The sequence below is a fragment of the Variovorax sp. Soil_C_19 genome, assembly GCF_057657255.1.
Window position 1 is genome coordinate 1 of sequence record NZ_JBDGIV010000026.1, and the last position, 43,262, is coordinate 43,262.

The following is a 43,262-nucleotide window of genomic DNA, read 5'->3' on the forward strand; positions in this document are numbered from 1 at the left end:
GCGCAAACCACCGCATCAACTACGATGCAAACCCTCGACCTCTAGATCAAAGTGCTACGAAAGCCGGGGGCAGCGCAAGTCTCGTTGATTGCCCAGCTCTCGCGCTGGGCCTGCCGAGCGCAGTTCGTCCACCCTCAGCGAAGTCAGGAGGCGCTGCTCAAAGAAGTATCTTCAGATACTTAAGCGAGGGGTGATTCGCTCTGAGACGGAGTACTACTTGGTCAAGGGCATTGTTGATGGGAGTGGCATCGAGCCAGGAGCAACAGAATCGGCCCAACTCCAGTCCATGCTCAACGATTACGAAGTTCGGCTGTCCGCTTCTGGCTCCCCCACGGCGTGAGATGGGCGTGAGCGTCCAGTCATCCCATCTTGACCGGCCGCACGAGGGTCACTTGGACCGCAGCTGTGCTCCGACGTAGGCCACGCACTCCACGAGGTTGAAAGCGGCCAGCAGCAAGAACTTCTCGGCGTCAGTCCGCACGCGCAGCAGGTCGTGCTCGCCGAGGTAGCCGTACACGAACGCCAGCAGGTAGCGCTCGGGATGGTCGACGCAGAACTTCGTGATCATCTGCGCGACGAGGTCTGGCGGCACGCCCTCGGTGAACTTCAACGTCGCAGTCAGCCGCTGCAAGCAGGTTTCCTGGACGTCTTCAGAGATCGTTGGCAAGGCGCGCCCGCAGTGCTTCATGGCCTGGAAGGCGACCAGCAGAACGTGGATCGGCACCTCAAGCTGCAGCATGTCGACTCCGTAGCGAGGCAACACGAGGATGGAGGCCAGCAGGTTCGGCTGCTGGACGTAGATTTCGTCAGCCAGCTCAACCTTCTGCTGCGCGCTCATGCGGTCGACGTCGATGTTCGCCCGGACCATCACGGCCTGCGTGAGCAAGGTCATGGTCGCGCGTCGGACGCTGGCTGCCATCGGTGCGGCAGCAAGTCCTCGATCTGGCTGGCGCGCTGCGTCGGCAGGCGCTGCAGCACGTCGCGCAGGTAGGCCCAGGGGTCGTGGCCGTTCAGGCGCGCCGACTGCACCAGGCTCATCACGATGGCAGCGCGCTGGCCGGCCAGTTCGCTGCCCACGACCTCGCTTCTTGGCTTCATCTCGGCTTCGTGCACTCATCGCCGCAGCAGGTTGGCGTTGATGCTGTGAGCCATTGCCACTGCGGCCATCGACATGCCAGGCTGCGCGCAGGCCGCCACCGCATCGGCCTTGAACTCGTCACTGTGCTTGCGACGCCGCCGGCCACTGCCGGCTTGTTGATCGGGAATAGTGTTCACGTGTCCACCAAGAGTTGAAGTGGACACGAGGCTCCTATGCCCCGAGCCGGCTTTCAAGATGGTCGGACTGGACGCTCACGCACGTCCTTCTCGAACACCAGATCGGAAAGTGACTCCTTCGCCCGCGCATAGAACGGCTGGCGTCGCTCGGGTGTGTCGATGGGGGGTGCGGACAAAAACTTGGACTAACGAACGGCGGATCAAGATCTCTCTGGGCTCTCTCAGCCCCATCGAATACCGAGAGAGTCTTGGACCTCCAGCGTAAAACCAGTCCAAGTTTTTTATCCGCCCTAGGGTCAGAGATCGGCGGAATTCAACAATCCAGCGTCAAGAGGGGTCTTGAGAGGATGCTTACGTAGATGGCACATTCTGGTAGAGAATTACTCATGGCTACCGCCATTGGCCCGATGCCCGTCAAGCTCGATCCTGAACTCAAGGTGCGCCTGAAGCGCCTGGCGACGGCACGCCATCGGGCGCCTCACTGGCTGATGCGTGAGGCCATTGCCCAGTACGTTGATCGCGAAGAAAAGTGCCAGTCCCTGCACCAGGACGCCGTGGCGGCGTGGGAGGAGTTCGAGGAAACGGGCCTGCACGTCTCCGGCAACGAGGTGATGGCGTGGCTGGAGACCTGGGGCACTGACAACGAGTTGCCAGCGCCTGCATGCCACAAGTGAGGTTCGCGCCGGCGGCGCCGCGCGATCTGCAGCGGCTGCGTGAGTTCCTGCGCCCGAAGAACCCGGCAGCCGCCCGACGTGCTGGTGAGACCATCAGCAAGGCCGTTCAGGTCCTGCGTCAGCAGCCGATGGTGGGGGGGCGGTGGAAGATCTGCCGCCTGAGTACCGCGAGTGGGTGATCGACTTCGGCGCCAGCGGCCACGTGGCGTTGTATCGTTACGCTGGCGAGGGCGATGAGGTCACGGTGCTGGCCCTGCGCCATCAGCGCGAGCTCGGCTACGAGCCGGGTTCAAGCAGTTAGGCGCAGGCAGCGTTCCTCGCTCTCAGCATCAGGCTGGATCGAGACCCATCCCAGATGCGCCCGTTGGACTCCGTGACCTGCTCATAGCGTTCAATGCCGAAGTAGTCGGTGATACCTATTGCACGAATCGGCGGGTTCGACGCCTCGATGGCGTCCAGGAACGCTGCCCAAGGATCTGGACCGGCGTACTGGTCGTTCAGGGCGGTGCCAGGCGTGTGGATGTGAGGGTCCCAGCGATGCCAGAGCGAGCCTCGTTTGCTTTGTACGTCGAACATGTCGGCCATGGGTCCTCTCTTCAGTGTTCTTCTGATGAGGGACGCACTCCGCCACGCTCCCGTTGCGTAGCGACAGGAAGCGCGAAGATTCGACCCTCAACTGCCTAAAATACAGGGCATTATCAGCTTATTTGCCTAATTTGGCGATCTTGTTGTCAGCACTCGACTTGCGCTCAGTGTGGCAAAAGCCTAATATAGCGGGCGTTGAGTACTGTGAATGCCTAATTTAATGAGCAAATTCGTAATTCCACTGCAAGCCACCGAGCGTGTTGTCCAGCTGGGTCAGCGCATCCGGGTGGCGCGGATTCGACGCGGCTGGTCGGTCGCCGATCTCGCCAGCAAGGCAGGTATCAACCGAAACACCCTCACGGCGCTGGAACTAGGTAAGCCAGGTACGGCGGTCGGCGTGTGCTTCACGGTACTGTGGGCACTCGGCCTGGACAAGTCTCTAGACGCTGTTGCGGATCCCGACAGCGATCTCCATGGCAAGGCCCTCGAAGCGTCGCGCCGCCCGACGCGGGCCGGCAAGGCCCGAAAGGCAAGCGACGACTATGACTTCTGAGCGCGAGGCCTATGTCTACATTCAACTGCCCGGCACGTTGGAAACGGTGCCGGCAGCGCTGCTCAGAGTGCAGACGCTGCCCGACGGCACGCAGATAGGGCGGTTCCGCTACGGCGACCGTTACCTTCAGCGCCACGAGGCAGTTGCACTCGATCCGTTCCAACTGCCTCTTGCCAAGGAAGTCTTCGAGTTCACCCAACTCAAGGGGATTCCAGGCGCGGTTCGAGACGCTGGCCCCGACGCCTGGGGACGACGTGTGATCGAGCACAAGCTCGAGCGCAGCGCGGCCGACCTCCAGGAAATCGACTATTTGCTACATGGGCCGCAAGACGGAGCAGGCTACCTGAGCTTCGGGCTAAAGGCGGAACCGCCCGCGCCCAGGCGCCAGTACAACCGCACGCACCAGCTGGCCGAGCTGATCGCGGCCACACAGGCGATCGAAGAGGGTCGCCCAGTGGCCGCCCATCTGCTCGAACAGCTCGATCCTGGCACCAGCATGGGTGGTGCGCGGCCGAAGGCCACGATTGAGGACGCGCAAAGTCTCTGGCTCGGCAAGTTTCCAGCCAGAGATGACCGCTTCAATCTGCAGCGCGTCGAGTTCGCGACGCTCGACCTGGCACGCAGATGCGGCCTGAACGTCACACAAGCCCGCCTGGAGGCGGTTGGCGAAAGCGACGTGCTGATGCTGCAGCGTTTTGATCGCGACTACACCGACAAGGGTTACCTGCGTTTCGGTCTCGTCAGTGGCCTGACCGTGCTCGACTGCGGCGATAGCCACCTGGACCGGGAACGTTGGTCCTACCCGTTGATGGCCGATAACCTGCGCCGCTGGTCCGACAAACCGGAAGCCGACTGCGCCGAACTCTTCAGGCGGGTGGTCTTCAATGCCGCCGTGACTAACAACGATGATCATCCGCGCAATCACGCTCTGCTACGCAGGCAGAAGGGATGGCGGCTGTCGCCGGCCTACGACCTCGTGCCCGCACCTGTGGTCAGCCTGGAGAGGCGCGACCTAGCCTTGACCGTCGGCGACTACGGTCGCACGGCCAGCATCTACAACCTGTTGTCGCAGGCTGGGCGTTTCGGCTTGTCGGCGGAAGAGGCGCGCAGGCAAATCGATCAGCTCGTCGATGTCGTCCGGCATTGGCGCGACGGCTTCTTCGCCTGCGGCGTGTCGGCCAAGGACATCGACTACATCGCTCCGGCCATCCTGCCTGACTGTTTCTTCTTCGAAAGGCAACCCGATGTGTTGGCGCCGACCGGAAACTGAGCCAATGGGGATGCGGACGAAAACTTGAACTACCTCCTGGTAGTCCAAGTTTTTATCCGCACCCCAAGTGGGTCCCGCGGGGGCATTCCTCGTCAATCCGCAAGGGTGTCAGCAAGGACGGCACACCCTGGCAGCGCCAGATGAGTGCGCACTATGGCTACGGTGCTGCGCACCGAAGGCGCAGACGGCGAGCACGTCGACGTCTATGTCGGCCCGCACCATCGATCGCTGCGCGCGTTCATCGTCGACCAGGTGGACGCCAAGGGGCGCTTCGACGAACACAAGCTGCTGCTCGGCTTCACGAGCCGCGAAGAGGCCAAGGCTGCCTATGCGAAGCACTTCCCGGCGGGATTTCTCGTCGGACCGATCAAGGAAATGACGATCGCGCGGGTGCGAGACTGGCTCAAGGAGGGTGATCTGCGGAATCCGGCGAATCGGCTCACGCGCACAACTTAGCGCACGGCCTGCAAGATCAAGGCAGTGACGCCAACCACGAAGGCCACAGAGCCCGCGGCAACCAGCGCAAAGTGGCCTGTCAGCTTCCAGCCTTCTTTGCTTTCCAAGCGACGCTCCTGCGGCTCGAGCAGACGCTTGACGTCCTCGCCGGTGAAGTTCCTGGGGTCCTTGGCCATGCCCGCAATGTAGCAGGGCGCGCCCCCATCTCAAAACGCACCTTGTCAAGCAGCGAGCGCGAAACCCTCATCGTTGGCCCTCGGGGCAATCTCTTTCGCGATCACCTTGCCCACGGCCTTCTGAGCGATCTTGAAATCGTAGGTCGCTTGCATGTTGAGCCAGCCCACCGCGTCATTCTCTTCGCCGCCGAAGTAGCGGGTGAGGCGCAGCGCCGTGTCGGGCGTGATGCCGCGGCGCTCGAGCACGATGTCATTGATGCGCGAGGCGGGCACGTGCAGTGCCTTGGCCAGCGCGTTTGCCGTCATGCCGAGCGGCTTCAGATAGTCCTCACGGAGCACTTCCCCCGGGTGGACCGGGTTCATCCCATTCTTAAACATAAATTGCCCTCTATAGGTGCTACGGCAGACTGGCCGGATCAGTGCGGGTCTTCGATCTTCACTTCGTAGGGCCCCGCATCGCCCCATTTGAATGTCAGGCGCCATTGCTGGTTGATCCTGACGTGCCATGCATCGTCGTAAAACTTCAAGTCATTGCCCGGTGGCATCTTCATGAATCCCACCGAAGGAGCGGCATCCAGTTGGGTCAACTTGCGCACTGCGACATCCTTGATATTCGCGAACTTGGCGTTCTTGCCTGTTGTGAAAAGTGCTTCAGTGTCGGGGCAAGAAAATGATTGAACCGCCATGGGTGAATTCTATACCGTTTAACGGCAATCGGTAAACTATCTGCACCCTCAAAATCCAACCGAGTCGCGGGGAAAATGCCCTCACTGGGCGTGTTCGCGCTGCGCCTTGCGCCACTCCCACGGCGCCACGGGCTCTGCATCGCGCCACAGCCCGGCATGCTTGGCCCGGGCCTCGACCTCGGCGAACTCATATTGCCCGCGGTCCTGCGGCGTCTGCTCGCGCGCATAGGCGCGGTACCACCAAGCCATGCCGACGGTGACCATGGCCAAGCCCGCATCGAGCGTCTTGGGCCCGCGCGGCGCCGACGGGGGCGCCACCATCACCTTGCAGACGCTGCGGCCGTAGCGGTCGGTCTTGCCGCACTCGAGCTGCGCGTCCTTCATGTAGACCAGGTCGGACAGCGCCTCCTTCGCGCGCTGGCCGAAAGGCTGGCGCTTCTCGGGCGCGTCGATGCCGTTCACTCGGACCTTGAGCTGCTCGAAAGAGCCCAGTCCGCCGCAGCGCGCGGTGAGGGTATCGCCGTCGCTGACCCCGACGACGAGGCACGACGTAGGCGGCTCGGCGGTAACAGAGAGAGGCAGAGCTACAAGACCAGCCAGGAGAAGACGGAGGCAAAGGGAGGTCATGCCCGGATCCTAGCCCGCGCAGTCGAACATCGCAGGACGCACACGTTGGGCATTGGCTGACAAGGGCTCTCGCCGCAGCGGAGAGCATCAACTGTTCCCGCAGTTCTCGCCAAGAGCCCAGATCTAGATCATGAGCAGATCTCACCTGCACGCCGTCAACGAGGGATGGAACATTGAGGTCGCCGACGAGGCGACGGCGTCCATGTCGCCACCATCACTTTGCGCGGCCAGATGATGTGCAGGGTCACTCGTTCATCTTCCAACCAGGAAGGCGCTCGCGCCGAGGCTCAGCGTCATGCCGAGCAATGGACTGATGACTACATCGCCAGGGACGCAACGAAGCCACTGTCCATGGCATAGTCGGGTGCTTGCTGCCGCCAGCTGCCCACCCAGCTTGGAGCCGAATGCCCCTCGACTATCTCCGACAAATCCAACACGCCGAGTTCCCTTTGCAGGTCGACGACCCGAAAGAGATCAACTGTGTGGCTGTTTTGCTTGCCGCCGACATGGTCGTCGCGTCCGTTTCCAAACCATCCGGTCGAACGCAGCCAGATCCTCCACTGGAGTTCGCGATCGTGGAGCGGATCACCGCGTTGGGGCGAATGGAACTCGCGCGACGGCGAGAGTGACCGCCCGTGTTCGCTTGGTCACAAGAGTCGCGGTCGCCGCGGTCTGCGACACGGAGGCGGCGGACTCGCCGGCTCAGCCTCCATCTTCGAAAGCTCCGCTAAACCCTGTTCTGTTATGCGGAGCACAGTGGCCACATGGGCCGGCCCCGGTTGCAAGGACTGTCGAATCTCCGAGAACTCCGCCTCGACCATGCCTGTTGCAAGCAGCAACGACACGCACCTGACTTCATGCGGATCGGCAACACGCACCGGCAGCTCCTCCCGATGCAACTTGCGCAAGAACAAGAGTGGCATGTTCCCCCTCGAGTACCGGCGTTGAACTATCCAAAATGCCGGTGGTTCTGGTGGCGGGAATGTAACCCCAACACGCGCGGCGAATCAATCTGTTGCATGTCGCCGCATCGGCGAGCATCGAGCTCACGAAACCGCACGCCGCCTTCTGACGCGCGGACTACAGCATTGCCAATAGTTTTGAGCCACACCGAAACTGCAATCTGTTCAGCGACCATAAAAGGCGCCGCGGGTCTCGATGAAGAAGAAGAAACTACCCAATGTCACATACGCACATTCACCAGCCGGCACGATCGATCGGCCGAAGGAACCGCCCTCCCTCACAGTGAAGGACGCCATGCTGAGACGCGATGTCGAACTCAGTTTGGCTATGGAGGCGTTGCGTGCCTCTGTAGGAGAAGTTATCTCCGCGGCAGCTTCACTCATGCATGCCGCGTCCCCCGGGCTCACGCCAAGGGCGCGAGACCAGCTCCAAGAGGCTGAACTGAGCATCTTTGATACAGGCACCCTCGCAAAGGACATTCGGGGCGTGGCGCACCAACTCGACTTGCTGGAATCCGTCCTCGCAAGAACAGCTCGCCACGTCTGGAGGCAAGAAACCTGAAGTCTCACCTCGGATGCTCGAAGAGGATGCCTTCAATGAACGACGGGGTTTGGTCCGAGCTCTGTGAACAGCGCGGCGAGCGCTGCCAACGCCGCCTTCGCCGTGTCCTCAATCCGGACCGAGCACGCCAGCATCAGGTTTAGCTTGAGACCGAAGTCTTCGACAATGAGGTCATGCGGATCGCGCAGCACGCCGTTGGCGCGTACCACGCCCAGCAGGCGCTCCACGCGCTCGGCGTACGTGCCGCTCACGCCATAGGCAACGACAGGCCGGCCGATTGCGACGGCCACGCCGACTTCGAACACCGTGCCCGAATCCGGCTCCGTGCCGCGGAACGGCGTCAGGTTGGCGATCACCCCATCGGAGCGCCGCAAGAGCACCATGTTCGAGTCATAGATCGCGCGCGCCGCCTCTACGTCCATGAGGCCGGTCGGCGGCTCACCGTCGGCCGAGACCAATGCCTCCATCCCGAGAACCTCGCACCGACGCACGAGATTGCGGTAGTGCTCCGGCGCGTTCCGCCGGAACACATCCGGTCCGGCGAAATAGACGCGGGGGTGGAATGAGGAGGCCATGGCCGCAGTATTGCAGCGCTCTTGCTCTTCAGCAACGATGAGTTTGTATAGCGCGGAGCACCGCGCTGTTCAGTTCGGCGGCGCGCTGCCGACCTCGCAGAACCAGACCTGATAGAACCAGCGCACTCCGAGCTTTTCGGCACCGGCGAAGCTGATGGTGTCGTAAGCGCAGGCGGCGATCTCAGGCGGCCAAAGCAAGCCGAGCGGCTTGCGATTGACGTCCGGCGTCGCGGCGGGCCACAGCCCGAGGCTGTGCGCCCCTCACGCGATTCGAGCGAGAGCATGCCGCACTCCCACGGCTGATCCCCGAAGTCCCGCTTGGAGAGCTGCACGCCCTCGCGGTAGCGGCGCCGCATTCTCACTCGCATGGTGCGTTCCCTTCAGCGCGAGGTAGCAGCCCAGGCATTTCGTGCATCACGGCGCGGATGTGGTCGCCGGCATGCCGCCCAGTCGGGCCCCCTGCAGGCGCTGGTCGACCAGCAGCTCGCAGGCTTGATCATGTGGGTTCCGATGGGCGCGGTCTATCTGCTCGCGGGCGTTGGTATCTCAGCCCGGTTCCTGCACGACGAGCCTTCAGCAGCCGAGCAGTTAGCGCCCGCGGGGCCCGGTCCTTTGCGATCCGGCGTGCGCGCTCTGGCGCCAGCACCTGCGTCGCGCTCTCGCGCAGCGGCTGACTGTCGGCAATCCTGTCGAACATGGCTTCGTAGAATTCGCGCTCCGCCGCGCCGTCGGTGCCGGACCGCTGGGCCCTGAGTTCGCGCACCGCGCTGGATCCTGCGTGCTGCTCCAACAGGCGCTGGAGCGCCCGTCGCGTCGACGGAGCGTCGAAAGCGATGGGCCCGGGATCTTCTGCCGGTGCGAGGCTGCGACCGAGCGCCTGCGCCAGCGAGCGACGGGCCTGCGTGCGCCGCAACGCGCGAGCGTCGGCCTGGGGATCGTAGGGCGGCGTCACCACGAGCTTCAATCGAGGGCGCTCGCTCAAGGCTTGGCGCAGCCGGTCGAGCTTCTCTCTCTGTTCCGGCCGCAGCGTTGCGCTGCCGGGGTCGAACTCGATCGTGGGCAGCGAGTCGCCGCCGAACAGCCGCCCAGCGCTCTGAAGGGCGCGGTGACGATGCGCTTTAGGGCGTTCGCGACCGCCTGCTTGATGGCGCTCCCGACATCGAAACGCGGGTTGTCCAGGTCGCCGCGAACGGGAACGGAAAGGCGGATCTGCCCATCCGCGCCCGTCAGGAGCGCCACCGCAAGATTGAGCGGAACATCGATTGCATTCGGGGCTTCGACCCTTTCACCGAGGCTGAAATCGGCGAGACGGATATCGTTCTTTCCGAGCAGCAAGCCGTCCTGCACCTTGTAATCGTGGTCCAGCCACAACTTGCCGGATTCCACCTTGCGTCCGGCAAAGGTTGCCGAGTACGGCGAAAGCGGCGGCATCTGCACGTGGTCGAATTCGACTCGCAGATCTGTAAACCGTTGCGGCTCGGCCGGCAGGAAGCTGCCGCTGACCCGGGCCGACCCGTAGGGGAGTACCGCACCGCTGGCCTTCACATCGGCGCGGCGCGACGGGTCGCTGGAAATGCCGACGATGGCTCCGTCGATGTCCGTGACCTTGGTCGAGAAAGGCAAGACCAGGCTGAGGTCGCAAAGTCGACATTGCCGCCGCGAAGGCGCACCCGCTCCACCAGAAAATCGAACGCTGCCGGGCCTTTGCCCATGGGAGCCTGCACCTGCTGGTCCGGTTGGCGCGCCGGCGCGCTTTGACATGCCTGCCGATCGTTCGCGTCGGCCTTGATGACGCGGGCGAGGTTCACGTCGCGCTCCTTGGATATGACGATCTTCGCGCCGGGTTTCTGCACGGTGACTTCTTCGATGCGCAGCCGGCGCGATGCCATGTCGAGCGCGACACTGTCGGCCTGGAGCTCTTTCCAGGCGAGGAGGCGGTCGCCGGACCAGGCTTCGTTGACCAGGAGGTCGACCACTCGGAAGGTGCCATTCGTCCGCAGGGCGTCTGCGTCGCCACCGGGCAACGGGTACTCCATTCGTTGCCTGAGACCTATGGCCTCCGGCAGAGGGCAGGTCTGCCCGAGCGCGAGATGCGTCCGTTGCCGACGACTTGTCGCACGATGTCTGACACTCGTTCATGCGTTCAGGCGGTAGCCTGCTTAGGAGCGCAGTACCCTATGAAGTCCAGAATCCGCAAACTCCTCAATCAACTCGGCGAGGCCTTCTGGATCGTCCCCGGGACGATGGTGCTTGCCGGAGTTCTGCTCGCTCTCCTTTTGCTTGTCATCGACCGCAGCGGGCGCCTCCCGGTATGGATCGCCAGGGGCGACTGGCTCTACAGCGGTGGCGGAACCGGGGCGCGGACACTGCTCGGGGCCATCGCTTCGTCGACCATCGGTGTGGCAGGCACCGTGTTCTCCATCACGATTGCCGCGCTCTCGCTCGCTGCCGGCCAGATGGGGCCGCGGCTGCTGCGAAACTTCACGAGAGACCGCGGCGTGCAGTTCACACTCGGTGCGTATCTCGGCACGTTCTCTTACGCGCTGATGGTGCTGCGTAGCGTCAGAACCCAGGAGGAAGGCCCTTTCACGCCCCACCTAGCTTTGACCTTCGGCATCCTTTTGGCCTTCGCCTGTGTGGGAACGTTGGTCTACTTTGTAGGCCACATGGCCAAGCGGATCAACGTCGACACTGTGGTGGAACTGGTGAGCGACGACATCCGCAAGGCCATGGAGGCCACGCTCGTGAAAGAGGCTCAGCCTTCCGCACCACCGGATGATTTCTGGACTGGCGGCACGCTCGTCGCCGACTCTCGGCGCGGCTACCTGCAGCAACTCGACGAAGCGGGCCTGGCCGACTGGGCGGCAAGGCACGCAACGGCGGTCCGGCTTCTCGTTCGCAAAGGCGATTATGTTTTTCCCGGTGCACCAATCGCCGTCGTGTCCGTTCAAGTGCCAGGGGCCGGTGAGGCAATCCGCCAATCAACCGCGCTGGGAGCGACCCGCGGCAGTGCCGGCGACGTGGAATACGCTGTGCGCCAGTTGGTGGAGGTGGCTGTGAGAGCGTTGTCGTCAGGCATCAACGACCCGCACACCGCCATGAGCGTGCTCGACCGCCTGGGCGCGGCGCTATGCGACCTGGCCGGGAATCACCTTCCCGGCGGGGTGACGAGGCAGGATGGTGCCGTCGTGCTTGTTGTGCCGAGCGTGAGCTACCGAAGTATTGCGGACGTGATGTTCAACATGATCCGTCAGAACGCTGCAGGCAGTACTGCTGTGAGCATCCGCCTGCTGGAAGTGCTGGCCGCTGTGATGGCCTGCGATGTAGACGTGGGACGACGTCAGGTCCTGCTACACCATGCCGATTTGGTTTGGGCCGATGCACAGCGCACCATCGGCAATCCGGCGGACCTAGCCGAGGTGGCGCGGCGGCACGGGACTTTGAAGCACATCATGACCCAGGGGTCACTGACTGCGGCGGCAGCGCTGGACGAGTGATAGGGACAGGACAGCCGCATGCTCGACATCGCCGTCACCTGCCTTGTCGTGACAGCGCTGCTTGCCTATGTGAACCACCGTTTCGTTCATCTGCCCAAGACCATCGGGGTGATGGCGATCGCGTTGGCCCGGGCGATGTGCAATGGTGGGTCTCGGCGCGCTTGGTCTGGACCGCGGGGCGGTGCTGCGACGCCGCTATTGCTGGCAAGTTGCCGCGCTCGCGCTTGCGGGAACGTCGATCTCGACGTTCGTGGTCGGCGCAGGAATGTGGATCCTGCATACGCTCGTCCGCGCCAAACTGCCGCTGCTCCACTGCCTGTTGTTCGGGGCGCTGATCTCTCCAACCGATCCGATCGCGGTCATGGGCATTCTTCGTTCGTCGGGTGCCCCGAAGAATCTCGAACTCGTGGTCGCGGGCGAGTCGCTCTTCGACGACGGCGTCGGGGCGGTGATTTTCGCGCTGCTGCCGGGGGTTCTGGCCAGCGGAACCGCGCCCACGCCGGAAGTTGCGGGCGAGTTGTTGCTCCTCGAGGCCGAAGGCGGCATCGCCTTCGGCCTCTTCCTGGGCAATGCAATCTTCCGGCTGCTGCGCCGTGAGGACGCTCAATGCTTTCAGGCAACTCCCAAGAAGGGTGATCGACGACGACCTCTTCAGCGGTTCCGCCGTTCTCGGGTTCTACCTTACGCTGGGAATCTTCCCGGCCATGATTCTCACGATGGCGACGTTGCCATACCTGCCGGTTTCCAATGTGGACGTCGCGATCATGGACCTGCTGCGGCAAGCGCTGCCACCACCGGCAGCCGACATGTTCACGGACGTCGTGCGAAACGTGACGGACAAGCCGCGCGGAGGTCTTTTGTCGTTCGGAATCGCCGCCACGCTGTGGATCACATCCACCGGCATGTACGCCATCATGAAGCAACTGAACAGGATCTATGGCGTCAACGAGGCGCGCGGCTTCATCCGGGGTCGATGGGTCGCCATGTGCCTGAGCCTGCTTTTTGTGTTCCTAGTTGTCCTGTCGTTCTCATTGGTCGTGCTGGGAGGCTTTCTGCAAGACTGGATCGGCAGACGCCTCGGAGAATCTGACTGGGTATTGGCGCTCTTTTCGGGGGTGCGCTGGTGCATCATTGCCGCGGGCCTTGTCTTGGGCTTCGCCCTGATCTACTACCTAGCGCCCAATCATCGGCTGAGATTTTCAGTCGTAACATCGGGCAGCGTAGTTTCGACCGTCCTGCTGGTGCTTTCCTCGCTTGCGTTTGCTCAGTATGTCGAGAGTTTTGGCGACTACAGTGCGACATACGGAAGCATCGGCGCAGTCATTGTGTTGATGCTTTGGCTCTACATGGCTGGGCTTTCCCTCCTCATCGGCGCAGAGTTCAACGTGCTGGAGCTCCAGGATAAAGAACAGCAGGTCGGGGCGCTTTAAACACGAAGCAAATACATACTCATGAACGGCAGCGGTAGCCAGCAGCCGGCAAGTGAGGCGGTCCGACGCGCCCAAGCTTCTTGAATGCCGTTGCAGTGCCCTTGGCAGCAGGGCAGGGTAGCGACTTTCCGGCAGGCTAGTGTCCGACCACGAGGGCTAACCGCTATGGAGCAACTTGGGGTTCCGGCAGATGGAGGTCTGACAATACCTGCGCGAAGCACTCGGAGTAGTACGGTGCGCGGCGCGACGCTGATCGTTCAGCGGCGTCGCGGACCGGAGTCCTGCTCCTCGTTCCAGACCGTTGAATGCGGCTGAGCCGCTCTCCACGATCCGAGCACCGTCATGGCCACCGATCGACAGGATCTCGTAGGCAGTTCCGGGGTCCAGGCCTTTGCTCAAGATGTGCTTCGAGAGGTGGTCGGGATTCTCGAGCACGCTCTTGTGGTTGATCGCCGAACCAATCGTGCTCACCATGGCGATCGCGGATTCGCGCCCGATGCTGCGCACTGTGACGTCGATGTGAATTGCCCCGGCCGGGGCGATTCATAGTGCTCATTCGACCCTGCGAGATCCCTTTAACCATGCGAGGGCGAGGCCTTTTGATGATCGAGTGTAAGTAAGGACGGTAGGAATCCATCCAATCAAAACTCATGAACCTTGTTGATGATTCGGAAACTCCGTGTCAATGAGTTCAAGTGCGTGATCCGTATTGACCCTGGTCGCTCAGCAGCCCCGTGCACGCGATGACGAGCGGTGAGCTACACCGCCTCGCGAACCGCTGCTTCGATCGCGGCGATATCGATCTTCCTCTGTTTCATCATCGCCGCCATCGCCGGGGCAGACACCTTCTTGTCGGCACTCATGGTCAATTCCGTCAGCCGCCGAGGATAGATTTGCCAAGACACCCCGTAGCGATCCTTCAGCCAGCCGCAGACCCTCTCCTCGCCGCCATCCGCAGTCAGTGCCGCCCATAGCCGATCGGTCTCGGCCTGATCATCCGTTGCGACTGAGATCGACACCGCCTCGGTCAGGCTGAAAGCCGGCCCGGCATCGAGAATCTGGTAGGGCATCCCGCCCAACGAGAAATCGATCACCGAGAAGGTGCCGTGCCCGGCATCACCAGAAAAGGTCGTTTCGACCCGGCTTCCCGGTATCAGAGAGCAGTAGAGCTCTGCGGCCTCACGGCCCCGCCCGTCGCGGAACCAAAGGCAGGTACGAATGGAACTGGTCATTGTGTTGCTCCTTGCTTGACCGGATGGACAGGTCTTCAGGTCTCGGGTCGAAGGTCGACAGGTCCAGCCCGCGCCGATGCGTGCACGATACGCCTCGATGGTTCGGTGCACGCGGTCGGGGCAGGCTCGCCCGCCGACATGAGACCGATCGGGTGTGCCGGCGATCACCACGGCCTGCGCGGTCATCGCGCTCAGCTCTCTCGCGTGAGCACCAAATGCATTGCCTTCGCCGTCGCCGCTCGCGCGGTGCATCGGTAGCCGAGCGCCGGCAAATCGATGCCGGCGAACAGGGCTTCGCCAGAGCCGAGCAGGACCGGCGCGATCGCGAGATGCAACGCATCGACGAGACGCGCGCGCAAGAATCCGCGGACCGTCGCCACGCCGCCGCCGAGGCGGATGTCGGCACCCGCGGCCGCGTCGCGGGCGAGGGCCAGCGCGGAATCAATGCCGCCGGTGACGAAGTGGAAGGTCGTGCCGCCCGCCATCGTCAGCGCTGGCCGGGCATGGTGCGTCAGCACGAACACCGGGCAGTGGTACGGCGGCTCGTCGCCCCACCAGCCCTTCCAGGCTTCGTCGGGCCAGGGGCCGCGGATCGGGCCGAACATGTTGCGACCCATGATCCACGCGCCGACGTTCTCAAGACCGCGCGCGGCGTAGTCGTCGTCGACGCCCGTCTCGCCGCCGTCCCGACCCTGCATGCGCTCCCAGGTGCGAGTGGCGAACATCCACTCGTGCAGGCTTTCACCGCCCCGACCCAGCCCTTGGCCGCGACGCTGGTCGGGTCCGGCGCCGTAGCCGTCGAGCGACAGCGAGAAACTTCGCACTTCGAGTCGACTCATCTCTGCGCTCCTTTCGAATCAGTCCCCAATGTCAGGCTCGACCATGCACCGTGCCGGCAAACCACGATGGGTGGCAGCCAGCAGGCCGTGGCATCGGGTTCCACAATGCTGCGATCGAGCTTCTCGGGTCTCGTGGCCCGGACGCGGTGCAGCCGAACGGTGTTGGTATGGGTCATGTCCGGTTTCCAGCAGCAGGTCGTGGGCGGGTCAGAAACGTGCGCTCTCGGTATCACGACGATCGGCAGCCACCAGCATCGACAGGCGCAGGTGCACCGGAGTACTCCATCTCAAGCACGACCCATTCGCGACGCGACGCGCCGAAGCGTTCCTCGATCTGGCACAGCGTGGCGTCGAGTTGCTGTAGCGGCTTCATCGCCGTCGCGAGTGGCAGGCGTGGCCTTTTGCGGTCGGAGTGTTCCGCGACGAGCACCATCCCGCTGCGCAGCACGACGGAGTCCGGCGACGCCGCTTGCGCGTGCACGCTCACCCGGCCCGTGCGAGACCAGGCGTCCGCGGTCAGCGCCAGAGCGATGTCGTCCATGCCATCGCGCACATCCACGCCCCACTGCTCATGCGACCAGAACGACGCCTTGTTGAGCAAATAGCTCGCACCCCTGCGCACGGTGAGCGCAAAGGGGCCGCTGTCGTGCTCCGGACTCCACGAGCTTGCCCCCAGTTCTGCGGCGACAGCTGCAGCCTTGTCGCGGCCGCCGATCGCCTGGACCAGCGCCAATGCCACCGGGATCGACGCGGTGATGCCAGTGGTGGTGGCCACGCCGCGGTCGACCAGGTAGCGCTGATGCGGCACGTGCGATGTGCCGGGATGACGCTCCAGCACCTTGCTGCGGGAGGACCAGTGGCCGGCGAAGCGACGGCCGTCGAGCAGGCCGGCGCTGCCGACCACCAAGGTGCCATTGCACACACCGACGATGCGCGCGCCGCGCTCGGCCTGACGCCGCAGCCAGGCCGTGACGGCGGGATCGGCATCGTTGCTCATCGCCGGCACGACCACGTAGTCAGCCCCCGAGGGGTGCGCACGGTCGAAACCTTCGAAGTCTTCCCGCACTTCCACCTGAAGCGCGGGGAACAGGTCGACCCGTCCGCGTCGCGATGCCACCGCCTTCACGTCGGCCACTTCGGCGCGCTGCAGCACTGCGTGCGTCAGCAGGAAGTCGGTGGTTTCGGTACCTTCGTTGAGCGCAATGATCGCGACCACGGGTCGGCCGGCGTGGCGCGGCTTCATGGCCTGTACGAACGACTGCGTTTGCTGTTCGCGCAGGGCCGGGTCCGCGGGTGCCGGCGGCAACTCCGTGCCCGCGCCGCACCCGGCCAGGGCCAATGCTGCAATACTCGAAACGATCACTGCCATTGACCTGAACATTGCCACTCCAGAATCCGAATCACGCCGTGACCTTACGAAGTCCGACTCCAGCGGGCAATGACGAAAAGTCCGCGCATCCTGCCATCGACGTGGTGCTTGTCGCTTTCGATGGCGCCGAAGCGATCGACGTCGCCGGGCCGGCCAGCGTGTTCACCAAGGCCGAGCACCTTCGGCCGGGAACGTACCGCCTTCACACCGCGTCGCCTGCCGGCGGCACGGTCCTGACGAACGCCGGGCTGAGCCTTGCCGGCTTCTGCCGCCTCGACGAGCTGCCGACCCGGATCGATACGATCATCGTGGCGGGCGGAGAGGAAGAGGGGGTGCGTGCCGCCATTGTCGAACATCAGGTGAGTGCGTGGCTGTCGAACGTCGCCCCTGGCGTGCGGCGCGTGGCCAGCGTGTGCAGTGGCGCCTTCGCGCTCGCCGCGGCCGGGCTGCTCGACGGCCGCCGGGCTACCACGCATTGGCGCGCGTGCGACCAATTGCAGACGATGCGGCCGCAGGTGCGCGTAGAGCGCGGCCTCGTCTATGTGCAAGATGGCCCGATGTGGACATCGGCGGGCGTCACGACCGGCATAGAGTTGGCGCTGGCCTTGGTAGAAAACGACGTCGGGCGTGACGTGGCGATGGACATCGCGCGCACGCTGGCATTGCCACTGCTTCGCGCCGGCGATCAGGCGCAGCTGAGTGACACCTTGCAGGCGCAGTCGGCTGTGCGGCATCGCCTGCGCGACCTCATTGCGTGGATCGGCCTGCATCCGGGTGAAGATCTTTCGGTGGGAGCGCTTGCCGCGCGAGCGCACATGAGCGAGAGACAGTTCGCGCGCGCGTTCGTGGCTGAAGCCGGCACCACACCAGCGCGCTTCGTCGAGCAGGCGCGCGTGGCGGCTGCGTCGCGTCTGTTGCTACAAACGCACTGGACGCAGGACAAGATCGCGAGCAGCAGCGGCTTCCGCTCAGTCGATGCGTTTCAGCGCGCGTTCCTGCGAGCGCATGGTGTCACGCCGCGCGAATATCGCGAACGCGCTTGACGACAGCCCCCTTTGGATCCGGCACCTGACTTGCCACTCGCGACCTGTTGATGATCGAGTGGGGCGATTGAAAATACGCATCCGAGTTCGCGACGCGTGGCCACCAACTGCCGGCGAGTAGCCTACAGTTTTCGTGGTTCAGTCGAGATAGCCCTAGTAGTGATGCGCGAGAGCAACGAGATCAGAGGGTGTCAGGGGAGGGGGTACAAAAGGGGGTACGGAAGCTTCGCCGAATTGGCGGAAGCCAATAGTCATGCGGGGTGCAGCCCATCTTTAGATCGATCACGTCTTATGCGCAGCGCCTGCATCATCGTCGAGGCTGTCCGACGCAGATCATGAGGAGTCCACTCGCCGTTCTTGCCGTCGGACAGGACCAGTGAATCATCGTTCCTGCGATGTACCAGCGGCTTGCGGTTCTTGAACCGGGTCTGGCGATCGCCGACCTGTTTGCCGACGGTCTTCACGAAGACGTGTCCCTCCTGCTGGCGGGCAGGGAAGCACCACGCGGTTTCGCCGGTGAGTGAGCGCGTGTAGAGCCTCGAACTGCTCCAATGCGAAGTCCGAGAGATAGACCTGCCAATCGACCTGCGTCTTGGTGTTCTCGCGCGGCACGAACCAGGTTGCCTTCTCCAGATCAACGTGTTCCCAGCGCGCTTGGAGCAATTCGCCGATGCGGCAGGCGGTTCCCAAGCAGATCCACAAGGCGAGCTGGGTTTCGCGTTGTACCGGCCTGTCCGCGATCCGCTTGTTCCCCGCTGCTTCGTACTTGGCCGCCATGATGGTGAAGATGTCGCGAAGCTCCCTGATCTCGTTCACGGATAGGGTGCGCTCCCGAATGCCCGGCTCATAGCCATGCGGCACGACCTGCCTCAGTTCGACCAACTCGGCCGAATTTCCGTGGACCAGCAATAAGCGCCATGGTTGGCGCTTGATGGCCCAGCGGAACATCTGGCGCGCATCGGTCAGCATCCGTTCCGCAGTTCGCGCACGCCCGCGCTTGCGCCCGACGTTCCGAAGGAGGCCGAGCAACTGGGTGTCGCCGAGTTCGCGCACTGGCTTGTCCCCGATGGTCGGCAGCACGTCCTTCTCGAAGCTCCGGCGAAGTTCCGCATTGCCATCCTTGTGGCTCACGCCGTCGGCCAGCCAAGTCTCGAACAGCGTCCGGAAAGGGCGTTGGCAGCGACCTCTGCCGCCTTCGCGTCCGCAGCCGCGCGATCGGCCTCGGCACGCTGAACCTGAAAATCGACTCCGTCCCGCGCGAGTGACTGAACGCGCGCGTTCTCCGTCACCGCCTGGGCGAGCGACATGTGGCCATCCGTTGCCGTCTGCTGCGCCACCGTGGAGGCCCTGATCGACATGTACAGGGAACTGCGAACGCTTGGTGTTGACGCCGACAAGCTCGGCCTGTCGCACTCTTATAGGAACGATCCGGACAACCTCGACCCCGAAAGCCAGAAACCGAATTACGTGGTTCTACCGGACGACCCAGAGGCCGTCCCGAAACCTGTGGTCCTGATGACCCAAGCACGTCTACGGGGCGATGACACAGGCGCATTCCGGACGTTCAACGAACGCCCCAGGGCCCTGACCCTTTGGGACGAGGCGTGCGTCCTGGCGAGTGCCACGTCTGTTTTCATGGCTGCGCTGCAGAGTGCTCACGGCGCCGTCAACGTGCTGCTGCGGGAAGCCAACCCAAATGGCAAGGCAGTCCGATTTTTGGACTACGCCATGTCCACGATGGGTGCCGAGGCCGCCGCGCAGAAGGCGGGCGCCAAGGCCGAGGCCCTCACGCTCGGCGGTCATGACCTGGAGGCAGTCAAGGTCGAGCTTGAAACGTTCGCCGAGACCTTCAAGAGCCGCAGGGTCGATGTGAGTTCCGATGTTGCCAAACTTGCTGACCTTCTTCGCATGGCGGCGAATGAGATTCGGATACTCCAGCACGGCACTGGCGAGCGTGCGACTGAAGCAGTGATTCGGTACAAAAGGCAGATACCTCGTGACCTGAAGAACCTGCTGATCATGGACGGATCCGTGACCATCGACCGCCTGTCGCAGTTGAACTCCGGCATCAGCCTGGTGCCGGTCGCTGCTGGCCTGCACAGCTTCGTGCGGCATGGCTCGATCGAGCCATCCACATATTCTGGAAGGGTTTACCTGGCGGGGTTGGCGCTGTCGGTCCTCACATCGTTCGGCTTGTCGAGCACCGGCGGTTTCAATGCGGGACACGCCCTGGGCATGCTGGCGTTGGTGGCCGTGGTCACCAGCCAGCTGGTACCGCGCATACGCTTTCTCGGCGCCCTGCGGCTGTACTTGGCGACGCTGGGCCACAGCTTCAGCTACTTTCTGCTGCTGGTGCCCGGCATCGCTGAGACCCTGACCCGTCTGCCGGCCATGCAGCCGTTGTCACAGGGGCCGGAGTCGCCCGTGGTGCGCGCCACCCTGCTGGGTTGGACGGTGTTGGTCCTGCTGGGGGCCGCGCTGCAGGCCTGGATGATCTGGACGCGCCGCGCGGCGCGGCCGTAGGTCGCAGCCCCCCAAGGCGAGTGCCATGCATCGTCCTCCAACGCCGCACGCCGTCGCGCACACGCGGCCAGTCCGGCGCCAGCCTATCCGGCGGCATGCGCTGACCGTGCGCATCACCCACTGGCTCAACGTGTTATGCCTGGCTTTGCGGGACCTGCTGCCCAGCCGTGACCAACTGGCGCCGCGCCACCTGTGGCAGGAGATCCGCGACCATGCGCGCCTGCGCTTTGCCCAGGGCGATGCCGCGCGGCGCTACAACGCGCTGCAAAAGCTCAGCTACCTGGCGGTGGTCTTCGGGCTGCTGCCGATGATGGTGCTCACCGGGCTGACGATGTCGCCCGGCCTCGATGCGGCGTTCCCGTTCCTGGCCGACCTGTTCGGCGGCCGGGCCTCCGCGCGCCGCCTGCACTTCATCAGCGCCTCGCTGCTGGTGTTGTTCGCCGCCGTGCACGTGGCGATGGTCATCGCCTCAGGGCTTTGGAACAACCTGTGGTCCATGCTCAGCGGCCGCTATGCGATCACCTACGACGGAGAAAAGACATGAGCGCGCTACACTTTTCTCGCCGCCGCCTGCTGATGGGGCTGGCGTCTGGTGCGGGCGCATTGGCACTCGCGGGCTGCGACGGCCTGACCCAGAATGCGCAAGTGGACGACGTGTTGCGGCAGACGGAGAAGCTGACCCTGCTCGGCCAGCGCCTGCTGCTCGGCCGGCAGGCCCTGGCGCAGGAGTTCAGCGAAGCCGATCTCTCGCCGGTGTTTCGTGCCAATGGCACGCAGATGCCGGATTCCGATGCATACGCACGTCTACTGGAGCATGGGTTTGCGGACTGGCGCCTGCAGGTCGACGGATTGGTGCAGCGCCCGCAGCGCCTGTCCTTGGCCGAGCTGCGGCGCTTCGCGTCCCGCACGCAGACACCCGGCACGACTGTGTCGAAGGATGGAGCGCCATCGGCAAATGGCAGGGCGTGCCGCTCGGCCTCGTGTTCGACGTCGCTGGCGTCAGGCCCGGCGCACGCTATGTTGTTTTCCATTGCGCGGACGAGTTGGAGCGCACGCTCGACGGAAGCGGCCGCTACTACGAGAGCATCGACCTGATCGATGCCTACCACCCTCAGACCATCCTCGCCTACGGCATGAACGGCAAGGACCTGCCGGTGGCCCACGAGGCGCCGCTGCGGCTGCGGATGGAGCGGCAGCTCAGCTACAAGCAGGCGAAGTACCTGATGCGTATCGAGGTCGTCGATGCCTACAGCGGCCTGTGGGGCGGTCAGGGCGGATTCTGGGAAGACCGCGGCTACGAGTGGTATGCGGGCATCTGAGCCACGCCTCTTCATGACAGCACGTCGAACGCTCCCCCCACCTGGAACTTCCATGATCAGCATCGGGCCTTTGCAGCAAGCGCCTCGCGCTCTGCCGAACGTTCCATCAATACTACGTCCGGAAGTTCGACCGAACCTGCGATAGTCCGGCACAACCACAATGAGAGGTTGCCATGATCAGTGCTTCAGAATTTGCAACGTTGACCGCCGCGGAGGCTTGTGACGGTTGCGGCAACGGCGAGCGGCTCGGATTCCGGTTCAGCTATGCGTTCCAGCCTATCGTTGACATCCAGTCGCGCGAGATATTCGCGCATGAGGCACTGGTACGTGGTCCTGCTGGTGAACCCGCGCACAGCATTCTGGACCAGGTGAATGACGCCAACCGCTATCGATTCGATCAGGCCTGCCGCGTGAAAGCGATCAAAGTCGCCGCGGAACTGAAGATGCAATCGATGCTTTCGATCAACTTCATGCCGAACGCAATCTACCGGCCCGAGGTCTGCATCCGGACCACGCTTGAGGCGGCCCGGGCGCACGGTTTTCCGATCGATCGGATCCTGTTCGAGACCGTAGAAGGTGAGCGCATCGCCGACAGTCGATGGTTGGCCGAGGTGTTTCGGGAGTACCAGAGGCTCGGCTTCATGACCGCAATTGACGACTTCGGCGCAGGGTATGCGGGCCTGAATCTCCTCGCGGATTTTCAACCGGACATCATCAAGATCGACATGGACCTGGTGCGCAATATCGACAAGAGTCCAGCTCGCCTGGCCATCGTGCGCGGCGTCGCGCGCATCTGCGAGGATTTGAAGATCCAGATCATCGGGGAGGGTGTTGAGACACTTGAAGAGTGCCGTGTTCTGGAAGGACTGGGCATCCGTCTGCAGCAAGGCTATCTGTTCAGTAAGCCGTTGTTCGAATCGTGTCGCGATCCAGCAAGCATGGTTTGGCCCGACGGTCTGTAGACGCATGTCTGCGCGTCATACGCAGCTGCCTGAGGCTCGGCGCCACAGCACAGCCGGAGACCTGTTGCCTGTAGAGTTCGAACGACGCCATTTCCAACGGCTGACGAGTGTCCAGGGAATCCGGCGCGATTCATGCCAGGAAGCCTAACGGTGGCCAAGGCGTCTTCCCGGGAAAACGCTCAGCACCCTCTTCGAAAGGCGGGATTTTGCCGTCCGCACGGAGGCCGTCGAGGAGCTAACGAGTGCTACGCATCTCTTGGTTCATACGCTGCACTTCACTTGCAAGCTTCATGACTTTTAGCCGTGCCGTGCGGTCCCCACTTTGCAACAGGAGGAACTGCTTCGTGTAGGCGTCCGTCAGACGGGTCCACGCGTCGAATGATGGGGGCAACGGAACAGCGGAATGCTTCAAGATGGTCGTCGGGATAAGTTGCAATCGATGGAGCTACCGGGCGCATTTTCAAGACAGTGTATGAAGGGCATATGACCTGCGTAACGCGGTCAGGACTCGGCGACTCTTCGCGCATGCTCGCTAGTCACGTGCAAGTCGAACAGCTATGCCTCTCGGTGCAAGCTTCGCGTCGTGTTTGGCCTTTGCAGCTTGAACGGCAACCTCCTCCGCACCGCGATAGCTACGGGGATCTGCAACGACGGCTCCAATTGAGATGCTTGTGCAGGGAAAGAAGCGCTGCACACCGTGTCGGTCCTGCGCCTCGAAGCCGCCGGCTGTACGCGCGTCCTCATCAAGTAGCGCGCGCGCCTCTCCGCGAAACTTCTCGATGATGCTTCGGCATCGAGCTTCCCAATCGGCACTCTGGAAAATGATCATGAAGTCGTCGCCCCCCAGATGGCCCACGAAATCGCGTTGCGGGTCGCACAGCGACAAGATCAGTCTCGCGGTCAGCCGGATCATCTCGTCGCCGCGGGAAAACCCATATCGATCGTTGAAGGGCTTGAAGTTGTCCAGATCTGCATGGCAGGCGACGAACGCCACGCCGCTCGCCAGCAGCCGCTCGATGTGCAAGCTGACCGGGATGTTGCCCGGCAGGAAGGTCAAGGGATTTGCATGCCGCGCAGCTTCGAGCCGGGTTTCAGTGACCACGCGCACGAGCTGGTCGCCCGTACCAAGGCCGACGTAACGCCCGTTTTCCGTGACGACGAAACCTTCGCTGAGATAGCGCTGGTCATTCGAGGTCAACACCCCCGCCAGCACCGCGATGTCCGCGTCGCGCTCGATCACGCATGGCGTTGCGTTTGCAACAACGATGCAGGGCCTTCGACCATGGACTTCGCGGAAGTAGAGCCGAGCGTACTGGTTCATGAACTGCTGACGCGGGATCATGGCAATGGGCTCTTCCCGGTCGAAGACCGCAAGCGCGTGCAGTTCGGGACGCGCCTGGAAGATGACGGCCACTTGGTCGTTGGTCGTATCCGGCGAGAGGACAGGCGCCTCGATCACGACGAAGCTTTGCAAAGCGGCCGGGCGACGCATCAGACTGGCGTCCACGGGTAGATTCGGCATGTCGCTTCTGTGGGAACCGCGCTGTCTTACGGTTTTCCCCTGGGCCATCTGCGGAGCAACATGGCCACCCTGTCCGAATGAAATGCCCAGATTCATGACCATCTGCAGATCCGCGTCTGCATCGATTCCATCGGCGATGAGCTCCGTGCCGAATTCCTCGGCCACGCCACAGAGGCTGCGCACAATGGCCTGCTTCCGCGGTTCGGTGGCCATACCGGCGATCCAGCGCCGGCCGATACGTACATATTCGGGCTCGAGTTCGCTCCACGAGCGAAAACTGGCGTGACCGGCGTCGTCGTCGCCCAGCGCGAGACGTGCACCCCCCGCCCTCAGGGTCTTGACCGCATCTTTCAACACGGACGCATCCCAGAGTCGACCTGGGCCGGTGATCTCGATCAGCAGTTTGTCGCCCGGCACGCCGTGGCTTTCCAGCACCTGGTAGAGCCAGCCATGGGCGCCTTTGCGCATCGAATCGACCAGCGTGTCGGCGCTCATGTTGATAAGCATGCGACGTTTGTCGGGCAGCTTCCGCCAGTGGGCCAGGATGAGTTGCGTGGAACGTCGGTCGAGGTGGGGCAGCAAGGCTGCCTGGCTCCCGACCCCTGGAGCGGCAACGGGGTTGAGGCAGTCTGTCGGGACTTCCTGAAGCGATGCCTCATGCGCGAAAAGAGATCCGTCACGCAAATCCACGACCGATCGAAGCGGCACGTCGGCGGGCTCGTGGTCAGAGAAGCCGTCCGCTGAGCGAAGAGCTTGGGAAGCGAGTGCTGGAATCTGATTCATGACGCGCGCTTGAAAACGCAAGTACACATCCACGGATAGTAGGAGGCGCGCGTGTCAGGCGGGATACAGAATCTAGCTATTCGAGGAAATCCGCACAGGAGCCTTGGAATTCTTCGGGCGAAGATGCTGCGACAGTTTGCAAGTCGCCGAACAGGAATTTGCTAACCTGAGGCCTTGAGCCTTCGCAGCGAAGGCACTGCCTCTTAGAGGAACGGGGTCTTGCGGTCGGCCCGCCAGGCTGACGCGGACTGAGCCAAAACTCCTCGTCCACCGACGCCTCATCCTCACCTGCATCCGTTCGTCGGGCCGACCCAGCGGGTCCTTGCAGGGCCATCCAGATCCAGGCCCTTGACCACCTCGTCGCCGAGAAGCTCGCGCACAGTGCCGTAGAGCTGCGTCTTGGTGTGCACGGCCAGACCCATGATGTCGGGGCCGCGGGACTGCATCGGTTCGCAGTTCAGGCGGAAAGCCTCGCGCAATGCGTCCGCAGCTGGACCACTGATCGCCTGTGGTGGCGCGCCATGGTCATGGCGCCCCTTCCGCGGGTGCGCCCTGGAAGACGGACTCCAATGCGGCAACGAGTTCGGCTGCGGTGGCGTCGTCCGCCAGCGCGGGAAACTCTTTCGCCAACTTGTTCGACACCTTGCCGCCGTTGTCGCGCACCGAGCGGATGATGCGGTCGATGTCGGTGTCCGGTCCTTCGATCACCTGCTTCACGCGCTCGCGCGCCAGCCGAAGGCTGCGCAGGTAGCCGGCTTCCTTGCGCATCTCCTGTTCGATGGTCACGCGCACGATGTCAGCGATGTACTCGACGTGGTCCGTCAGGTCGGGATACCGCCACGCGTTCAACGCGTCCGCGTAGCCGTCGAACTGCAGGTTGTAGCGCACGCCGTCCTCGGCTAACTGCTCCGGTCCGAAGCGCCACGCGTCGGTGTAGCGGCGCATGAGGGGCAGCGAGAACAGCTCAAGCACCTGGTCATAGCCGCGGCGTTTGATCACCGAACTGGTGATGGTCGCCGACACGGGCAGGATGAAGGGCTCGGGCACGGCGTCATCCCGCCGCAGCACGTCGTTGACCAGGAAGCGCGAGATGCGGCCGTTGCCGTCGGACATCGGATGGATGTAGACGAAGCCGAACGACAGCACGGCGGCGCGGACCAGGGCGGAGCCGCCCGCGGTCCGCTCGGCGAAGTCGCGCAATCCGGAAAGCAACTGCGGCGCATCGTCCCAGTGGGGGGCGATGTAGTGGACGACCTCGTGGAAGCCGTCCATTTCGCCGACGAACACCGGCGAGCGCCTCACACCGTAGCGTGTGGCGCGCGGCCCAGGATCTCGGCCTGCAACTCTCCCAACGACGCTTCCGACAAGGGATCCTGGTGCCGGCCGCACCAGCGCTCCATCGCGGCGGCGAAGCGCCGCACCCGGTCGACGTGCTGCTCCTCGTGCTCGATCGCGAAGGTGGCACGGCTTTCCTTGATGGTGCCAGACGGCGCTGCGCTGCAGGATGTCTGCGCCGAATTCCGCCTCGAGGGCAGCCAGATGTTCCGCACACGCGTAAAGCTCGGCCTGCCGGACCGCGGGCGTGCGCAGCACCATTGGGCAGAAGTCGCGCGAGCCGGGCAGGTTGTCGCGCACCCGCCACCGCTGGTTGTTGGTCGATTGGGAGGACGTCAGATAGGTCTCTTCATCGAGCGCGGTCACATAGTTGCCGGCCGCAACGCCCGGAAAATCGAGCACCCGCCCCGTGAGGTACTCGTAGAAGAAGCCGGCACGACGGGCATATTGTCCCGTGGGTTCCGCGGCGACCCAGGCCTCCATTTCGGCGGCAGGCGCAGCACCGAACAGCCGCGCGAGGAACTCCAGGTGAACGCCCTCATGCTTGAGAGCGAAGGTCAGGTGTCCGGACAGGGACTCGGCAGGGCGAGCGGCCGGGGGATACTGCTCATGGACGTACCCGTTCTCGCGCACGGTCGCGCGCGATTTGCCGACGGCACTGTCCGTGCGAAACGCCTGGACCGCAGCGACGCCGTACCGTTCGGCCAGCCAGCGATAACCGATCCAGTCGGGCATTTTGGAACTGGGAAAGGCCCCAGAAACGATTAGATGCCTGCGATATCGATTAGATTTGGCGGCCTCGTCAAGATTTCGATTACAGAAGCGGGTCAGGGGTTCTTCTCGCACCGTGGCTCACGACAGCTGCAGCTGGCCGGGATCGGGAGCGACTCGGCTCCCTCGGCTTTCGGGCATGCGACAGCACCTCTATGCTGTACAAGAACGGCAGATTCTCACAACGGACCATGGACATCGGCCATGCCGTGCGAGCCCGGCCTTTTGACGAGGGCGCCATTCGCCACGCTCCCCCTGCATAGCGACAGAAGATCGCCAAATTCGGCAAATAACTTGTTCCAGCGCGGGCGCCCGCACTGATTTACGAGATCAGCCTGGAATCGCCGATCCCGTTCTGGGCCTTGGGGTGGGACCGTGCTGATTGCTGATGTTCCGTTACCCACAAGCCGCATGTTGCAACATAGGAGCGACATGCCCTTTCAAACGAATTGGAAAACTGACGGCGCTCAAGATCATCGCGCCCGCCGCCCGGCAGACCCGCGATGGCTGTGGGCTGTACCTGCAGATCACAACGTCAGGCAACAAGAGCTGGCTATTTCGGTATGAGCGCCTGCGACGGGGAACACCAGATGGGACTGTCCTCTTCATGCCGCCAGCCTGGTGAGGCCAGGCATGCAGCCCGACAAGCCAGAAGATGCCTGTTCCAGAACGTCGACCCATTGGCACGCAAGCGCTTTGAAGCGCGCGACGGTTGCTTGCGGATGAGGAATGGTGTGCTACTCCCTAGTCATTCGCCGGGCGCACCCGGCCAGCGGCGGCGATGCCGAGTGCCAACACTGCTGTGCCTACCAGCAGCAGTCCCAGCATTTGGCCGATGGGCGTCTGCGCTGGATCGGGCGTGGGGTTGAAGCGCGGCTGTGCGGCGAAGTCCTGTGGCCCGAAGCGCAGGTCGTTGAACAGGTAGGGGTAGTAGAAGCTGCGCAGCCGCTTGTGGAAGTCGGTGATGCGCGCCTGGTAGGCGAGCTGCGCCTGGAGATCGGTGTCGGCCTGGCGGTGCAGCGCGGCCTGCACCGCGACGCCGGGCAGCAGCCATCCGAGCCGCGCGGTCCAGCGCTGGCGCGAGAGCAGGCTGTCGCGGTAGGCCGCCACCTGCGAGGCGACGCTCTCGTCGCCGAGCTGCTGGAAGGCGTAGTACCACTTCCAGTGGAAGCCCGCGGGCAGCGGCGCCGTGTCTCGCCACTGCGGGTGGGTACGGAAGAACTTCTCCATCGTGGCTTCTCGCGGCAGGTCCCATGCGCCGTGCACGGTCTGGCGCTGCGCCAGCATCAGCGCCACGCCCTGGTGCACGGGTACGGCGCGTGCGAGCACGGCATTGGCCAGCGTCGGCAGGATCAGCGTCAACACGGCCCAGCAGCCCATGAGGGCCATCGCGTTGGCGGCGGAACTGCCCCTTCGCATGGCGATGACCAGCGCGATTCCGGTCCAGACCGCGAGGTAGGTGGCCGTGACCAGCAGCACGGTGCCGATGGCTGCCGCGGGGTTATCGCTCGCCAGCCCGCCGGCCAGCACCGGCAGGACGAGGCAGCCGAAGACCAGCGTTGCGCGCAGGCCCGCACGGCGCAGCCAGAGGCGCCGGCCCGCGCCGGGCATGGCCAGCAGCGTGCCGAGCCGGCCCGAGCGGCGTTCGCCCGACACGAGGTCGTAGAGCAGCGCGATGACGAAGAGCGGTGCGAGGTAGACCAGCACGAACGCGAAATCGAAGCGTCCGGCCAGCGCGAGCTCGGGGTTGAAGGTTTCGCCCTCGTGCAGCTGCGCCTGCAGCGCGAGCGCGCGCACGCGCAGCACGTAGGGCGCGGCATCGCGCAGGCCGAGCGCGAGGAAGGCCGTGGGCGACGGATCGTCCCAGGTGCCGTGGAAGGTGTAGTAGGCGGCGGATCCGGGGTCGCCGCCGTCGACGTACTTGCGCGCCTGCGTGGCGAGTTCCTGTTGCTGCAGCGCTGCCAGGCGTTCGATGGTCTGGCGCTGGCGCTCGACCTCGCGCAGGCCCGAAAGCACTGCGAGGGATGACAGCAGTGCCAGCAGCGCCAGCGCGGCGACCGCGAGCCTCGAGCGCAGCAGGAGGCGCAGTTCGTGGGCGAGCCAGCTCATCGCACGGCCCTCCCCAGGCGGCGCGTCGCCACCACCAGCAAGCCGGCGAGCACGCCGAGCCACAGCAGCAGCACGCCCGCGGCGGGCGCGGCCCGGTGCAGCGCCTCGCCCGGTCGTGCGGGCTCGTAGCGGAAGTCGGCCACGCCGTGCCAGTGCGCATGGCTGATGCGGCTGTCGCGGCTCGAGCGGTCGCCCGCGAGGCTGAGCTTCTCGGCCTGCACCCGGTTGAGCGCCTGCACCATGCGATAGCGATGGTGCTCGGCCTGCTCGACGAAGCGGCGGTGGTTGTGCAGGTCGGTGCCCGCGGCGGCCATCGACAGGCGGCGCAGCGCGATCACTGGGCTGAGCAGCGCGAAGGTATCGACGCGGCGCAGCTGCGCGGCTTGGCGGTCGAAGTTCGTGTCGGCATAGCGGTCGAAGAGGGCGCTGGTGAGGCGTTCGCCCTCCATGCCGAGCAGGCCCTTGTAGTTGACCGGAAGATCCTCGATGCGCGTGACGCCGTACTGCGCGAGCACCTTCTGCCTGAAGCCGGCGAAGTAAGGATCGTCGGGATTGTGGCTGTCGCCGAGCGCGGCGAGGTCGCGCGCCACGGCGATGTCGGTTTCGAAGCGCGTGGGCAGGGCCAGCGCGGAGGCCGCGAGTTCGGGTGCGAGCCGGGGCACGAGCACCACGCTCACCGCCCAGAGCGCGAGCAGCGCCACCAGTGCGTCGCGGCCGCGCGCAAAGCATGCCGACAGGCCGACGATGCCGGCCACCCAGATCAGCAGCCAGACCGCGTAGCCCGCCGCCAGCATGAGGGCGAGACTCGCGGGCGCTGGCGTGGCGGCGCCGATCCACAGCAGCGCGAGCAGCGCGGGCAGCAGCGCCGCGGCCGCCACGCCGCCCAGCGCGAGCAGCTTGCCTGCGACGATCTGCCGCGGCCGCACGCCCTGCGCGAGCAGCACGCGCAAGGTGCCCGATTCGCGCTCGCGCGCGAGCGCCGCATGGCCCACGAAGATGAGCAGCAGCGGCGCGAGCACCTGCAGCACGAAGGCCGGGGTGAGCTGGCCGAAGCGCAGCAGGAGCGACGACTGCCGCACGTCGCCGAAGTTGGCGCTGTTCTGCCGGTGCCCTTCGAGAAAGAGCGTGTGGCCCGTGTACGCGTCGACGCCGGGGTCGAAGGCGGCGAGCGCCTTGAGCGGCCGGAACACGAAGTGGCCGTAGTGCACCATGCGGTGCGGGTGCCGGTCGGGCTGGGCCTCGAACTCATGGTCGACCTGCGCCTGGTGGCGCGTGCGCTCGGCGTCCGTCGCGCGGCGTTGCTCCCAGGAAGTGAAGGCGGCGACGGCGGTCAAGAGCAGCAGCAGCGCGAGCCCGAGCACCGCGACGCGGTCGCGTCGCAGCAGGCGCCATTCCTCGCGCGCGATGTGCAGTGCCGCGCTCACCGTTGCGCCTCCTGGCCCGCGTAGCGCCGGTGCAGTGCACGCACGTCGAAGCGTTCGGCGCCCGAGGCGGCGACTTCCTCGATCAACCGCCCGCGTTCGATGAAGCCGATGCGGTCGGCCACGTCGGCCGCGCCGAGCAGGTCGTGCGTCACCATGAGCACGGCCACGCCCTGGGCGCGCAGCAGCCCGAGCAGGCGGCTGAACTCGGTGGTGGCTTGCGGGTCGAGTCCCGAGGTGGGTTCGTCGAGCAGCAGTGCCGGCACCTGGCGTGCGAGCGCGAGCGCGATCGAGACCTTCTGGCGCATGCCTTTCGAGAACCCCGACACGCGCCGCCCGTGCGCGGCGGCATCCAGCCCTGCCGTGGCCAGTGCCGCGTCGATGTCCTGCGCGCTGGCGGGCTGGCCCGCGAGGTGGAGCAGGTAGGCCACGTTCTCGCGCGCGCTCAGGTGCTCGTAGAGCGCGACGTTCTCGGGGATGTAGGCGAGCTGGCGCCGTGCGCCCGTCGGGTCCGTCACCGGGTCGGTACCGTTCACGCGCACGTGGCCGCTCGCGGGCTGCACGAAGCCCAGGAACAGGCTCAATGTGGTGGTCTTGCCGGCGCCGTTGGCGCCCAGCAGGGCATAGATCTCGCCGGCTTCGACCGTGAGGTCCAGCCCGTGCAGGATGGTGTGGGCGCCGTAGCCGGCGACCACGGCGCTGGCTTGCAGGGCAGGGTGATGCGCTGCGCGCGGCGGTGCGGTATTGGTCCGGTTCACGGTGTTTCCTCGGTCGTTCAGAACCGGGCCTGCAGACCGACGGTGATGGTGCGTGCGGTGCCGGGCGTCACCCACACGCGGCTGTAGGAGCTCGCGTAGTAGGTCTTGTCGAAAACGTTGTCCACGTCCAGCGTCAGCCGCAGCGCGGGGCTGAAGCGCCAGTATGCGACCAGCTTGGCCGTGGTGTAGCTGGGCAAATCGAAAGCGGGCGTGCCGGCATTCGCCTCCGCCTGCGTGCGGGCCTGGCCCAGGCGCTTGCCGACATGGGTGATGCCGCCGCCGATGCCGTAGCGCTGCCCGTTGGCCAGGGCGTTCTCGTAGACCGCGAGCACGCTGCCGTTGACCTTCGGCACGTTGAGCAGGCGCCCGCCGACCTCGAGGCTGTTGTCCCTGGCGACTTCGACGTCGTTGAACACCAGGCTCGCGTTGACGCGCCAGTTCCGGGTGACCTGCCCGGCGAAGTCGAGCTCGAGCCCGCGGCTGCGGACCTCGCCCGCGGAGACCGAGTAGCCGGTGTTGACCGGGTCGGAAGTCAGCACGTTGCGCTTGCGGATGTCGAACAGCGCCGCGGTGGCGCCGATTTGCTGGTCGGCGCTTTCCCACTTGGCGCCGAGCTCCAGGGCGCGGCCGGTCTCGGGCTGGAAGCTGTTGGCCGCGAAGTCCGATCCGACGTTCGGGCGGAACGAGCGGCCCGCGTTCGCGTAGAGCGTCCATTGCGGCGTCGGCAGCCAGCTCAAGCCGATGCGCGGCGAGGTGGACGAGGGGGCCTGGCTCGCCGCGGTGTTCGTGCGGCGGTTCAGCAGCGACTGGCGGTAGTTGTCCACGCGCACGCCGGCCACGAGCCGCCATTCGGGTGCGAGCTTGATCGCATCCTGCACATAGAACGCGGTGCCGCGCTGGTGCTCGAGCGTGTCGGTGTTGGCACCCGGCACCGGCTGCACCTGGCCGTAGACCGGGTTGTAGATGTTGATGGCGTAGGGCCGCGCGGCGCTGGGGTTGGCGCGCAGCATCACCGAATCCATCGCGAAGCGGAAGCTCTCCGCGCCGAAGAGCAGCTCGTGCTCGATGTCGCCCGTGCGCACCTTGCCCTGCAGCTCCGCCTGCAGCGCGGTGTCGTGGGAGTCGAAGTCGCGAAAGCGCCGCTGGCGCGTCAGGTTGCCATTGGCCTGCAGCGCGTTGGCCTCGGTGGCGAAGCCGTTGATCGAGGTCTCGCGGTAGGAAAGGCCGATCCGGCTGCGCCAGTTGGTGCTCCATTCGTGCGACAGCACGAACTGGTGCGTGTGGTTCTCCACAGTCACGTCGCCATCGGCCGGCTCGCCGAGGAAGCGGCTGCGCGCAATGGCGCCGAGGCGGTTGTTGACCGCGACCACGCCGCGGTCCAGCGGGGTCTTGTGCCGCAGCACTTCGCCCGCGTACTCGAGCAGCGTGTCGCGGCCGAGCTTCCAAGTGAAGGCCGGCGCGATCACGTGGCGTTCGGAGCGCACGTGGTCGCGAAAGCTGCCGCGCTCTTCCACCGCGGCGTTGAGGCGGTAGGCAAAGTTCTCCCCGATGGGGCCGGTGCTGTCGAACGCGCCGCGCTTCAGGCCATGGCTGCCGCCGTAGGCTTCGACCGCGTGTGCGGCGGTCCAGAGCGGGCGCTTGGAAACGATGTTGAGCGTGCCGCCGGGCTCGCTGCTGCCGTAGAGCGCCGCGGCCGTGCCCTTGAGGAACTCGATGCGCTCGACGCCCGCGAGATCGCGCGGGGCGTTGAAGCCGCGGTTCGACGAGAAGCCGTTCAGCAGCGTGGCCATCCCGGTGCTCTCGTTGCCGGGCAGGCCGCGGATCGCGATGTTGTCCCAGAGGCCGCCGAAATTGTTCTGGCGCGAGACGCCGCCCACGTAGTCGAGCACGTCGTCGAGACGGGTGGCGCCGAGGTCGTCGATGGCCTGGCGCGTGACGATGCGCACCGATTGCGGCAGTTCGCGCAGCGGCAGCTCGGTCTTGGCGCCGGCGGCCTCCTCCGCGTGATAGGCGCCCGATTCGGTGCGGCCGATGACTTCGATGGTCGAGAGCTCGGCCGCGGCCGGCGGCTGCGTGGATTGGGCAAGGACGGGCCCGGCGAACAGCGCGGCAAGCGCGACGGCCAGGGGGAAGGGCGCACCGGGCGCGGGACGTTGGATGGAGATCATGAGCCGACTCGAGAAGGAAATGGAGAGCGCGGCAGCGAGCCGGCCAATGCCGGACGCACGCCGCCCCGGGGCACGCGGTTTCAGACCGGGCGCCACGGGAGTGCGCAGGGGCCAAGGCACCGCCGCAGCGGCGGGCTTCTTCAGGAGACGGCTTGAGGCGGGTCGCGCGAGGCGAACGGCCAGTGGCAGGGGTCGGGGACGAATGCCGCCCGTGCCTGCGGGCGCGGGAGATCGGACCGCCAGGCTACGGCACGCGTGGCGCCCGATGCCGTGGGCGTGATGCCCAGGTGCGCATAGGCAAGACACCACGCGCAGGCGCCGTGGGCCTCGCTGCCATGCTCCGCGTCAACGGCCTCGTCAGCCGCCGGATGCGCCGAAAGCACCGCTGCCGCCGTGGCGTCCTGCAGGTGCACCGTCTGGTGGGCAGGCATGCCGATGGCCGTGTTGAAGAACACGGCCAGCAGCAGCAGACGGATCAGGGCGTGGCGCAGGAGCAATGGCATGGCGAGGGCCCGGAATCATACTGTCGGATCCTGGCCCGCAATGGTTCAGAGACGGGTCAGCTCCGCTACAGCGGCGGCGAAGGCGTGCGGTGCCTCCTGCGGCAGGTTGTGCCCGCTGCCGTTTGCAGCACAATGCTCGTGTTGGCTATCCGGTGCGATGAGACCCGCGCCCCTTTGAAGCAACCAGGTAGGCGCCGATCGATCCATGCGTTTGGAACCGTCATTCCACTCAGGATGGAATTCTTCGGGTTTTGTCTCGCTTAACTTGGAACTCACCGGCTAAATTGCAGGCACTATACGAGGTTCGCGTCGGCCGTTTGCCGACAGCGAAGACCGCAAGCGGCCCGCTTCCCGCCTTCACTGGTTACCCACGGAACCTGCTCGTCCACTCCGTGCCATCGTCGATTTTTGCTGCTTCCTGGTCGACATGCCGATCCGAGCGAAAGTGCGGACGCTGCTGTTGGATGCGTCTTCGGACCTCTGCGGCTGAAGGAATCACACCCGCCTTCTCGAGTCCATCGAGGAAGGACGCCGTCGAGAGCAGATGCACATTGCCCGGGACCGCGTAGGAGTTCCCGATGAACCAATCGTCTTCGATGAGGACCAGCATCGGGTTGCCCGGATTTGACTGCCGAATCGAAATGACAAAATTCGTGATCGACAACTCGCCCAGATCCTGCGGCATCGAGACCTGCTCCCCTGCCGCCAGGCGACGCTTCAACTCGGGCAGTGCGAACTGCCCTATCGTCGTTGGGACGACATCGACACCTCCCTCGTTTTTCGCAAGAAAGCTCGCGATCGCAGCGCCGTCTGCATATTCGTCGGCACGGTGAGTCGCTTCAAAATGGACCATGTCCGTGACCACGATCCTCACGTCATGGCGCGCGAGCAAAAGGAGATCCAGTGCGCCGCCCGCAGCGAGCGAGATGAGGGGCCCGGTGTCTGGAAGGACTACCGAGATGGGGCGCCTCACGACTTGCTCCCCGCCGCCTTGAGAACTTCAGCGAGTTGAACTGCCATTGCTTCGCGCTGCACCAGCGGGACCATCGGATGGGGCAGCCCTGCCTCGTTCAGCAGCCTGATGAGCACCCCGTAGTCGTCGATTGCCAATTCCTGCATCGTGGCCAGCCTCGGCTTTCGTCCCATTGAGTAATCCACGAGAGCCTGGGCCACTCCGGAACTGCCACTCAGGGCGACGGCACCGTCAGTGGCTACCACGTGTTCCAGCGCTTGGCGAACCAGAGCGTTGACGGACGTGTTTTGCTTTGCCGCCATGACCTTGGCTGCGGTTAGAAGTGCATCGTCGAAAGAGAACGTGATGTTCATCTTACACATTATATGGTGGACACGTAAATGTGTGTAGAGATGCGGCTGCCCGTCATCGACGTTCCCGCGTTCATCTACGTGTGGGCCTCAACGGGAGGATTCATGGGCACAGCGTCCGATGAGGCCCACACGATCAGCAGCTCTTCGCCAATCACCGGTTGTGGCGACGGATTCAACCGGTCGATGGACATATGGATGCGCCCGATGTGCTTCTGCCACAGCGCCAACCCATGTTGTGCTGCGGGGGAACGTCGCTATGTCGAGGGGCTGTGACCGAACGCCGTGAGTTGCGCGGTCCGACCTTCCGAAAGGAATCGCTCGGCTATTCCCCGTTGATCGAAGATCTTGATGGTGCGAGCGTGCAGTTCGCCTGTGCGAGAACCTTCGATCTCCTGCGTCAGGCGCCGCTCCAAAACGGCCACATCGCGCCCGGCCAGCGCCAGTTCGCCAGCGAGCATCACTCCGGTCGGGCCTGCGCCCACGATCAGCACCGCGTGTTCGCCGCTTGCGATGGATTCGATCGGGGCTGTCACCCCCGGGTTCGGTGCTCGCCATCTTCTGTCATGATTTGCTTGTCCTCTCTGTTTGGCGCGGACAGCGGCCCCGTGCCGGGGCCGCCTTGGTACTGGCTCGCGACGCTCGCGAGGTACCCAGGGCGAGCCGCGTGGCCAGCAGGAGCCGAGCCGCGCCGTCGGGGTGCAAGCAGGTCAGGGTTTCGCCGGGCGACGGCGCCGCGGCGCTCCTGCCGGCGGGGTAGAAGTGCCACTGTGCGGCGCCGGCAGTGGCGGTGGCTGGCCCGTGGCCAGCCACTCGTCGTAGAAGGCGATCTTGCCGTCGATCAGTTCGAGCGACTGCCTCCACTGTGCGATGGTGGCCTCTGCCCGCGCGCGGTGCACTTCCAACAGTTCCTTCCTCTGTTGCAGGCTGCTGCGACCCTGCCGCACCAGCGCGGTGTACTCGCGCATCTGGGCGACCGACATGCCGGTGGTGCGCAGCCTGTCGATGAGTTCCAGCCAGCCCACGTGCGTCGCGTGGTAGACGCGCCGGCCGCCCGCGTCGCGCACGACCCCGGGCATGAGCCCCTGCGACTCGTACCAGCGGATCGTGTGCACGCTGCGGCCGATGCGAGTGGCCAGATCGCCGATGCCCAAGCCCCCGTCGCTCATGCGCCCTGCCTCGCGGGCGGCACCAGTACCGATTCGGCCAGCGCGGTGTCCATGTACTCGGTCAGCTCCTTGAGCTTGCCGTCTTCAAGTCGGCAGACATAGCAATACTGGTTGTGATAAGGCTGCCCAGCCTTCGTCGTCACCCTGCCTTGGCATTCGATCACCACGTGGTCGCCTTCGGCGACGAAGCGCCGGGCGGTGTTGGTGTAGCGGTCGGCGAATTGCGCCATGAGCGGCCCGAGCAGATCCTCGAGGACCGATCGCTTGCCGCGGTAGCTGCCGCGCCAGGGCCCGCCGCTTTTGAAGGTCCAGCAGAAATCCTCGGCCATCGCGTCCACCAATGGCCGGCCATTGCCGATCGAGAGTTGGGAAAAGATTTCTTGCATGAGCGCCTTGTTCGCTTGCATGGTTCAGCTCCGGTAAAAATGAGAGGAGCGGGGATTGGGCCAGCTAGAGTGCACTTTAGGTCAAGCGGCAGTTGCACCACGGCTCCTGGCTTGAAGCCCGAGGGACTTCCAACCCGGCTACTTCTGCTCAACCATGGCTCGTATGCCGGCAATCAGACGCGCCAGCCCGAAGTCGAACGAACGGCAGGGATCGGTCGTGCCGCCGTACTCTGCGCCCGCCTTCGCACCGATGCGCGTTGCCAGCGGAAAAGCGTTCGGATCGACGAGTTGCTGCAACAAGTCGGAATGCATCGCCCACCATTCCTCGTCCGACCGGCCCGTCACCTGGGCCGCAGCCCGAGCCTCAGCCACTGCGCGCGCCGCGCCTCGAACGTAGTCGGAAACTGCCGCGACCACCAGGTCCATTTCGAGGTCGGAGAGACCTGCGTTGGCGACCGCGCTCAGCTCACGCTCGTACTTCCTGATCGAGTGGGGACCGAGCGAGGCTCGGTAAGTCGAGATGTCGAGCATCCATGGATGGCGCGCGTAGAGCTCCCAGGCGTCCAATGCAACGCGCCGCAGCTGGCTTTCCCAATGGGCGTCCGGCAAGTCGATCGGCAGTTCGGCGTAGGCCTGCTCAAGGATGAGGTCGAGCAACTCGGCCTTGCCTGGCACGTAGCGGTAGAGCGACATGGCAGACACCCCGAGCTTGTCGCCGAGCGCGCGCATCGTCAACGCCTCCAGTCCGCCTCGGTCGGCAATCTCCATCGCTGCGGAGCCGATCGAGGACGGCGTGAGATTGGGCTGGCGACCGCGTTTGACGGGACGTGGCAATCCCCAGAGGAGTGCGAGCGTGGCTTGGGGGTCGCCGCGCCCCGAGAAGTCTGTTGGCAAGTTGTCTTCCTCAGAAAGACGGACGTTGAAGAACGGATCTTATAATAGCGTACAACGTACGCATAAAGGTGTGGCCTCGATGAACTTCGACGATCAGGTGGAGCGACTGGTGGCCCTGGGCTATCCGCAACTGCTCGGCTGCTCCGCCGGGCATTTGCGTGCGGGTCTGGCGCCGCTGCGTGCGCACATTCCGGCAGACTTGCCGCACACGGACATCGAGGCGGGAACGATCGGCTTCGTGGTGGTCGTGAATTGCGCGCGTGCCCCCATACAGCTGACCTTGCCGCGCGTGGTGCGAGGCGCGCAGCACGCGATCGAGCGGCTGTTTCCGCGCCGGCCGGAGTACTTCCGGCCGATCGAGGAGGTGCAGATACCCGAAGGCCATGCCTACCTCCTGCTGGACATCGACCGCGGCAACGCGTCGTTGAATGCAGTACCTCGCGAAGCGCAGCCACGTCTTGCTGCGCAGGGACGCTCGCCGCTCACCATGGAAGAAGGTGTCGCGGTTCTTTCCCAATGCCCTGAGTTTCTTCAGCCCAACCGGTGCTTCATGATGCTGGGCTCGCGCGGCGGCGACAAGCGCGTGCCGGCGCTCTGGCTCAGCGGCAAGCAACCCAAGCTGGGTTGGTGTTGGGAAGGCAACCCGCACACTTGGCTCGGATTCGCCTCATGCAGCGCTCGATCGCGCGGGGTGATGATCTGGACGTGAGCTCTATCGAGGCGCTCACGCCACCAGCAGCTTCTCGATCGTACGAAGGTTGCGTGTCGTGGTGCTCGACTTGTAGCGTGTCTTGGCGAGCAGCTTTGCAACCGGTGTGTCGGTGCTCTCGCCGCGCGGTGCCTGCCAGTAGAGGACGCCCTTGCCGCGCTCCAACCGCTCGGTCGCAGGATCGACCCGGCCCGCCTTCTCCATCACATCGTCGAGCATGGCTGGATCCGAGCCGAACACCATGTAGGGATGGCGCTCATCGTCGATGCGTTCGAAAGGGTAAGCGGCCGCCATGTCGGCCATCGTGTCTTGCCGGAGCAGGACGATCCAGGCGTCGTAGCCGAAGCGTTCGCGCAGGCCGCATTCGATGCGCAGTCGCAAGGCGTCAGCATCACGCTCGCAGGTGTCGAAAAGCACGTTGCCGCTGGCGAGCACCGTGCGCACCGCATCGAGGCCCATGCCGACAAACAGTGCCTTGAGCTCGGCGCTGCGGATCGTGATGCCGTTGACATTGACGCCCCGGAGCAGTGCGACACAGCGAAATTCCTCTGTCTTGGCAGGCCTCATGGTCTTCCCGGCCTGCGGGGCAGAGGATTTCGCAGACGAGCCGGCCGCGGTTTTGGCTTTCGAGATGCTTGTCGTTTTCGGGCGGTCTGCCATGAATACTCCTTCCTGCAAGCCTGGTGAGGTGCGACCGTGAGCAGCTCCAGGTGGAGGGCGACGTGCGGTCTCGGGCGTCGAGCGGATGGCCACTGCGCTCGACGGCGGGTTCCTGTCGAGGCTTCACATGTGGTGCGGCCTCGACGCTACGCCCGCAGCGACTCAGGCGCCGCGTTCGCGCACCATCAGCAGCGCCGGCCCATCGGGCGTGACCACCTCGCCCAACGCGCGGAAGCCGGCCTTGGCATAACTGCGGATCGCGCGGGCGTTGCGCGGCGACGGATCGGTCTGGATCCGCGTCACGGCCGGGTCGGCGAACAACTGGTCGGTGAAGGCGCGCACCATCGCGCTGCCGAGTCCGCGATTCAGCTGATCCGCATGCGCCAGGAACTGGTCGATGCCTCGCGCGCCCGGGTCGCGCTCGTCTTCCCACCAGCCGTCGCCAGAACCCATCACCACGTACGACTGGATGAAACCCAGCGGCTGCCCATCGAGCAGTGCGATGTAGCCCCGGTGGGGCGAGTCGGACACCAGCATCGGCGTGAACTCGGCCTCGACCTCGGCGCGCGTTGGCACGGGCGTCCACCACTCGGCCACGTGCGGGCGGCACAGCCAGTCGTGGAGCATCGCGAAATCAGATGAGTGCAGGGTGCGAAACGAGATGGAACTCATGGCGGATATCGGGTGCAATGATTCTATAGAGCTGGCCCCGGAAATCTGAACATCCCGACAGGCGTGGAGACTGTGCTCCTACTGGCGAGGATCTCGCCTGTGAAGACGGGAGCAAAGAAAAGCAGAAGACCCCTCCGCACGCACTCAACGGCCTTCAAGGTCAAGGCGGCGCCGGCCCGCCGTTCGAGGCGACAAGACGAACCATACTGTCCAGATTGGGAGCGCCGGCGCGCCGGACTCCCGCCGCTCGCTGAAAGGAGATCACCATGCCGGAGTTTCTGTTCGATGGCCTGCTGCCCCTCGGCCGAACCCTTGCCCTCGGGCTCGTCGCGTACGCCTGTCTGGTGCTGCTGCTGCGCGCTTCGGGCAAGAGAACCCTCTCGAAGATGAACGCGTTCGACCTGGTCGTCACGGTCGCGCTCGGCTCCACCTTGGCAACCATATTGCTGAACAAGGACGTCAGCCTCGCTCAGGGCTTGGCGGGCCTGACGCTCTTGGTCTTCATGCAGTTCGCGGTTACCTGGCTGAGCGTGCGCATCGGGTGGGTGCGGCGCCTGGTCACGAGCGAGCCCACGCTCCTCGCTTATGAAGGGCATCTGCTTCACGACGCTTTGCGCCACACGCGCGTCACGCCCGCAGAGGTCTTTGCCGCGGTGCGCGCCGCAGGCTTCGGCCAACTTTCGGAGGTGCGTGCGGTCGTGCTGGAGACCGAGGGATCCTGCAGCGTCGTGCTGCGCCAGAGCGGGGCGGGCGCCCCGGTGCTCCAGGGAATGAACGTCGACCGGAAGGCAACCCGGACTGACGCGCGAGCGGCGAAGGCGCCGTAGCTCATCCACAGCGTCCTACGCGGAAAGAGCTGGCAGGCCAGGTCGCCAAAGGCGTACCAAGCAGCTCGTGATGGCGGCCCCTGCGTGGTGCTACGACGCTCGCCCCGCGGCTCAAGCCCGTCCGGCTCTCTCTAGACGTATCCCGGGATCGACGCTGGATCAGCGCCGGGGCCGGGGCGCCGCGCCTTCCATCGTCATGCGGATAGAACGGAGGGCTCCTGCCATCAAGTGAGCCACTGCGACTGTGCGGTTCGCGCCACCAGGGCACAGGTGGGTCAGGGTTTCGCCGCGCGAGGCGCCGCGGCGCTAGTGGCTCGGCAGGCACCGCCCAGTCCAAAGCGACGAGCCATCTTCAACTCCTGATGGGTTCTGGGCTCCTTTGCATTCAGGTCTGGGGACCGGACTGGCTACCAAATCGCATGCGCATGCGCAGGCCAGGCCGGACCAGTTCGGCGCTCAACGATCCGCCATGCGCGTGAGCGATCTGCTGGCAGATTGCGAGCCCGAGGCCGGCCCCCTCATCGCGTCGGCTCATGCCTCGCCAAAAGCGGACAAAGAGTTTCGGCAACTCTGCTTCTTCCACGCCCGGGCCCTCGTCGGCCACGCAGAGCTCAGCCGGAGACACTTCGACGCGCACCTCGCTGCCGGGCGAAGCATGCTGGATCGCGTTTTCCAGGAGGTTCTTCAGCAGCGTGAATAGTGCGCCATGATCTCCCTTCCATGGCCGCACATCCGCCGCAACCCGTGACTCGATCCGAACGCCCGCGGAGTCGGCAAGCCGCTGCATGTAGGCACAGACTTCCGCCACCAGCTCCTGCGGCTGCACGGTGCCGAAGCGGTAGTTCTGGGGTTCGCTCGCCTCGGCCAGGTGCAAAAGCTGTTGCACCTGGCGAGTCATGCGCTCGACGTCCTTGAGCAGGGAGACGCGGCCGACAAGCGTGGGCTCAGCTTCGAGCTGTCCTCGAATCAAGGTCAAGGGCGTCTTGAGTTCATGGGCGGCTGCAGCCAGAAACTCCTGCTGCACCTGAAATGCGCGCTCCAGGCGCGCCAGGGCGCCATTGAAACTGTGCACCAGCGGCCGGATCTCCGTCGGGACGCGCGTCTCGTTCAGGCGTGCGTCGAGTGCGTCGGGTGTGATGCGCGTGACCGCAGCAGACACGTCGCGCAGTGGTCGCAGCACACGCGCCAAGGTGTAGGCGGTCAATGCCGCCAGCACGATCAGCAGCACGCCGCCGGCAATCACCGCGCCGGACCCCACCAACGGCAACCACAAGTCGTTGCGCAACCGGTCGCTCAGACGCTGGCTGGCGGCGAACTGTACGAACCAACGGCGTCCCTCATTCAGAACGAGGAAAGTCCGGCCGCGCAGATTCACTCCGTCGAGGGTGACTGCGAAGGTGCCTTCATCAAGGATAGCGCTCAGAGGGCGACGGTCCGTCCCAGGCGCAAGCACCACGTTGCCCTGATCGTCCACGACCCGGTAAGTCACTTCCGTCTTGACGGTGTCGAAAATCCACGAATACTCCTCCGAATGAGCCGGGGCGATCGGCTGCCCTTGTGCGTCGAACCGCAACGACTCGATCAGGTCCGTTGCTACTGTGCCCCCGGACATCAATGGCTGACCCAGCAGCGAGACGACAAATACGGCGATCAGTCCGGTACTCAGCACGCTGCCGGCGAGGTAGGCCAGCACGACGCGAAAGGAGAGACTATCGATCCAGTTCGGTCTGGCGAAGCGCATAACCCAGCCCCCTCAAGTTCTCGATCTCGAGTCGGGAGCCGATGACCGAGAGCTTGCGGCGCAGTCGGTACATGGCCACGTCGAAAGCGTTGGCCGTGACAGGCTCGATGAAACCCCAACCCGCCGCCTCCAGTGCGCTGCGACGCACCGTCTCGCCGCCGCGCTGCACCAACAGCATGATGAGCTGAAATTCCGCCGCGGCAAGCGCCACGTGCTGGCCTCCACAGGCCATCTCGCCCGCCTCCGGAATCAGGCGAAGGTCGCCGAACGCCGTTACCGGAATCCGCCATTGGTTGGCTGGTCGCCGCAGAAGCGCCCGGACCCGCGCCACAAGCTCATCCATCGCGAAAGGTTTAGGCAGGTAGTCGTCGGCACCGGACTCCAGTCCGTCCACCCTGTCGTGCAGCGCATCGCGCGCCGTCAACACCAGGCATGGCAGTCGTGAGCCTGCTGTCCGAAGGCGTCGCAGCAGCGAGAGCCCATCACCATCGGGAAGGCCCCGATCCAGCACCAGTGCGGCGTAGTCGAACTCCCTGGTCGCGACCCAAGCGTCCTCACCGCGTTCCACGGCGTCGGCGGCAATGCCGGCCTCTTCAAGGGCATTGACCAGGAGCTTGGTCAGTCGCGGGTGATCCTCGACCAGGAGGATGCGATTCTTCATCGCGCGAACCGGGGCGCGCTGCCCAGTGAGGTACTGACTGCCATCCCGCGCAGCATATCAAGGCTGACGAGCAACCGAACGCGTGGATGAGGCGCGGGTGGTGGTGCTGCTCGCGTCCATAGGACTGGCCCGCCAACCAAAGCTATTTGCAGACCTGCGGTGTTGGCGCCGAGGTAAAACTGAGCCACCGCGCCGACTGAATCGTGAGCCAGGGGTGGAAGCCGACGCAGCAATG

50 protein-coding genes and 4 pseudogenes are annotated in these 43,262 nt (G+C 64.7%); 19 read left to right on the forward strand and 35 right to left on the reverse strand.

What is annotated here, in order from left to right; translation table 11 throughout:
* Nucleotides 1-388: 388 nt before the first annotated feature.
* The 3 genes and pseudogenes from AC3A6R_RS26595 to AC3A6R_RS26605 all read right to left on the reverse strand — a co-directional run bounded on the left by AC3A6R_RS26595 (nucleotide 389) and on the right by AC3A6R_RS26605 (nucleotide 1,275).
* A complete protein-coding gene (locus AC3A6R_RS26595) occupies nucleotides 389-892 on the reverse strand; it encodes a hypothetical protein (protein ID WP_487866104.1) in 504 nt (167 codons plus the stop codon).
* Nucleotides 889-1,074 (reverse strand): annotated as a pseudogene (locus AC3A6R_RS26600) (transposase domain-containing protein); the annotation flags it as partial. The gene AC3A6R_RS26595 and the pseudogene AC3A6R_RS26600, both read right to left, overlap by 4 nt.
* Nucleotides 1,075-1,113: 39 nt before the next feature.
* A complete protein-coding gene (locus tag AC3A6R_RS26605) occupies nucleotides 1,114-1,275 on the reverse strand; it encodes a transposase (RefSeq protein ID WP_487866105.1) in 162 nt (53 codons plus the stop codon).
* Between the two features lie 386 nt (nucleotides 1,276-1,661).
* Here AC3A6R_RS26605 and AC3A6R_RS26610 point away from each other — a divergent pair, with 386 nt between their 5' ends.
* From AC3A6R_RS26610 to AC3A6R_RS26620, 3 genes are read left to right on the forward strand one after another with little or no spacing between them, the layout of a single operon-like run.
* Complete coding sequence (locus AC3A6R_RS26610) at nucleotides 1,662-1,949, forward strand: CopG family ribbon-helix-helix protein (RefSeq protein ID WP_487866106.1); 288 nt, start codon at nucleotides 1,662-1,664, stop codon at nucleotides 1,947-1,949.
* Entirely contained in the window at nucleotides 1,937-2,128 is a 192-nt protein-coding gene (locus AC3A6R_RS26615; protein ID WP_487866107.1) for a type II toxin-antitoxin system RelE/ParE family toxin, read from the forward strand. The genes AC3A6R_RS26610 and AC3A6R_RS26615 overlap by 13 nt, the downstream gene beginning before the upstream one ends.
* Nucleotides 2,092-2,250: a type II toxin-antitoxin system RelE/ParE family toxin gene (locus AC3A6R_RS26620; RefSeq protein WP_487866108.1), complete on the forward strand. Its 159-nt coding sequence runs from the start codon at nucleotides 2,092-2,094 to the stop codon at nucleotides 2,248-2,250. Before AC3A6R_RS26615 ends, AC3A6R_RS26620 begins: the two co-directional genes overlap by 37 nt.
* A gap of 56 nt (nucleotides 2,251-2,306) precedes the next feature.
* Here AC3A6R_RS26620 and AC3A6R_RS26625 read toward each other — a convergent pair.
* A pseudogene (locus tag AC3A6R_RS26625) lies at nucleotides 2,307-2,534 on the reverse strand (hypothetical protein); the annotation flags it as partial.
* A 220-nt stretch (nucleotides 2,535-2,754) separates the two neighbouring features.
* On the opposite strand from AC3A6R_RS26625, the gene AC3A6R_RS26630 reads away from it, so the two are divergent.
* The 3 genes from AC3A6R_RS26630 to AC3A6R_RS26640 all read left to right on the forward strand — a co-directional run bounded on the left by AC3A6R_RS26630 (nucleotide 2,755) and on the right by AC3A6R_RS26640 (nucleotide 4,813).
* Nucleotides 2,755-3,087 carry a helix-turn-helix transcriptional regulator gene (locus AC3A6R_RS26630; protein WP_487866109.1) on the forward strand — a complete coding sequence of 111 codons (333 nt, stop codon included), beginning with the start codon at nucleotides 2,755-2,757 and terminating at the stop codon, nucleotides 3,085-3,087.
* Nucleotides 3,077-4,357, forward strand: a complete 1,281-nt coding sequence (locus AC3A6R_RS26635; RefSeq protein WP_487866110.1) for a type II toxin-antitoxin system HipA family toxin — start codon at nucleotides 3,077-3,079, stop codon at nucleotides 4,355-4,357. The genes AC3A6R_RS26630 and AC3A6R_RS26635 overlap by 11 nt, the downstream gene beginning before the upstream one ends.
* A 153-nt stretch (nucleotides 4,358-4,510) precedes the next feature.
* The gene (locus tag AC3A6R_RS26640; protein WP_487866111.1) at nucleotides 4,511-4,813 is read left to right on the forward strand and encodes a hypothetical protein; all 303 of its coding nucleotides are present in this window, start codon (nucleotides 4,511-4,513) and stop codon (nucleotides 4,811-4,813) included.
* Here AC3A6R_RS26640 and AC3A6R_RS26645 read toward each other — a convergent pair.
* From AC3A6R_RS26645 to AC3A6R_RS26660, 4 genes are all read right to left on the reverse strand, one after another.
* Nucleotides 4,810-4,989, reverse strand: coding sequence for a hypothetical protein (locus AC3A6R_RS26645; RefSeq protein WP_487863230.1), 180 nt, complete (start codon nucleotides 4,987-4,989; stop codon nucleotides 4,810-4,812). The two genes, AC3A6R_RS26640 and AC3A6R_RS26645, sit on opposite strands and share 4 nt — an antisense overlap.
* Before the next feature lie 45 nt (nucleotides 4,990-5,034).
* The gene (locus AC3A6R_RS26650) at nucleotides 5,035-5,367 is read right to left on the reverse strand and encodes a HigA family addiction module antitoxin (RefSeq protein ID WP_487863229.1); all 333 of its coding nucleotides are present in this window, start codon (nucleotides 5,365-5,367) and stop codon (nucleotides 5,035-5,037) included.
* A gap of 38 nt (nucleotides 5,368-5,405) precedes the next feature.
* Nucleotides 5,406-5,675, reverse strand: coding sequence for a type II toxin-antitoxin system RelE/ParE family toxin (locus AC3A6R_RS26655; protein WP_487863228.1), 270 nt, complete (start codon nucleotides 5,673-5,675; stop codon nucleotides 5,406-5,408).
* Between the two features lie 81 nt (nucleotides 5,676-5,756).
* Nucleotides 5,757-6,302: a thermonuclease family protein gene (locus AC3A6R_RS26660; RefSeq protein WP_487863227.1), complete on the reverse strand. Its 546-nt coding sequence runs from the start codon at nucleotides 6,300-6,302 to the stop codon at nucleotides 5,757-5,759.
* 404 nt (nucleotides 6,303-6,706) lie between these two features.
* Between AC3A6R_RS26660 and AC3A6R_RS26665 the strand changes: the two genes are divergently transcribed.
* On the forward strand, nucleotides 6,707-6,931 hold the full coding sequence (locus AC3A6R_RS26665) for a hypothetical protein (RefSeq protein ID WP_487866112.1): 225 nt from the start codon (nucleotides 6,707-6,709) through the stop codon (nucleotides 6,929-6,931).
* A gap of 927 nt (nucleotides 6,932-7,858) precedes the next feature.
* On the opposite strand, the gene AC3A6R_RS26670 is transcribed toward AC3A6R_RS26665, so the two are convergent.
* The 3 genes and pseudogenes from AC3A6R_RS26670 to AC3A6R_RS26680 all read right to left on the reverse strand — a co-directional run bounded on the left by AC3A6R_RS26670 (nucleotide 7,859) and on the right by AC3A6R_RS26680 (nucleotide 10,437).
* Nucleotides 7,859-8,401, reverse strand: a complete 543-nt coding sequence (locus AC3A6R_RS26670; RefSeq protein WP_487866113.1) for a nucleoside 2-deoxyribosyltransferase — start codon at nucleotides 8,399-8,401, stop codon at nucleotides 7,859-7,861.
* Nucleotides 8,402-8,470: 69 nt separating this feature from the next.
* Nucleotides 8,471-8,599, reverse strand: coding sequence for a hypothetical protein (locus tag AC3A6R_RS26675; RefSeq protein ID WP_487866114.1), 129 nt, complete (start codon nucleotides 8,597-8,599; stop codon nucleotides 8,471-8,473).
* 298 nt (nucleotides 8,600-8,897) lie between these two features.
* Nucleotides 8,898-10,437 (reverse strand): annotated as a pseudogene (locus tag AC3A6R_RS26680) (DUF748 domain-containing protein).
* A gap of 141 nt (nucleotides 10,438-10,578) precedes the next feature.
* Here AC3A6R_RS26680 and AC3A6R_RS26685 point away from each other — a divergent pair.
* From AC3A6R_RS26685 to AC3A6R_RS26695, 3 genes and pseudogenes are all read left to right on the forward strand, one after another.
* On the forward strand, nucleotides 10,579-11,898 hold the full coding sequence (locus AC3A6R_RS26685; RefSeq protein ID WP_487866115.1) for a DUF2254 domain-containing protein: 1,320 nt from the start codon (nucleotides 10,579-10,581) through the stop codon (nucleotides 11,896-11,898).
* A 142-nt stretch (nucleotides 11,899-12,040) separates the two neighbouring features.
* Nucleotides 12,041-12,439 (forward strand): annotated as a pseudogene (locus AC3A6R_RS26690) (cation:proton antiporter domain-containing protein); the annotation flags it as partial.
* 28 nt (nucleotides 12,440-12,467) lie between these two features.
* The gene (locus tag AC3A6R_RS26695) at nucleotides 12,468-13,328 is read left to right on the forward strand and encodes a YihY/virulence factor BrkB family protein (RefSeq protein ID WP_487866116.1); all 861 of its coding nucleotides are present in this window, start codon (nucleotides 12,468-12,470) and stop codon (nucleotides 13,326-13,328) included.
* 156 nt (nucleotides 13,329-13,484) lie between these two features.
* Here the strand turns inward: AC3A6R_RS26695 and AC3A6R_RS26700 are convergent, their stop codons facing one another.
* The 4 genes from AC3A6R_RS26700 to AC3A6R_RS26715 all read right to left on the reverse strand — a co-directional run bounded on the left by AC3A6R_RS26700 (nucleotide 13,485) and on the right by AC3A6R_RS26715 (nucleotide 16,780).
* Nucleotides 13,485-13,802 carry a flotillin-like FloA family protein gene (locus AC3A6R_RS26700; RefSeq protein WP_487866142.1) on the reverse strand — a complete coding sequence of 106 codons (318 nt, stop codon included), beginning with the start codon at nucleotides 13,800-13,802 and terminating at the stop codon, nucleotides 13,485-13,487.
* Nucleotides 13,803-14,086: 284 nt separating this feature from the next.
* A complete protein-coding gene (locus AC3A6R_RS26705) occupies nucleotides 14,087-14,560 on the reverse strand; it encodes a VOC family protein (protein ID WP_487866117.1) in 474 nt (157 codons plus the stop codon).
* A gap of 191 nt (nucleotides 14,561-14,751) precedes the next feature.
* Nucleotides 14,752-15,399 (reverse strand): dihydrofolate reductase family protein, encoded by a 648-nt coding sequence (locus AC3A6R_RS26710; protein ID WP_487866118.1) that lies wholly within the window; start codon nucleotides 15,397-15,399, stop codon nucleotides 14,752-14,754.
* A gap of 229 nt (nucleotides 15,400-15,628) precedes the next feature.
* A complete protein-coding gene (locus tag AC3A6R_RS26715; RefSeq protein WP_487866119.1) occupies nucleotides 15,629-16,780 on the reverse strand; it encodes a DJ-1/PfpI family protein in 1,152 nt (383 codons plus the stop codon).
* A 26-nt stretch (nucleotides 16,781-16,806) separates the two neighbouring features.
* Between AC3A6R_RS26715 and AC3A6R_RS26720 the strand changes: the two genes are divergently transcribed.
* The gene (locus AC3A6R_RS26720; RefSeq protein WP_487866120.1) at nucleotides 16,807-17,811 is read left to right on the forward strand and encodes a GlxA family transcriptional regulator; all 1,005 of its coding nucleotides are present in this window, start codon (nucleotides 16,807-16,809) and stop codon (nucleotides 17,809-17,811) included.
* 381 nt (nucleotides 17,812-18,192) lie between these two features.
* Here the strand turns inward: AC3A6R_RS26720 and AC3A6R_RS26725 are convergent, their stop codons facing one another.
* The gene (locus tag AC3A6R_RS26725; RefSeq protein ID WP_487866121.1) at nucleotides 18,193-18,942 is read right to left on the reverse strand and encodes a tyrosine-type recombinase/integrase; all 750 of its coding nucleotides are present in this window, start codon (nucleotides 18,940-18,942) and stop codon (nucleotides 18,193-18,195) included.
* A complete protein-coding gene (locus AC3A6R_RS26730; RefSeq protein WP_487866122.1) occupies nucleotides 18,939-19,118 on the reverse strand; it encodes a hypothetical protein in 180 nt (59 codons plus the stop codon). Before AC3A6R_RS26730 ends, AC3A6R_RS26725 begins: the two co-directional genes overlap by 4 nt.
* Between AC3A6R_RS26730 and AC3A6R_RS26735 the strand changes: the two genes are divergently transcribed.
* The 5 genes from AC3A6R_RS26735 (at nucleotide 19,117) to AC3A6R_RS26755 (ending at nucleotide 22,615) form a co-directional block, all read left to right on the forward strand.
* Nucleotides 19,117-20,334, forward strand: a complete 1,218-nt coding sequence (locus tag AC3A6R_RS26735; protein ID WP_487866123.1) for a hypothetical protein — start codon at nucleotides 19,117-19,119, stop codon at nucleotides 20,332-20,334. The two genes, AC3A6R_RS26730 and AC3A6R_RS26735, sit on opposite strands and share 2 nt — an antisense overlap.
* 25 nt (nucleotides 20,335-20,359) lie before the next feature.
* On the forward strand, nucleotides 20,360-20,878 hold the full coding sequence (locus AC3A6R_RS26740; protein ID WP_487866124.1) for a cytochrome b/b6 domain-containing protein: 519 nt from the start codon (nucleotides 20,360-20,362) through the stop codon (nucleotides 20,876-20,878).
* Nucleotides 20,875-21,429, forward strand: coding sequence for a hypothetical protein (locus tag AC3A6R_RS26745; RefSeq protein WP_487866144.1), 555 nt, complete (start codon nucleotides 20,875-20,877; stop codon nucleotides 21,427-21,429). The genes AC3A6R_RS26740 and AC3A6R_RS26745 overlap by 4 nt, the downstream gene beginning before the upstream one ends.
* Complete coding sequence (locus tag AC3A6R_RS26750; protein WP_487866143.1) at nucleotides 21,315-21,653, forward strand: molybdopterin-dependent oxidoreductase; 339 nt, start codon at nucleotides 21,315-21,317, stop codon at nucleotides 21,651-21,653. Before AC3A6R_RS26745 ends, AC3A6R_RS26750 begins: the two co-directional genes overlap by 115 nt.
* 173 nt (nucleotides 21,654-21,826) lie before the next feature.
* Nucleotides 21,827-22,615, forward strand: coding sequence for an EAL domain-containing protein (locus AC3A6R_RS26755; RefSeq protein ID WP_487866125.1), 789 nt, complete (start codon nucleotides 21,827-21,829; stop codon nucleotides 22,613-22,615).
* Nucleotides 22,616-23,147: 532 nt separating this feature from the next.
* On the opposite strand, the gene AC3A6R_RS26760 is transcribed toward AC3A6R_RS26755, so the two are convergent.
* The 3 genes from AC3A6R_RS26760 to AC3A6R_RS26770 all read right to left on the reverse strand — a co-directional run bounded on the left by AC3A6R_RS26760 (nucleotide 23,148) and on the right by AC3A6R_RS26770 (nucleotide 26,990).
* On the reverse strand, nucleotides 23,148-24,920 hold the full coding sequence (locus AC3A6R_RS26760; RefSeq protein WP_487866126.1) for an EAL domain-containing protein: 1,773 nt from the start codon (nucleotides 24,918-24,920) through the stop codon (nucleotides 23,148-23,150).
* A gap of 284 nt (nucleotides 24,921-25,204) precedes the next feature.
* Entirely contained in the window at nucleotides 25,205-25,399 is a 195-nt protein-coding gene (locus AC3A6R_RS26765) for a hypothetical protein (RefSeq protein ID WP_487866127.1), read from the reverse strand.
* A 46-nt stretch (nucleotides 25,400-25,445) separates the two neighbouring features.
* Nucleotides 25,446-26,990 carry a Fic family protein gene (locus AC3A6R_RS26770; RefSeq protein WP_487866128.1) on the reverse strand — a complete coding sequence of 515 codons (1,545 nt, stop codon included), beginning with the start codon at nucleotides 26,988-26,990 and terminating at the stop codon, nucleotides 25,446-25,448.
* Between the two features lie 424 nt (nucleotides 26,991-27,414).
* Between AC3A6R_RS26770 and AC3A6R_RS26775 the strand changes: the two genes are divergently transcribed.
* Complete coding sequence (locus tag AC3A6R_RS26775) at nucleotides 27,415-27,651, forward strand: Arm DNA-binding domain-containing protein (RefSeq protein ID WP_487866129.1); 237 nt, start codon at nucleotides 27,415-27,417, stop codon at nucleotides 27,649-27,651.
* Nucleotides 27,652-27,770: 119 nt separating this feature from the next.
* Here the strand turns inward: AC3A6R_RS26775 and AC3A6R_RS26780 are convergent, their stop codons facing one another.
* The 11 genes from AC3A6R_RS26780 to AC3A6R_RS26830 all read right to left on the reverse strand — a co-directional run bounded on the left by AC3A6R_RS26780 (nucleotide 27,771) and on the right by AC3A6R_RS26830 (nucleotide 37,757).
* Nucleotides 27,771-29,135 (reverse strand): ABC transporter permease, encoded by a 1,365-nt coding sequence (locus AC3A6R_RS26780; RefSeq protein ID WP_487861900.1) that lies wholly within the window; start codon nucleotides 29,133-29,135, stop codon nucleotides 27,771-27,773.
* The gene (locus AC3A6R_RS26785; RefSeq protein WP_487861901.1) at nucleotides 29,132-30,559 is read right to left on the reverse strand and encodes an ABC transporter permease; all 1,428 of its coding nucleotides are present in this window, start codon (nucleotides 30,557-30,559) and stop codon (nucleotides 29,132-29,134) included. Before AC3A6R_RS26785 ends, AC3A6R_RS26780 begins: the two co-directional genes overlap by 4 nt.
* On the reverse strand, nucleotides 30,556-31,314 hold the full coding sequence (locus AC3A6R_RS26790) for an ABC transporter ATP-binding protein (RefSeq protein ID WP_487861902.1): 759 nt from the start codon (nucleotides 31,312-31,314) through the stop codon (nucleotides 30,556-30,558). The genes AC3A6R_RS26785 and AC3A6R_RS26790 overlap by 4 nt, the downstream gene beginning before the upstream one ends.
* Nucleotides 31,315-31,331: 17 nt before the next feature.
* A complete protein-coding gene (locus AC3A6R_RS26795) occupies nucleotides 31,332-33,482 on the reverse strand; it encodes a TonB-dependent siderophore receptor (protein ID WP_487866130.1) in 2,151 nt (716 codons plus the stop codon).
* Nucleotides 33,483-33,622: 140 nt separating this feature from the next.
* The gene (locus AC3A6R_RS26800; protein ID WP_487861904.1) at nucleotides 33,623-33,985 is read right to left on the reverse strand and encodes a hypothetical protein; all 363 of its coding nucleotides are present in this window, start codon (nucleotides 33,983-33,985) and stop codon (nucleotides 33,623-33,625) included.
* Between the two features lie 364 nt (nucleotides 33,986-34,349).
* A complete protein-coding gene (locus AC3A6R_RS26805) occupies nucleotides 34,350-34,958 on the reverse strand; it encodes a hypothetical protein (protein ID WP_487866131.1) in 609 nt (202 codons plus the stop codon).
* The gene (locus tag AC3A6R_RS26810) at nucleotides 34,955-35,311 is read right to left on the reverse strand and encodes a hypothetical protein (RefSeq protein ID WP_487866132.1); all 357 of its coding nucleotides are present in this window, start codon (nucleotides 35,309-35,311) and stop codon (nucleotides 34,955-34,957) included. The genes AC3A6R_RS26805 and AC3A6R_RS26810 overlap by 4 nt, the downstream gene beginning before the upstream one ends.
* Nucleotides 35,312-35,565: 254 nt before the next feature.
* Nucleotides 35,566-35,844 (reverse strand): FAD-dependent monooxygenase, encoded by a 279-nt coding sequence (locus AC3A6R_RS26815; protein WP_487866133.1) that lies wholly within the window; start codon nucleotides 35,842-35,844, stop codon nucleotides 35,566-35,568.
* Between the two features lie 174 nt (nucleotides 35,845-36,018).
* Nucleotides 36,019-36,477 carry a MerR family transcriptional regulator gene (locus AC3A6R_RS26820; RefSeq protein WP_487866134.1) on the reverse strand — a complete coding sequence of 153 codons (459 nt, stop codon included), beginning with the start codon at nucleotides 36,475-36,477 and terminating at the stop codon, nucleotides 36,019-36,021.
* The gene (locus AC3A6R_RS26825; RefSeq protein WP_487866135.1) at nucleotides 36,474-36,884 is read right to left on the reverse strand and encodes a nuclear transport factor 2 family protein; all 411 of its coding nucleotides are present in this window, start codon (nucleotides 36,882-36,884) and stop codon (nucleotides 36,474-36,476) included. Before AC3A6R_RS26825 ends, AC3A6R_RS26820 begins: the two co-directional genes overlap by 4 nt.
* A gap of 117 nt (nucleotides 36,885-37,001) precedes the next feature.
* Complete coding sequence (locus tag AC3A6R_RS26830; RefSeq protein ID WP_487866136.1) at nucleotides 37,002-37,757, reverse strand: TetR/AcrR family transcriptional regulator; 756 nt, start codon at nucleotides 37,755-37,757, stop codon at nucleotides 37,002-37,004.
* A 79-nt stretch (nucleotides 37,758-37,836) separates the two neighbouring features.
* Between AC3A6R_RS26830 and AC3A6R_RS26835 the strand changes: the two genes are divergently transcribed.
* Nucleotides 37,837-38,466: a DUF5701 family protein gene (locus tag AC3A6R_RS26835; protein ID WP_487866137.1), complete on the forward strand. Its 630-nt coding sequence runs from the start codon at nucleotides 37,837-37,839 to the stop codon at nucleotides 38,464-38,466.
* 15 nt (nucleotides 38,467-38,481) lie between these two features.
* Here the strand turns inward: AC3A6R_RS26835 and AC3A6R_RS26840 are convergent, their stop codons facing one another.
* Entirely contained in the window at nucleotides 38,482-39,126 is a 645-nt protein-coding gene (locus tag AC3A6R_RS26840) for a DUF1697 domain-containing protein (protein WP_487866138.1), read from the reverse strand.
* A 162-nt stretch (nucleotides 39,127-39,288) separates the two neighbouring features.
* The gene (locus AC3A6R_RS26845) at nucleotides 39,289-39,798 is read right to left on the reverse strand and encodes a GNAT family N-acetyltransferase (protein ID WP_487861913.1); all 510 of its coding nucleotides are present in this window, start codon (nucleotides 39,796-39,798) and stop codon (nucleotides 39,289-39,291) included.
* A gap of 266 nt (nucleotides 39,799-40,064) precedes the next feature.
* Here AC3A6R_RS26845 and AC3A6R_RS26850 point away from each other — a divergent pair, with 266 nt between their 5' ends.
* Entirely contained in the window at nucleotides 40,065-40,625 is a 561-nt protein-coding gene (locus tag AC3A6R_RS26850; protein ID WP_487866139.1) for a DUF421 domain-containing protein, read from the forward strand.
* A 385-nt stretch (nucleotides 40,626-41,010) separates the two neighbouring features.
* Here the strand turns inward: AC3A6R_RS26850 and AC3A6R_RS26855 are convergent, their stop codons facing one another.
* Complete coding sequence (locus AC3A6R_RS26855) at nucleotides 41,011-42,366, reverse strand: ATP-binding protein (protein WP_487866140.1); 1,356 nt, start codon at nucleotides 42,364-42,366, stop codon at nucleotides 41,011-41,013.
* The gene (locus tag AC3A6R_RS26860; RefSeq protein ID WP_487866141.1) at nucleotides 42,335-43,027 is read right to left on the reverse strand and encodes a response regulator transcription factor; all 693 of its coding nucleotides are present in this window, start codon (nucleotides 43,025-43,027) and stop codon (nucleotides 42,335-42,337) included. Before AC3A6R_RS26860 ends, AC3A6R_RS26855 begins: the two co-directional genes overlap by 32 nt.
* Between the last annotated feature and the right edge of the window lie 235 nt (nucleotides 43,028-43,262).

Bases quoted from the DNA above. Each gene is read 5' to 3' on its own strand.
- AC3A6R_RS26595 (WP_487866104.1), bottom strand. From the start codon at position 892: ATGACCTTGCTCACGCAGGCCGTGATGGTCCGGGCGAACATCGACGTC.
- AC3A6R_RS26610 (WP_487866106.1), top strand. From the start codon at position 1,662: ATGGCTACCGCCATTGGCCCGATGCCCGTCAAGCTCGATCCTGAACTC.
- AC3A6R_RS26615 (WP_487866107.1), top strand. From the start codon at position 1,937: ATGCCACAAGTGAGGTTCGCGCCGGCGGCGCCGCGCGATCTGCAGCGG.
- AC3A6R_RS26630 (WP_487866109.1), top strand. From the start codon at position 2,755: ATGAGCAAATTCGTAATTCCACTGCAAGCCACCGAGCGTGTTGTCCAG.
- AC3A6R_RS26635 (WP_487866110.1), top strand. From the start codon at position 3,077: ATGACTTCTGAGCGCGAGGCCTATGTCTACATTCAACTGCCCGGCACG.
- AC3A6R_RS26640 (WP_487866111.1), top strand. From the start codon at position 4,511: ATGGCTACGGTGCTGCGCACCGAAGGCGCAGACGGCGAGCACGTCGAC.
- AC3A6R_RS26645 (WP_487863230.1), bottom strand. From the start codon at position 4,989: ATGGCCAAGGACCCCAGGAACTTCACCGGCGAGGACGTCAAGCGTCTG.
- AC3A6R_RS26650 (WP_487863229.1), bottom strand. From the start codon at position 5,367: ATGTTTAAGAATGGGATGAACCCGGTCCACCCGGGGGAAGTGCTCCGT.
- AC3A6R_RS26655 (WP_487863228.1), bottom strand. From the start codon at position 5,675: ATGGCGGTTCAATCATTTTCTTGCCCCGACACTGAAGCACTTTTCACA.
- AC3A6R_RS26660 (WP_487863227.1), bottom strand. From the start codon at position 6,302: ATGACCTCCCTTTGCCTCCGTCTTCTCCTGGCTGGTCTTGTAGCTCTG.
- AC3A6R_RS26665 (WP_487866112.1), top strand. From the start codon at position 6,707: ATGCCCCTCGACTATCTCCGACAAATCCAACACGCCGAGTTCCCTTTG.
- AC3A6R_RS26670 (WP_487866113.1), bottom strand. From the start codon at position 8,401: ATGGCCTCCTCATTCCACCCCCGCGTCTATTTCGCCGGACCGGATGTG.
- AC3A6R_RS26685 (WP_487866115.1), top strand. From the start codon at position 10,579: ATGAAGTCCAGAATCCGCAAACTCCTCAATCAACTCGGCGAGGCCTTC.
- AC3A6R_RS26695 (WP_487866116.1), top strand. From the start codon at position 12,468: ATGCAATCTTCCGGCTGCTGCGCCGTGAGGACGCTCAATGCTTTCAGG.
- AC3A6R_RS26700 (WP_487866142.1), bottom strand. From the start codon at position 13,802: ATGGTGAGCACGATTGGTTCGGCGATCAACCACAAGAGCGTGCTCGAG.
- AC3A6R_RS26705 (WP_487866117.1), bottom strand. From the start codon at position 14,560: ATGACCAGTTCCATTCGTACCTGCCTTTGGTTCCGCGACGGGCGGGGC.
- AC3A6R_RS26710 (WP_487866118.1), bottom strand. From the start codon at position 15,399: ATGAGTCGACTCGAAGTGCGAAGTTTCTCGCTGTCGCTCGACGGCTAC.
- AC3A6R_RS26715 (WP_487866119.1), bottom strand. From the start codon at position 16,780: ATGTTCAGGTCAATGGCAGTGATCGTTTCGAGTATTGCAGCATTGGCC.
- AC3A6R_RS26735 (WP_487866123.1), top strand. From the start codon at position 19,117: ATGTGGCCATCCGTTGCCGTCTGCTGCGCCACCGTGGAGGCCCTGATC.
- AC3A6R_RS26730 (WP_487866122.1), bottom strand. From the start codon at position 19,118: ATGTCGCTCGCCCAGGCGGTGACGGAGAACGCGCGCGTTCAGTCACTC.
- AC3A6R_RS26740 (WP_487866124.1), top strand. From the start codon at position 20,360: ATGCATCGTCCTCCAACGCCGCACGCCGTCGCGCACACGCGGCCAGTC.
- AC3A6R_RS26745 (WP_487866144.1), top strand. From the start codon at position 20,875: ATGAGCGCGCTACACTTTTCTCGCCGCCGCCTGCTGATGGGGCTGGCG.
- AC3A6R_RS26755 (WP_487866125.1), top strand. From the start codon at position 21,827: ATGATCAGTGCTTCAGAATTTGCAACGTTGACCGCCGCGGAGGCTTGT.
- AC3A6R_RS26760 (WP_487866126.1), bottom strand. From the start codon at position 24,920: ATGAATCAGATTCCAGCACTCGCTTCCCAAGCTCTTCGCTCAGCGGAC.
- AC3A6R_RS26770 (WP_487866128.1), bottom strand. From the start codon at position 26,990: ATGCCCGACTGGATCGGTTATCGCTGGCTGGCCGAACGGTACGGCGTC.
- AC3A6R_RS26775 (WP_487866129.1), top strand. From the start codon at position 27,415: ATGTTCCGTTACCCACAAGCCGCATGTTGCAACATAGGAGCGACATGC.
- AC3A6R_RS26780 (WP_487861900.1), bottom strand. From the start codon at position 29,135: ATGAGCTGGCTCGCCCACGAACTGCGCCTCCTGCTGCGCTCGAGGCTC.
- AC3A6R_RS26795 (WP_487866130.1), bottom strand. From the start codon at position 33,482: ATGATCTCCATCCAACGTCCCGCGCCCGGTGCGCCCTTCCCCCTGGCC.
- AC3A6R_RS26800 (WP_487861904.1), bottom strand. From the start codon at position 33,985: ATGCCATTGCTCCTGCGCCACGCCCTGATCCGTCTGCTGCTGCTGGCC.
- AC3A6R_RS26810 (WP_487866132.1), bottom strand. From the start codon at position 35,311: ATGAACATCACGTTCTCTTTCGACGATGCACTTCTAACCGCAGCCAAG.
- AC3A6R_RS26820 (WP_487866134.1), bottom strand. From the start codon at position 36,477: ATGAGCGACGGGGGCTTGGGCATCGGCGATCTGGCCACTCGCATCGGC.
- AC3A6R_RS26825 (WP_487866135.1), bottom strand. From the start codon at position 36,884: ATGCAAGCGAACAAGGCGCTCATGCAAGAAATCTTTTCCCAACTCTCG.
- AC3A6R_RS26835 (WP_487866137.1), top strand. From the start codon at position 37,837: ATGAACTTCGACGATCAGGTGGAGCGACTGGTGGCCCTGGGCTATCCG.
- AC3A6R_RS26840 (WP_487866138.1), bottom strand. From the start codon at position 39,126: ATGGCAGACCGCCCGAAAACGACAAGCATCTCGAAAGCCAAAACCGCG.
- AC3A6R_RS26845 (WP_487861913.1), bottom strand. From the start codon at position 39,798: ATGAGTTCCATCTCGTTTCGCACCCTGCACTCATCTGATTTCGCGATG.
- AC3A6R_RS26850 (WP_487866139.1), top strand. From the start codon at position 40,065: ATGCCGGAGTTTCTGTTCGATGGCCTGCTGCCCCTCGGCCGAACCCTT.
- AC3A6R_RS26855 (WP_487866140.1), bottom strand. From the start codon at position 42,366: ATGCGCTTCGCCAGACCGAACTGGATCGATAGTCTCTCCTTTCGCGTC.
- AC3A6R_RS26860 (WP_487866141.1), bottom strand. From the start codon at position 43,027: ATGAAGAATCGCATCCTCCTGGTCGAGGATCACCCGCGACTGACCAAG.